Genomic DNA, 54,614 nt, shown 5'->3' on the forward strand with positions numbered 1-54,614 from the left:
GACAACATCATCGACCTTTGCTGCGAGGCTTGGAACAGGCTGGTTGATCAGCCATGGCGCATCATGACAATCGGACGCCGCAAATGGGCGCGTGGGTCGTGATCAATGCAGGTTGGTATGAGCGTTTAATCCTCTTCCTCTCGCGAGGTGCAGCAAGTCCACAATCAGGTCTGATATGGCATCGCGCGCTGTGTCGACACCCGTCTTGGCGATGAAATCGGTTATGGCAGCCAAGGCAAACGCTGCCCGATCTGCATTGGATATCTCATTCGTCATCGCGGAGGCTCACTTTCTGCGAAGGTGTTCGCCAAGAGGTGTATAATCGACAGGTGATGGGCCAGCACCTCCTGCAGAACCGATCACCCGCCACCCGGCATCTCCTCGCTTACGCGGCGTGTTTGCGGGATTTAAGCGGTATCACCAGCCGTGCGTTCTCGAACCATTCGTCGCTTAGTTCAGGGGCTGCGTCGGGATTGGCCGAGATCTGAGCAGCGATGTCTGAATCGGTGAACGAGTCGAGCCGAGCCAAATTCTCCGGCGTTGCCCAAGCTTTGGCAGCGGCGAGCGCTTCCTCATGCGATACCCGAACGGTATTTTCGGACTTCCCGGTCATTGGCTTTCCTGACGTTGATGATCCGCCTGATGTTGTCACGCCACGTATATACTACGACGAAGATCCGATCGCCAGCAGCGGCGATCGGACCGATCGCTACGATACGGGTTTCACCGTAAGGGTAGCGATCATCCACCTCCTCGACGAACGGGCCGTGGAAAAGGAGCTCGGCCAGGGCGAGCGGCAGACCGTGTTTGCGCCGGTTTTCATCGTCTTTCACCGGATCATACTCGATCGCCGCCATAGACTATTCCGCCGCAACCCCAGCGCGCGAGAACATATCCCCGCCCTCGCCCGCATCCTCATTCGCCACGGCAGCACCCACCCCGACCTTCGCCTTCTGGCGCTTGTCGAAGCCGTCCCACACTTCGTTCCAATTGCCGCGCGTCGCGGCCTTGGAATATTCGGTGGCGCGCTGTTCGAAAAAGTTGGCGTGTTCCACCCCGTTGAGCATCGGCGCGAGCCAGGGGAGGGGGTGTTCGTCGATCATGTAGATCGGCTTCATGCCCAATTGCCCCAGCCGCCAATCGGCGATGTAGCGGATGTACTTCTTGATTTCCTTGGGCGTCATGCCGTTGACCGGGCCCATTTCGAAGGCGAGGTCGATGAAGCTGTCCTCCAGCCGCACGGTGTGCTGGCACATGTCCATAATGTCGCTGCGCACCGACTTGGTCAGGCAGTCGCGCTCCTTGGTGAAGGTGTGGAACAGCTTGATGATGCCCTCGCAATGCAGCGATTCGTCGCGGATCGACCAGGTGACGATTTGCCCCATACCCTTCATCTTGTTGAAGCGCGGGAAGTTCATCAGCATGGCGAAGCTGGCGAAGAGCTGTAGACCCTCGGTAAAGCCGCCGAACATGGCGAGCGTCTTGGCGATGTCCTCGTCCGAATCGACGCCGAAGGTCTGCAGGTAATCATGCTTGTCCTTCATCTCGCTATATTCGAGGAAGGCGCCATATTCGCTCTCGGGCATACCGATCGTGTCGAGCAAATGGCTGTAGGCGGCGATGTGCACCGTCTCCATGTTGCTGAACGCCGCCAGCATCATCTTGATCTCGGTCGGCTTGAAGATGCGGCCGTATTTCTCGTGATAGCAATCCTGCACCTCGACATCGGCCTGGGTGAAGAAGCGGAAGATCTGCGTCAGCAGGTTGCGCTCATGGTCGCTGAGCTTCTGCGCCCAGTCGCGGCAATCCTCGCCCAACGGCACTTCCTCGGGCATCCAGTGGATTTGCTGCTGGCGCTTCCAGAAATCGAACGCCCAGGGGTATTCGAACGGCTTATATTGCTTGCGGGCTTCGGTGAGGGACATTGGGGTACTCCGGTACGTTCGATTTTGAGGGGTTACAGCTTTGAAATTCGAAAAGGGAATGCGTTCACGCCGCCAGACTCCAACGCCACATCGCGGTCGCCGACATGGCGAGCGCGGCACCGAGCGCCAGGCCCATCGTGCCGATCATGCGGTAGGCATAGACCTTGCTCTCGCTCGCCGGGCGCAGCAGCGCGAGCAGCAGCGCAAGGCCGATCGCAGTGAACAGTGCCGAGACGGCATACATGATGGCGATCGACGCGGTCACCGGCGGATCCGCCGCTCGATATAGACGGTGCGCGAGCGGTTCGCGCCGACGCCCAAGAACACCACGCCGATGAAATAGCCGAAATCATACCAGCCGCCCTGATTGGGCACGGCGTAGATCGCGACCTCGGGCATAAACAGCGACAACACCCAGGCGACCGGGAAGATGAAGCCATGCCACACGCCCAGCAGGAAGCCCGGCGTATCGGGCGTGTGCTGCACGGCACTCGCCACCTGATGCGCGCAGGCGGCGAGCAGCAGCGGGGCGGCGAGGATGGAAAAAGTGCGTGCGCGTGATGATCGGATCATACAAGCCTCCGTGCATCCAAAGCGCTAGGCATGCGTTTGGAACACGCAACCGTAACGAAGGAGCTACCCAAATGGTCGACGCATCGCAGATCAAGGAACATGCCGAAGTCATCGGCGCCGACGGCGTCCATGTCGGCACGGTCGACCACGTCCAGGGCGGCCGCATCAAGCTGACCAAGAAGGATTCGGGCGCGCTGATCAACGAAGGGCATAGCGCCCATGAAGGGCACCACCACTTCATCTCGCTCGGCCTGGTCGCCGATGTCGAGAATGGTGTCGTACGCCTGAGCGCGAACGCCGACGTCGCCGTGACGTTCGAAGAAGAGAAGTAAGGTCATTTCTCCCTCTCCCTTTGGGAGAGGGAGGGAGGCCCGAAGGGCCGGAAGGGTGAGGGTGCGTCGACCGCGGTCGGCGCGCCCTTTTTCTTGGGCTCACCCTCACCCTTCCCATGCTGCGCATGGGCCCCTTCCCTCTCCCGCAGGGAGAGGGAGATTTGCGCGATGACGCCGTCGGTGTTGGCGAGCACGTCATTGTTCCAGAAGCGCAGCACGCGATAGCCTTCGTCTTCGATGTGGCGCGTACGTGCAGCGTCGTAGCTTTGCGCTTCGCTATGCTGCCCGCCGTCCACTTCAATCACCAGTTTCGCTCCAAAGCTCAGCAGGTCGGCAAAATACGGGCCGACCGGGACTTGCCGCCGCCATTTCAGCGCCGGAAACGCTTCGCGCAGCGCGCGAAACAAGCGCTTTTCGGCCTCCGTCGCAGTGCGGCGGAGGTCACGGGCGCGCGCCACGGTGCCGGAGGGCTGGTTGTGGTAGAGGCGCATCACCCTCACCCTTCCGCGGCTGCGCCGCTCCTCCCTCTCCCACAGGGAGAGGGAGTATCACCTCACTGGCACGCCAGGCATTCATCGTAATCGGTCGTCGCAAATTCATATTGCGGCTTTTCGATCGTGTTGTCCGCCTCGACCCCGCCCGCGAAACCAGCGCGCTGCACCGATTTGGAGCGGAGATAGTAAAGCGACTTGATGCCCAATTCCCACGCGCGGAAGTGCAGCATCAGCAGATCCCACTTCTCGACATCGGCCGGGATGAACAGGTTGAGGCTGGTCGACTGGTCGATGAACGGCGTGCGATCGGCCTGGAGCTCGATCAGCCAGCGCTGGTCGATCTCGAAGCTGGTCTTGAAACAGTCCTTCTCCTCCTGGTCGAGGAAGTCGAGATGCTGCACCGAACCGCCTTGCTCGAGGATCGAATTCCACACCGCGTCGCTGTTCTTCGATTTCTCGTTGAGCAGCTTTTCGAGATACGGGTTCTTGATCGAGAAGGAGCCCGACAGCGTTTTGTGGGTGTAGATATTGGCCGGGATCGGCTCGATGCACGCGCTGGTGCCGCCGCAGATGATGCTGATCGACGCGGTCGGCGCGATCGCCATCTTGCACGAAAAGCGCTCCATCACGCCCATGTCGGCGGCGTCGGGGCAGGGCCCGCGCTCGGTCGCCAAATGCATCGAGGCTTCGTCGACCTGCGCCTTGATGTGCTTGAACATGCGCAGGTTCCACGACTTCGCCATCGCGCCCTCGAACGGCAGCCCGCGCGCCTGGAGGAAGGAGTGGAAGCCCATCACGCCGAGCCCGACCGAACGCTCGCGCATCGCCGAATAGGCCGCACGCTCCATGCCCGGCTCGGCACGGTCGATGAAGTCCTGCAGGACATTGTCGAGGAAACGCATCACGTCCTCGATAAAGCCCTTCTCGTCCTTCCACTGGTCCCAGGTTTCCAGGTTGAGCGACGACAGGCAGCACACGGCAGTGCGTTCGTGGCCGAGATGATCCTTGCCGGTCGGCAGCGTGATCTCGCTGCACAGGTTCGAGGTCGAGACCTTGAGCCCGAGGTCGCGGTGATGCTTGGGCATGCCCTTGTTCACATGGTCGGCGAAGACGATGTACGGCTCGCCGGTGGCAAGCCGCGTTTCGACCAGCTTCTGGAACAGGCTGCGCGCATCGACGGTGGCGCGCGCCGAGCCATCCTTGGGGCTGGTCAGCGTCCATTCGCTGCCGCTGCGCACCGCTTCCATGAACGCGTCGGTGATCAGCACGCCGTGGTGCAGGTTGAGCGCCTTGCGGTTGAAATCGCCCGAGGGTTTGCGGATTTCGAGGAATTCCTCGATCTCGGGGTGCGACACGTCGAGATAGCAAGCGGCCGAACCGCGGCGCAGCGAGCCTTGGCTGATGGCGAGCGTCAGCGAATCCATCACGCGCACGAATGGGATGATGCCGCTGGTCTTGCCGTTGAGGCCGACCGGCTCGCCAATGCCGCGGACATTGCCCCAATAGGTGCCGATGCCGCCGCCGCGCGACGCCAGCCAGACATTCTCGTTCCAGGTGTCGACGATGCCGCCCAGGCTGTCGGGCACCGAATTGAGGAAGCACGAGATCGGCAGGCCGCGCCCGGTGCCGCCATTGGACAGCACGGGCGTGGCCGGCATGAACCACAGCCGCGAGATATAACCGTACAGGCGCTGGGCATGGCCCGCATCATCGGCATAGGCCGAGGCCACGCGCACGAACAGATCCTGGAAATTCTCGCCGGGGAGCAGATAGCGGTCGCGCAGCGTTTCCTTGCCGAAATCGGTCAGCAGGGCATCGCGCGAATGGTCGACCTCGACCGGATAGAGCTGCGCCTTCACTTCCTTGGAATCACCGCGCGCGGAGAGCTTGCGCTGAGCGCCGCTGGTGTCTTCCACGGGCGCGCTTGCCAGCGCCTCGATTGCGTCTGTAGCCATGTCCGTACTCGCTTCCCCGGTATTCCGAAAATCCATCTGCCGCGTCCCTGCCAACTCGTTCAAAACTCTGCGATCAGGGTCAGCCGCGTTTCCGATCCGTTCGAATCGGCGGGCGAACCCCAATACTACCATGTCGCGGGCGACCTGCGAGAACAAAAGTAGACCTGTCCCATGGAGACACCATGGGTCGGGCCGTCTCCGCAATATGGGGTTGCGGCTTGTGTTCTACCAGCGCTTGGGTTCGCCCCCGAACTCAACCCCTACAGATTGTGCCGGATCGCGCGAGCACGCAATACGGTAAATGACGAATTAGAGACTCCGTTCGTCGCTATTTTGAGTCGGTTCGCAGCAGGACCATATCGGTCCTACCACGCGACGCGCGGTCAAAGCTGCCCTTGCTGAAAGGCAAGAGACCGAAGCGGGAACATGACAATTTTTTTAGGCGTCGGAAGAAGGCGATGTCGGCAGCGTAACGATCGCTGCGAGGCCACCAAGTGCCGCCGACTCGAGCGTCAGCGTCCCCCCATAGAGGGTCGCCAACTCGTTCGCGATCGACAGCCCGAAGCCGTGGCCGTCGCCGCGTTCGTCGAGACGCTGGCCCGCCGCCAGCGCAGCGACGCGCGCGTCGGGCGGGATGCCCGCGCCATCGTCCTCCACGCTCAGCCGCACGAATCGGCCATCGGCGGTGCGAGCGGCGGTCACCGCGATGCGGCTGGCCGCCCAGCGCCAGCCATTGTCGAGCAGATTGCCGAGCAGTTCGTCCAGATCCTGCCGATCGACCGCGACGTTCAACGTCGGGTCGATCGCGACGGCTGCAGTGACCGGGCGATCGGCATGAATGCGGGCGAGCGCGTCGGCCAGATCGGCCAGCACCGGGGCGAGCGGCGTCGCCACGCGCATCGCTCCGCCAGGCGTCGCAGCGCGCGCCCGGCCGAGATTGTGGCGGACCGCGTGATCGATGCGGGCGACTTGCGCACGCAGCGTGCCATCGGGATCACGCGGCGGCAGTGCGAGCGCGAGCGTGGCGAGGGGTGTCTTCAGCCCGTGTGCGAGGTTGGCGACATGGCCGCGCGCATTGGCCAGCGCGGCGGCATTTTCGGCGAGCAACGCGTTGATCTCGCGGGCAAGCGGGGCAAGTTCGCTCGGCTGCGTGTCGGGCAGTGCGGTCGCGGCACCGCTGCGAATCGCGGCAAGGCTCTCGCGCATCCTGGCGAGCGGGCGCAGGCCGATGCGGAGCTGAACCAGCGTGGCGATAGTGAGCGCGCCGCCAAGCAGCAGCAGCGAAGCGAGCAACGGTGCCATCGCCGCACGGAGGGGACGATCGACGATCGCGCGCGGGGCCGAGGCGGTGATGCGCACCGGCCCGCCGGGTGTCGCCAGCGTCAGGCTGCGGGCGTGGCGTGGCCCGTCTCGATCGCGCCAGTCGAGCGCGCGGGCATGGGCATCGCGCCGCTCGGCAAAAGGGGGCGGATCCAAGCGCGGACCAGGCGGCGGGTGCATCGCGTCGAGATCGGGCGGGGCGGGGGAGGCGATGGTCTTGCCCTGCGCATCGATCCGCCAGCCCCAGCCGCCGTGCGGGTCGTCATAGGGTGCGGCCAGTACCAGGCGAGCGCGGTCGACCGAGCCGTCCGGCCGTATCGCCTGCGCCAGCACCGCGATTTGCGCGTCGAGCCGCTCGTCGAGCCCGTGCATCACGAAGCGATCGAGCACGGCCCCGATGCTGAGCGCGGCGAAGGCCAGCGCGGCGAGCGTGGCAAACAGCGCGGTGACCAGCAAGCGGCCGTAGAGCGAGCGGGGGAGGAGAGTTCGCATCATGCGTCGCCGGGGTGGAGCAAGAGGATTGATGGCAGCCTCATCCCTCCACCATCCGATAGCCGCGCCCGCGCACGGTTTCGATCAGTTCGGCTCCGATCTTCTTGCGCAGGCGACCGACGATCACCTCGAGCGAGTTGGAATCGGGGTCGGCATCGCCTTCATAGACATGGTCGAGCAAGTCGAGCCGGTCGACCACCACGCCCTTGCGCAGCATCAACGTCGACAGCACACGCCATTCGAGCGCGGTCAGCCGCAGCGGCAGGCCGTCCAGCTCGACCTGTCCGGTCTGCGCGTCGAAGGTTACGGGGCCGCACACGATCCGCGCGGCGGCATGGCCGGTTGCGCGGCGCACCAGCGCGCGCAGCCGCATGACGAGTTCCTCGACGCGGAACGGTTTGGTCAGATAGTCATCGGCCCCGGCGCGGAAGCCGGCGACCTTTTCCGACCAGCCATCGCGCGCGGTAAGGATCAGCACGGGCAGCGCGCGCCCGGCGGCGCGCCATTCCTCCAATACGGTGATGCCCGATTTGATCGGCAAGCCGAGATCGAGCACCGCCACGTCATAGCTGCCGGTGTCGCCGAGATGCGCGCCATCTTCGCCATTGGCGGCGATGTCGACCGCGAAATTCTCGGTACGCAACGCCTTGGCGATGCCCTCGGCCAGTGCGGTGTCGTCTTCGACCAGCAAGATACGCATGTCTGTGTCCTTTGCCCGGCGGCTAAGCCCGGTCGCTAAACCCAGGCTGAACCGGCGGGTTCAGCGCGGTGGTGGGACGCATCGCTAGAAAGCGCAACACCAACCCAAGCAGGAGCAAGCACAATGACCGACCAAATCGAAGGCCCCACCCCGCAGCCCGATTTCAGCGCGCTGGAGCCGCAGGCCCCACGCCGCAAACTGCCGCTGCGCACCTCGCTGATCGCCGCCGCCTTTCTCGCCGTCGGCCTGGGCGGTGGTGCGACGGTTGCGTGCATGAATGGCCCGACGGTCGAACTCGCGCCGGTCAAGCCGGTGGCGATCAAGACCCTGAGCGACGATGGTGGGGTGATCAGCGTGCGCGGCACCGTTGCCGAAGTCTTCGGCCCGATGGCCGTGCTTGCCGATGCAAGCGGGCGTGCCTTGGTCGAGATCGGGCGGGAGGGCGATGGCACGGGCTTGCTCGCTCCTGGCCAGACGGTGACGGTGCAGGGCCATTATCGCCACGGCATGATCCGCGCATCGTTCCTCGTCGGTGCCGATGGCAAGGTGACGGCATTGCGGCCGATGGGCCCGCCGCGCGGCGGGCCTGGCGGGCCCGAGGGCTTCCGGCACGGTCCGCGTGGTCCCGAGGGTCGCGAGCCGGGCCGCGATGATGCGCCGCCCCCGCCGCCGCCCGCAGCGGCTCCGGCCGCCACCGGCAACAGCGTGGGCTGAACCGAACTGCGCCGTTCCGGCCGCGCCAGGGCAGGCGATCAACCCGCCTTGCGCGCCGGAATGGCGGGTGTCGCAGCGGCGAGCCGGTCAAGGTCGAAGGCTTCGAGAAATTCGAGACCGGCCTTGCCGTCCGCCGCCCAGCGCAAGCGCGCCGGGAGCATCTGGCCTTCCAGCAACTCGATCATGACGTCGAGCGCGCCCGCGTCGTCCTCGACATCGATCCCGTCGATCATCGCGCCGCCGCTGGAAATGTTGCGGATGCGCACGTCGCCGTAGACGTCGCCCGCTCGGATGCGCGCCTTGCGCAGCAGCGAGGTCCGGGGTGAGCGGCTGCTGCGGAAGCCGCAGGCGGTGGCCATATCGCCTGCCAGGGCCAGACGCTCCCGCACCTCCGCCGCGCAGGTAGGTTTGCCATAGACATACCCCTGGATGTGGCTGCAGCCGAGTTCGACAATCAGCGCGATTTCGTCATGCGTTTCCACCCCCTCGGCAGTGGTTTCCATGCCGAGCGTATCGGCCAGCGTGACGATCGCCTTGATGATCGCGGCGTTGCGATTGCCCGCGATTGCCGCCCCGCGCACGAAGCTCTGGTCGATCTTGATCTTGTCGAACGGGGCCTTGCGCAAATAGCCGAGCGACGAATAGCCGGTGCCGAAATCGTCCAGCGCCAGCCGCACGCCGCATCCCTTCAGCGCCTTGAACATCTGTTCGGTGGCGGGGCTTTCATCGACGAACACGCCTTCGGTGATCTCGAGCTCGAGCCGGTCGGGCTTGATCCCCGATGTCGCGAGCGCCGAGGTGACGATGGTGGACAAAGCGGGGTTGGCAAACTGGATCGGCGACACATTGACCGCGACGCGGATGTCATGCGGCCATTCCGCTGCTTCCATGCACGCAGTGCGCAACACCCATTCCCCGATCGTTTCGATCAACCCGCACTCTTCCGCGACCGGGATGAATTCGCTCGGGCTGACCAGCCCGCGCGTCGGGTGTTGCCAGCGCAACAGTGCCTCAAAACCGACAATGCGTTGGGTGCGGGTGCTGACCACCGGCTGGTATGCGACGAAAAACTGGTCGGCGGCGAGCGCCCCGCGCAAATCGTCCTCAAGCTGTTTGCGGCTTTGCGCGCCGATCAGCAACTCGCTGCGGAAGAAGCGGTGCACGCCGCGGCCGTCGCCCTTGGCGGCATAGAGCGCGAGATCGGCGTTGCGGACAAGTGTCTCGGCATCGGTGCCGTCGGTCGGCGCGATCGCCACGCCGATCGAGCAGCCGATGCTGATCGCCGAACCATTGATGCTATAGGGTTGCGAAAGTTCGCTGATCACCCGCCGCGCGAGTTCGGCCAGCGCCTCGCGGTCGGGCGCGAAGGGGATGATGACCTTGAATTCGTCGCCGCCGAGTCGTCCGACCAGCCCGACCTCCCCGATCGTGCGTTGCAGTCGCAAGGCGACTTTCTTGAGCAGCGCGTCCCCGGTCTGGTGGCCCAGCGTATCGTTGACGCTTTTGAATCGGTCCAGATCGAGCAGGAAGAGCGCGGTCTTGCGCGGCACGGAGCCTGGCTGATGGAGGGTCTGTTCGAGCGAGAGCCGCAAACGCTGACGGTTGGCAAGCCCGGTCAGGCTGTCGAACAGCGCCAGGCGGGTGATTTCCGCATCGACGCGGCGGCGCTCGGTCAAATCGCTGCCGCTGCCGACAAAACCCAGAAAACGCCCGTCCGCATCGGATATCGGGCGCCCCGAAATCGACCACCAGCGGTCTAGCGTCGTGTCGTTCGCCGGCCGGACCGAATAGTTGGAAAAGGCGGTGCGCGAGGCGAGATGAAAGGCGAGCGTTCGCTCGGTTTCGGGCGAAGCGCTATCCATGCGGAACAGCTTGTTCAGCAATTGTCCAAGGGCGGGGGCATCGGGGCGATCGAGGCCGCGCGCCACCTTGTCGGAAAGATACAGCACGTGACCGTCGGCGTCGGTTTGCCAGAACCAGCCATTGGTATGCGCTTCGAATTCATGGATCAGCAATTGCGCCCGCTGACTTCGTGGTTCGGAAAGGTCGGCATCGCGAATCCGGCGCGACGATTGCGCGCGCGCCCAGGCCGCTGCGGTTACGCCGATGACCATGAAGGTGCCCGATGCGATCAATATAAGAAGGGTTCCGAAGTTCATACGCCCCCGGGTAAGGGGGCATCCTTTCTGAATTCCTTGTATCGCGGCGACCTCACCCAAAATGAGTATGCGGCGGCGGGGCGACGGACGCGGTCACCCCCCGCGCTTGGCGTGGCCGCAACATCGGCTTAAGGCGCGGCGCAAGACAGGAGTTCATCATGACCACCATCATCCGCGAAGCCGATCTGATCGAGAGCGTGGCCGACGCGCTGCAGTTCATCTCTTTCTATCACCCGATGGATTATATCCGTGCGCTCGGCGAAGCGTATGAGGCCGAGCAGGGCCCCGCCGCCAAGGATGCGATCGCGCAGATCCTGACCAACAGCCGGATGTGCGCCGAGGGGCACCGCCCGATCTGCCAGGATACCGGCATCGTCAACGTCTTCATCAAATGGGGTATGGATTGCCGGTTTGACGACACCAGCCGATCGCTGCAGGAGATCGTCGATGAAGGCGTGCGGCTGGCGTATCTGAACCCCGACAACAAATTGCGCGCCTCGGTGCTGACCGACCCCGCTTTCACCCGCCGCAACACCAAGGACAATACGCCGTGCGTGCTGCACGTCGAGATGGTGCCGGGTAGCCGCGTCTCGGTCGATGTCGCGGCCAAGGGCGGCGGCAGCGAGAACAAGTCGAAGTTCAAGATGATGAACCCGTCCGACTCGATCGTCGACTGGGTGATCGAGATGCTGCCGCAAATGGGGGCTGGCTGGTGCCCGCCGGGGATGCTGGGCATCGGCATTGGCGGCACGGCCGAACATTGCGTACTGCTCGCCAAGCAAGCGCTGATGGAGCCGATCGATATGGGCCCGCTGAAGGCGCGTGGGGCCAAGACCGATATCGAGGCCTTGCGCATCGAGATTTTCGACAAGGTCAACGCGCTCGGCATCGGTGCGCAGGGGCTGGGCGGCTTGTCGACCATCCTCGACGTCAAGATCCTCGACGCGCCGTGCCATGCTGCGGGCAAGCCTGTCGCGATGATCCCCAATTGCGCCGCGACGCGCCACGCGCATTTCGTGCTCGATGGTTCGGGCCCGGCCTTCCTCGAAGCGCCCAAGCTCGACGAATGGCCGAAGGTGGACTGGAAGCCCGACAGCGCTGCGATCCGCGTCGATCTCGACACGCTGACGCCCGAGGTGGTGCAGGGCTGGAAGCAGGGCGACCGGCTGTTGCTCAACGGAAAGATGCTCACTGGCCGCGATGCCGCGCACAAGCGCATCAAGGACATGCTCGACGCGGGCGAGCCGCTGCCGGTCGAATTCAAGGGCCGCGTGATCTATTATGTCGGCCCGGTTGATCCGGTCGGCGAGGAAGTGGTCGGCCCGGCTGGCCCGACCACCGCGACGCGGATGGACAAGTTCACGCGCATGATGCTGGGCCAGGGCCTGCTGGCGATGGTCGGCAAGGCCGAGCGTGGCCCCGATGCGACCAAGGCGATCGCCGAGGGCAAGAGCGCCTATCTGATGGCGGTCGGCGGGGCAGCCTATCTCGTCGCGCGCGCGATCAAGGGCTCGAAGGTCGTCGGCTTTGCCGATCTCGGCATGGAAGCGATCTACGAATTCGACGTGGTCGATTTCCCGGTGACGGTGGCGGTCGATTCGACCGGCGCCAACGTCCACCAACTCGCGCCCTTGGTGTGGAAAGAAAAGATCGCGCGCGAGGGGTTGCTGGTGTGATTGGCGATCGGGTTTGATCGCTCCGATCTGGCTCCCCGCCGCGCTGATCGGCGGGGCGCTGCAGGCGTGGCGAACGGCGGTGCAACGGCGTGTGTCGCGCACGCTCTCGATCAACGCCGCCGGCTTGGTGCGCTATCTCTACGGCCTGCCGGTCGCGGTTTTGTTGGTGATAGCCTATGAAGCGGTGTTTGCGCGCACGCCGTTTCCGGCGTTGGGCGTGTGGTTCGTGCCCTTCTGCCTCGGCGGGGGACTGGCGCAGATCATCGCCACCAATTTGTTGCTGATGGCGTTTGGCGAGCGCAATTTCGTCGTCGGCACGGCCTATTCCAAGACCGAGGCGGTGCAGAGCGCGCTGCTGTCGGTGTTTCTGCTCGGCGATCATCTGAGCCTGCCGACCTGGGTCGGCATCGGCTTCGGCGTCGCCGGGGTGATGGTCCTTTCAACTGGCGGCAAGCGGATGGCAGCGGGAGCGTTTCTCCGTGCGCTCGGGCAACCGGCGGCGCGCTATGGCATCGCCTCCGGCTTCATGTTCGCATTGACCACGATCGGTATTCGCGCGGCAACGCAGGCGGTGGCCACGCCAGACCATATCCGGGCCGCGCTGATCGTGCTCGCCACGACCGTTGCGGCGCAGACGGTGGCACAGGGGGCGTATCTCCTGCTGCGGGAACGGGATCAGGTCGCGCGCGTCTTTTCGGAATGGCGCGTGGCAGGGCAGGTCGGGTTGATGTCTTCGGTCGCGTCGGCGTGCTGGTTCACCGGCTTTGCGTCGGCACCGGTGGCACTGGTGCGGATCGTCGGCCAGATCGAAGTTGCCTTCACCATGGCGTTTGCCCATTTTTATCTCGGCGAGAAGACCAGCCGGAGCGAAATCTTAGGGCTCATATTGGTGGCGATCGGCGTCGTCTTCGCGCTGGTCGGCAGCCTGTGAGGCGCGCAGGCTTGCGCCGCGCAGGGTCATCCCACAAGGAACGCTGATGCGATTTTTCCGTCTCCTGGGTAAGGCGATCCTGTGGATCGTCATCGTGCTGTGCCTTGCGGTCACGATCATCCCGCGCTTTCTGGATGCGCGCTATTATGCGGGTCTCCCGACCGCGCACTATAATGGCGAGCGCTTCTTCAATCCCGATGGGGCCGAGGACGACATCGCCCCGCCCAACGGTGGCCGCGGGAATTTCCTGTGGCGCTATCTCACCAATAGCGACGGACGGCCGGAATGGCCCGATCATGTCGCCGTCCACCCGGTTGCACCGCCCGCGCGGGTCGAGGGTGCGCGGATGGTCGCCACCTGGGTCGGCCATGCGACGGTGCTGGTGCAGACGCAGGGGCTTAACATCCTGACCGATCCGGTGTGGAGCCGCACCGCCGGGCCGCTCGGCGTCGGCCCCGCGCGCGTCGCGGAGCCGGGGATCGCGTTCGATAAACTCCCCAGGATCGACCTCGTGCTCGTCAGCCACGATCACTACGATCATATGGACCTGACCACGCTGAAACGGCTGTGGGAGCGTGACCGCCCGCTGATCGTCACCAGCCTCGGCAATGACAGCGTCATCGGCCAGGTGGGCGTGCCCTCCAAGGCGCTAGACTGGGGCGGGAAGATCGCCGTGAAGCCAGGCGTCGAGGTGGTGGTCACGCGCAATCACCATTGGGGCAGCCGCTGGTTCTCCGATCGCAACCGCGCTTTGTGGTCGAGCTTCGTCGTGCGCTTGCCCGGCGGCAATCTGTTCTTTGCGGGTGACACCGGTCCGGGGGACCTCAATTGGGCCAATCAGGCGGCGGCGTACGGCCCGGTTCGGCTTGCGCTGCTGCCGATCGGCGCCTTCCGCTTCGCGCCGGGGCAAATGGTCGCGGGCAGCCATATCGGGCCGATCGACGCCGCCGAGGCGTATCGTCGGCTGGGCGCATCGAGCGGGATCGGGATCCATTGGGGCACGTTCCGTTTGTCCTACGAAGGCTATGACACGCCGCCGCGCCTGTTGGCGGCGGTGACGCAGGTTACGGGGCTGCACGGTTTCGGCACGGTTGCGCTTGGCCACCCTACGGAAATCGCTCCCTTCCACCCCGCGCTGCCGGTCGTGCCGATCGAGCGCGGGCCAATCGAACGCGCGTTGCCGAAGGCTGCCCTGGCGCTGCCATGAGACCAAGGACGCGGCGTTCCGCCCCTGCACGCCGCTCGAATGGCGGACTTGGGAGGTCTGCCGCGCGATGCTAAGACCCCGCCCCGGGGAGAATCGGGACGTGGCGTCGAAGGGGAGTTTGTACCGTTACGAGGCGACGCTGGACCGGGCGGGGCTGGCGCTTACCGCCGGTGGCCTGGTCGGCGGCGTGTTCGCGACCGTGCTGGTGTTGATCGGCAGCGGTGCTGCACCGCTTGAGCTGTTGGCCGGATTCTTGGTCGGTGCGGTGATTACGGCGATGGCGGCGGTGGCGATTGGTGGCCCGGTCTGGCTGCTATGCCACGCCTTTGGCCAACGCGGACCGTGGATGGCGATTCTGGTCGGCGCGCTGGCCGGGTTCGCGCTGTTCCTCGGCGGGCAGACCTATGGCTTTGGCGTGTTCGCAATGCCGGTCACCGACAGCGAGACGCTGCTGTTCCGCTGGATCAGCGCGGTCGCGACGAGCCTGATCCTGGCCCTGGTCGCCGCGTTGATCGGCTGGACGATGTGGCGCGTGGCGTATAGGCGGGTGGCGTAACTATACTTTTCTTTTTGTTCTCAAAATTGCTGTAAAGTTCTGTGCCGATTTGGGGTAGGCGCGGCACAGGAAGTCTCGACGAAACGGAGAAGTTTCAAGACGCGATCGATCCGGGTGCCAAGAACCTATAGGTCAGGAAACAGCCTTGCTGGGAAATGATTATCCGATTGTGGTTCAAAATGCGGGGCTCGTGCTGCTTGGTCCGTTTCTTTACACGCTGTTCAATCGCCTCGACATGTTGACAGATGATGGCGATGGCTCAGCTCATTTTGTCGGGATCGAAGGTGCGTCCCGCGCTGTCCATCTGCTGCAATATCTAGTGGACACACGTCTCGATGCACCGGCGGAGGCGTTACCGCTCAACAAGCTGCTATGCGGACTATCACCAGATGCACCGGTCTGGCCCTCACTGACCCCGGCCCAGGCGGATCTCGATGTGTGTGATCAGCTTTTGGAAGCTGTGCTCGGGCAATGGCAGTCCATCGGCCACTCTTCCGTGCCAGTGTTGCGAGAGAGCTTTCTGCAACGTGGCGGATCGTTGTCGCCGGACGGCGGCAAATGGAACCTGACGGTGCAGAAGCTATCGTTTGACATTCTCCTGGATCGGATTCCCTGGCAATTCTCCGTGATCGCGGGATCGTGGATGCCGAAGCCGCTACATGTTACGTGGTAAGAATTTTGCAACGGGAAGCGCTGGCCCCATTCTTTCGGAAATAGCTGCGCGTGTATCGAAAATTGCTGGGCCCGGGGCGGGGGATGCATTTCTATATGCCGAGGCTGATGACGGGTGGGTTGCTCCGTTCGTTTTCAAGGATCTGGCGGAAAGCGTCGCGTACCGAATGTTGGAAGAAGACACTCTCTGCGCCGAGCTATCGGGTGAAATTCTGAACCTCTGGTACTCGGCACCGCCCGACCAGAAATGGAACGCCGTGATTATGACGGTGTCGGGCAATACATTCGACGCGCGTTTCCAATATGCGGAAGGTTGGGACGAGTCCGAGGACGAGGCCGACCGGTGCAACCGCATGGTCAAGGCGAAATTCGGCGACAAGCCGATCACATATCCGACCGATCCGTTATGAGGGCAAAGAGGATGGCGGGCAAATTCGACATGATGGGCCCGATTTTCGAGCAGATCGGCCACGAACTGGGTCGGATTGTGGGTGGCGACCCCGATAAAACATATCTCTACGCCGAGCTGCAGGAGGGTGTGGTCGGTGCCGGAGTCTTTAAGGACGAAGGAAACCACGTCCGCTATTTCGACCCAAGTCGCGCGTTGATCGATTTGCTCGTCGAGGCGTGGGAAACGGAAGAGCCGAGCAAGCGCTGGGAAGTGATCGAGTATGAGGTGCTCGGGACGAAATTCAACGCAGTGTTCAAGTTCCCGGACGAGCTGAACCCCGATGACTATGAAGACGAGCGTCGAGACGTGGCTCTCCACGCTCGCTATGGCGACAAGCCAGTGATCTATCCGCCGATCCCATATCCCACTCGCCCGCTTTAAGGGGCGAGAAGACGCACCGGATCCCATAGCGCGCGGGTCCGGTGCGTCCCTTCGCGTTTACGGCTTGGCCGGTGCCGGGCCGGTCGCGGGCGCTTCGGGCGGGGTGACGTCGGTCGGCTTGCACTCGCCGTTGCGCGTCGATTTGACGTGCATTTCCATCGTGCCTTCCTGCGTGCCATTGGCGGCGAAGCCTTCGGTCTTCATCGTCATGTCCTGCGCGGTCGCGCTATTGGTGCCGGTCATCATCATTTTGACCGTGCCGCCATTGGGCTGCTTGCAGGTCGCGTCGATCGCGATGCTGGCGCCGGTCACGTCCTTCTTGGCGAAGGTGCAATTCTGGCCGCGCGCGGACATCTGTTCCATCGCCTTGCCCATGTCTTCTTTCGCGGCCGCGGCCGGGGTGAGGCACACCGACATCGTGCTCATCGCATCGAACATCTTCTGCATCTGCGTCTTGGTTTCGGGGGTTGCGCCCTTGCCTTCGAACTTCACGATCTCGATCTTCTGCGACCAGCTCCCCGCTTGGCGCTTGACCGGCGCGTCGGGGGAACAGGCGCTCGCGGCGAGCGGCAGCGCGAGCAGCGCCATGATACGGAAAGTCATGTGGAAAGAGTCCCCCGGGGATGTGCGCTGCGGGCGCCGGTGTGTGATTGTGTGTGGCGCATTCCTTCCCATATTGACGAGCTATGGCAATCCAGATTCGCACCACGCTCGACGAACCTGAAACCGGCGTCAGCTTCGTGCCGCACCGCCCGGCGCGCCCGCCCAAGGCGGAAGGGGGCAAGCCGTTCAAGCTCGTCTCCGAATATCAGGCAGCGGGCGACCAGCCGACCGCGATCGCCGAACTCGTCGCGCAAACGCAAGCGGGCGAGCGCGACCAGGTGCTGCTCGGCGTCACCGGCTCGGGCAAGACCTTCACTATGGCCAAGGTGATCGAGGCGGTGCAGCGCCCCGCTTTGATCCTCGCCCCCAACAAGATCCTGGCGGCGCAGCTTTATGGCGAGATGAAGTCGTTTTTCCCGGAGAATGCGGTCGAATATTTCGTCAGTTATTACGATTATTATCAGCCCGAGGCCTATGTCGCGCGCTCGGACACGTACATTGAGAAGGAAAGCTCGACCAACGAGGCGATCGACCGGATGCGCCACGCCGCCACCCGCTCGCTGCTTGAACGCGACGATGTGATCATCGTCGCCTCGGTGTCGTGCCTTTACGGCATCGGCTCGGTCGAAACCTATTCGGCGATGATCTTCGACCTCAAAAAGGGCCAGACCGTCGACCAGCGCGAAATCGTGCGCAAGCTCGTCGCCTTGCAGTATAAGCGCAACGATGCGGCGTTCCAGCGCGGCAATTTCCGCGTGCGCGGCGATGCGCTGGAGGTGTTCCCGTCGCATTATGACGACACCGCCTGGCGCGTGTCGTTCTTCGGTGATGAGATCGAGGATATCGTCGAGTTCGACCCGCTGACCGGCAAGAAGGTGGCGAGCCTCGACTCGATCCGCATCTACGCCAACAGCCACTATGTGACGCCGGGGCCGACGCTCAAGCAAGCGATGGAGGCGATCAAGTTCGAGCTGCAGGAGCGGCTCAAGGAACTCGTGCCCGAGGGCAAATTGTTAGAGGCGCAGCGGCTGGAGCAGCGCACCAATTTCGACCTGGAGATGATCGCGGCGACCGGTTCGTGCGCGGGGATCGAGAATTACTCGCGCTTCCTCACCGGCCGCATGCCGGGCGAGCCGCCGCCCACTTTGTTCGAATATCTGCCCGAGAACGCGCTTTTGTTCGTCGATGAGAGCCACCAGACGATCGGCCAGATCAACGGCATGTCGCGCGGCGATCACCGCCGCAAGCTGACGCTTGCCGAATATGGCTTCCGCTTGCCGTCCGCGATCGACAACCGGCCGCTGCGCTTCAACGAATGGGACGCGATGCGCCCGCAGACGACCTATGTCTCGGCGACGCCGGGCGCGTGGGAGATGGAGCAGACCGGCGGCGTGTTCGCCGAGCAGGTCATTCGCCCGACCGGGCTGATCGACCCGCCGATCGAGATCAAGCCGGTCGAGGAGCAAGTGCAGGATCTGATCGTCGAGGCGCGCAAGACCGCCGAGCTTGGCTATCGCACGCTGGTGACGACGCTGACCAAGCGCATGGCCGAGGATCTGACCGAGTTCATGCACGAGGCGGGGCTCAAGGTCCGCTACATGCACAGCGACGTCGAGACGCTGGAGCGTATCGAGTTGATCCGCGATTTGCGGCTTGGCGTGTATGACGTGCTGATCGGCATCAACCTGTTGCGCGAGGGATTGGATATTCCCGAATGCGGGCTGGTCGCGATCCTCGATGCCGACAAGGAAGGGTTCCTGCGCTCGGAAACCTCGCTGATCCAGACGATTGGCCGCGCGGCGCGCAACGTCGATGGCCGTGTGATCCTCTATGCCGATCGCATGACGGGCTCGATGGAGCGCGCGATCAACGAAACCAACCGCCGCCGGGAAAAGCAGCGCGCCTATAACGAGGCGCACGGCATCACGCCGACGACGATCAAGCGCAACATCGGCGACATCATCCAGGATGTGTCGAGCCGTGATCAGGTGACGGTGGAGATCGATGAGGACCGCCCGCACATGGTCGGCCACAATCTGCGCGCCTATATCGAGGACCTCGAAAAGAAGATGCGCGCGGCGGCCGCGGACCTGGAGTTCGAAACCGCCGGTCGCCTGCGCGACGAGATCCGGCAGCTGGAGCAGGAAGAACTGGGATTGCCGGTCGACCAGCAAAAAGCCCCGGTGATGGGCCGCTCGAACGAGGGGAAGCCTGGCACGCGCAAGACGCGCTACGGCAAGAGCCAGAAGATGCGCGCTGGGATGGCAGGGAGTTCGCGGCGGGCGAGGTGAGGGCGATCAAGGTATGGCCAGCTTTTGTGGTTGTGACGCGATGGTGTAATCTCGGATGATCTCGGGAAAGGAGCTTCCCGGTGACCGACGACTTTGACAGGCGCAAATCTGTCCTTTATAAAGGACAGATAAATGAGGTTTGGCAAACTTCCGAATTCCACGAATGGCTCACATCCCTGCGCGACCTTCGAGGTCGGGCGCGGATTTTCGATCGACTGCTGCGCGTTGCCGATGGCAATTTCGGCGATGCCAAGTCGGTCGGTGAGGGTGTCGAGGAGTTGCGGCTGCATTTTGGCCCAGGGTATCGGGTCTATTTCAAGCGGCAGGGTAGCGCGATCGTTCTATTGTTGGCAGGCGGTGACAAAAGCGGACAACGCCGTGACATTGCAACGGCGATCGAACTGGCGAGGCGAGAAGAGTATGGCGCTGAAAACGACGATCTTTGATCCGGCCGAATATCTCGACACCGAAGAGGAAGTGATTGCCTTCCTCGACGCATCGATGGACGGTGGGGACGCCCAACATATTGCGCGCGCCCTTGGCATTGTTGCCCGTTCCAAAGGCATGACCGAAATCGCGCGGAAGACAGGTGTTGGACGGCAGGCGCTGTATGCGGCGCTCTCCGAAAACGGAAACCCGACGCTGGAAACACTGACGGCGGTGCTGGGCGCAATGGGCTTGCGATTGAGCGTTGCGCGCGACGCCGCTTAGCCCAGCGACAGATCCTCGCCCGCCACATCATAATATTTCGACACCCGGTCGGCATAGGCCTGGTCGAATTCGGGCGGGTTGGCTGCCCAGCTCGGGCCGCCTTCCAGCACGCGGCGGTCGATCGTCACGATATAGGTGTCGTTGACCGGGTCGAACTGCAGCAGCGAAAAGGGCAGCGGATAATAAGCGCGCCCCATGCCGAGAAACCCGCCGATCGTCAGCACGGCATACAGCGTGTGCCCGGTGCGCTTGTTGACCATCATCGCATACACGCTGCCGATCTTGTCGCCATCGCGGCTCCGCACCTGCATCGTGTCGGTCTTGTTCGATTGCAGCAGCAATTGCGTGGGTTCGGTCTGGGCCATGGTGGTTCCTTTGATGCGCAACCGAAACGGCGCAATGGCCCTGAGAGTTCCCTCAATCCTCCACGATCAGGCTGGTCTGCCGCGTTTCCGGCAGCAGCCAGAAACACACGCTGGTCAGCGCCAGCATCCCGCTGACATACCAGTAGAAGGCGCTTTCGATGTGCCAGCCCTTCAGGCTCAATGCGACATATTCCGCCGTGCCGCCAAAGGCCGCGTTGCCGATCGCATAGGGAAAGGCGACGCCGAGCGCGCGGATGTGCGCGGGGAACAGCTCGGCTTTCACCAACGCGCTGATCGAGGTGTAGGCCGCGAGCAGCAGCAGCGGCACCAGCACGATGGCAAAGGCGGCACCGGGCGTGTGCACGTTTTCCAATGCGCTGAACACCGGCACCGAGACGATCGCCCCGCCAATGCCGAACAGCAGCAGCATCGGCTTGCGCCCGACGCGATCGGCCAGCGCACCGAAGAGCGGCTGCACCAGCATGAACACCACCAAAGCGGCGGTCATGATCGCGGTCGCGGTCTGCACCGAAAAGCCGACGGTGTTGGCAAGGAACTTCTGCATGTACGTGGTGTAGGCATAGAAAGCGAGGCCACCGCCCGCGCTGATCGCACCGACCAGCAGAAATTCGCGCGGATGCGCGCGCCACAAGGCCGCCATGCCCGAGGCCGGGCGATCCACCGCCAGCGCCCGGAAGGACGCGGTCTCCGCCAATCCACGCCGCAGCAGATAAACGCCAAGCGCCAGCGCCGCGCCCAGCGCAAAGGCGATGCGCCAGCCGAAACTGTCCATCTGCGCCTTGGTAAAGACCGCCTGCAGCAGCAGTGTTACCGCCAGCGCGCTCAGCATCCCGCCGATCAGCGTGACATATTGGAAGCTCGACCAGAAACCGCGATGCCGCCGCGTCGCCATTTCGGAAAGATAGGTCGCGCTCGCGCCATATTCGCCGCCGACCGACAGCCCCTGCAGCAGCCGCGCGACCAGCAGCAGGATCGGCGCGGCGATCCCGATCGTGGCGTAGGTCGGCGCAAACGCGATCATCAGCGAGCCTGCACACATCAACGCCACCGACACCGCCAGCCCGGCCTTGCGCCCATGCCGATCGGCATAGCGGCCCATCAGATAAGCGCCGATCGGCCGCATGAAGAAACCGACTGCGAACACCGCCGAGGTGTTCAGCAATTGCGCTGTCGGATCGCCCTTGGGGAAGAAAGAGGCGGAGAAATAGAGCGACAACGCGGAATAGGCGTACCAGTCATACCATTCGACCAGATTGCCCGCCGATCCGCCGATGATGGCGCGCAGCCGCTTCGCCTCGAGTGCCATGCGTCTCTCCTTGCCGGGCACCAGAGGCGAAATCGCGACGGGGTGCAAGACCGGCGGTTGAGCGCGGCCTCCGCTTCGCGCATACACCGTTACATGCCCAAATTTTCCGTTCGTTCCGCTGTTCTTGCCGCCGTGCTGGCGGTGGGCGGTTGCGTCAGCCCGCCCGCGTCGCCGCCCTCGCCGCCAGTCGCGGTGCCGCGTCCGGTGCCCGTGCCGCCCACGCCGTCCGCGCCGCAACCGCTCGACTGGCGCGATTGGGCGGTAACGCCCGGCGATTGGAGCTATCGCGCCGATGTCGCCGGATCGGTGGCCGCTTTCGGCCGATCCGGGGGCGAGGCGTTGCTGACACTGCGGTGCGATCGCGGGTCGAGTATCGTGTCGCTGTCGCGATCAGGATCCGGGACCGCGCCGCTGCTGGTACGCACTACCAGTCTTGCACGCACTTTGACCGCGCTTCCTGCCAACGCCGATTCTGCGCAGGCAACGGTCGCGCTGGAAGCGCGCGACCCGCTGCTCGATGCGATGGCGTTCAGTCGCGGGCGTTTCATTGTCGAGCAACCCAGTGCACCGACCCTGGTGGTGCCCGCCTGGGCCGAGATCGGCCGGGTGATCGAGGATTGCCGTCGCTGAGCAGGGCTCTCGGTCGGCCGTGGAACCCGCAATCGATGTCCTTCGGGCAGGCGAAAGAGAATCGTCGAAATCTTCGAACATTACAAGACTTGTTTCGTAAATTTATATGATTCAAACACGAGTCGTGACCGGTCTTGGTCACGCTGTTTTCAACTAGCGAAAGGAGGTGATCCGATGTCTCATGGTTCAGCAATGGGGTCGGTTCAGTTCGTTCGGGGGACGCACCGCTAAGCTTTTCGGGGTAACCCGTTGACGGTAGGGGCGGGGGGTATTTTCCCCCAGACAACGCCATCCCCGTCGAAGCTGATGCGGTCCGCATGGTCTCCCAAGCTGGAGCTTCCGGCCGCTGACCATGTCAGGAGGTTGCCGGGGTGCCGTGAGGCCCCCGGCAGCCTCTTTTCATTTTGGGTAACGCCGAGGGGCGAGTGTCCCGTAATGGCCCTCCAAATCGTATATCTTAACGCGACCGAAACCATGATTTTCGCTAGATGCTGCGCTGCAACGTGTTGCGTGTGAGTCGTTGGGGGCGTAAATATGGCTATCTTTGCGGGTATAGCTGCCTGTGTAATTGCGTTCGCGGTTTGGGAGGTGTTGCAGCTGCTGAAGCAGCGTCGCGCTGCCGTCAGGCGGGGTAAGCGCAGGCAACGCAACCTCGCTTACCAACAAGCGTGGGACGCCGTGTTCGGGCGTGGCGGACAGCGCCGCCTGACGGTCCAACCACCCGAGGCCGACAAAGAGTGATCTATAGAGTGAGCGCTTGCCGCGTCGCCTGAGCGACGGCATGATCCAGGGTGCGTTCGGTTGGATCGCGGCCCTGGAGAAACTGATGCGGATCCCTATCGCTTCGTTGGTGCTGTGTGCGTTTGCTGTCGCACCGGCGACCGCCCAGGTTTCGAAGGAGGCGTTGCCAACGATCGAAGAGGTTTCGATCGAGCAGTTGCAGGCGCTGATGGCGCACGGGACGGGCAGCGCCGCAATCACGCAGGCGTATCTGGCGCGGATTGCGGCGATGGATCGCAGTGGACCGAAACTCCGCGCGGTGATCGCGATCAACCCCGATGCGCTGGCGCAGGCGCGCGCGAGCGACGCGCGGCGTAAGGCGGGCAAGGTGCTGGGCCCGCTCGATGGCGTGCCCGTGCTGATCAAGGACAATATCGAGACCAAGGATCCGATCGCAACCACTGCGGGCAGCCTGGCGCTGAAGGACAATGTCGGCTTGCGCGACGCGCCGCTGGTGGCGGGGCTGCGGCGGCAGGGCGCGGTGATCCTGGGCAAGACCAATCTCAGCGAATGGGCCAATATCCGCTCGAGCAATTCGATCAGCGGGTGGAGTGCGGTCGGTGGGTTGGTGCGCAACCCCTATGCGCTGGACCGGACCGCGTGCGGCTCGTCGAGTGGATCCGGCGCGGCGGTCGCGGCCAGCTTTGCGGCGGCGGCGGTTGGAACGGAAACCGACGGATCGGTGGTGTGCCCCTCCTCGATGAACGGGCTGGTCGGCCTCAAACCCACGCTAGGTCTGGTCAGCCGCACCTATGTCGTGCCGATCAGCCACAGCCAGGATACGCCGGGGCCGATGGCGCGCAGCGTACGCGACGTGGCGATCCTGTTCGACGCGATGGTCGGCTACGATCCCGCCGATGCAGCGAGTATCAATATCGCCTATGCGATCGCGCACAGTTATGCGGGCGACCTGGCGCGCGCGTCGCTGAAGGGCGTGCGGGTGGCGGTGCTCCATCCCGAGATGCCCGATCTTCTCAAGACCAAATATGAGGCCGCGCTCGCCGTGCTGAAGGCGCAGGGCGCGGTGCTGGTCGATGTCGAAGCACCGAAACTATCCGGGGTCGGCGAGGCCGAGTCGCTGGTGCTGCACACCGAATTGAAGGCAGATCTGAACGCCTATCTGAAGACGACGCCGCCTGCGGTAAAAACGCGCACGCTGGCCGATGTGATCGCCTTCGATACTGCCACTGCTGCGACCGAAATGCCGTTCTTCGCGCAGGAAACCTTTGAAGCGGCGGAGAAGACGCGCGGCCTCGCCGACCCCGAATATCTCGGTGCGCGCGCGAAATCGCTGCGGCTGGCGGGCAAGGAGGGCATTGATGCGATGCTCGCCAAGGCGCAGGCGACGATCCTGGTGGAGCCGACTTACGGTATGCCGTGGCTGTCCGACACGGTCTATGGCGATCAGTTCAGCGGCCCAAGTGCCAGCGAGCTGCCCGCGATCGCTGGCTATCCGCACCTGACGGTGCCGATGGGCCTGGTGCGCGGCGTGCCGGTCGGGCTTTCCTTCATCGCGACGGCGATGGGGGATTCGACGGTGCTGCAGGCGGGCTATGTCTATGAACAGGCGGCCAAAGCACGGGTTGCGCCCACCTATGCCGCGACCAACGATGCCGGGCCGGGGCTTGATGGCGCGCGTTAGCGCCTAGCGTTCCAGCAATTCCGGGCGGATGTGGATCGCGGTCAGCGACATGCGCACTTCGATCAGGAACGACACCAGCGCCGAGATCAACAATCCCATCGCCAGGATGAAGGATAGCGCGACGATGGTACCGATGTGGAGCTTGATCAGCACCGCGACGAACAGCAAGGCCACCACCAGGCACGTCATTACCGCGCTCGACACAGCCATCACCAATGCCGCGTTGATTACCGACATGCGGCGGTCGAGCAGCCGCAATTCCCAGACGTGGCGGTCATGTTCGGGCCCGACCGAGCGGGGGTGAAGGTCCTCCACCGCGCGGGCGCGATCGACCACCCGGGAAAGCCGTCCGGCCAGCACGTTGAGCAAGGCACCGATTCCGGCCAGCATGAACACCGGGGATAGCGAAAGCTGGATCGTCTGCGCGATCGTGTTGACAGCGGGGATCGAGAACATCGTTCGACATTGGGGGGTGTCGCCGCGCGACGCAAGCGGTGCTCTGCACCGAATGGTAACCCAGTTGCGCTAACGCCGTGCGCCATGACCAAGCCGATGCTGCTCGCGGAGTTCACGCGCCTGCCGTCGCCGACCCGGGCGAGCGTGCTCGATGGCCTGTCGGGCGCGATCGATGCAGTGGCGGAAGCCGCCCCTGCCGCGCAACGTTTCCTGCGCTATCAATGGTATGCGGCGGCGCTGGAGGCTTATGGCGGCGCGGCGCGCACGATTGTGGTGGAAGACGACGACGAACCGGTGATCGCTCTGCCGTTTGTCGGTGTCGGGCCGACGTTGGCGCGCGTCGCGATGGTGCCGGGCTGTTATTGGCCGTTCCGCGGCTTTCCCATGCACGCGCGGGTTGGCACCCGCGCGGTCGATGCGCTGCTTGACACGCTCGGGCGCTCGGTCAACGCGCTGCGGATCGGGCCAGTCTGCGACGGCGATCCGACGATCGAGGCGTTGCTCGCGCGGGCCCGGGCGAAAGGGTGGGCGGCGCTCGACCGCTTCGTCGCCAACAGTTTCGTGCTCGATTTGACGCAGGACGATTGGCCGCGCGGATCGACGCTGCGCAAGAATCGCTTCCATGAAAAGCATTTGGCCGAACATGGTGTGCTCGACTGGCGCTTTGTCGGCGCTGGAGAGTGGGAACTTGCCTTCGATGCCTTCGCGCAGGTCGAGGGACGGAGCTGGATCGGGGCGAAGACTGACGGGCGCGATGCCAAGTTCACCCGCACCGGCCATGGCCGGTTCTGGCGCGCGGCAGCGCGCGATCCGATCCTGGCGGGAATGATGTCGGCGGCGCTGCTGACCATCAAGGGTGTGCCCAGCGCCTTCTCCTTCGATCTCGATTGCGGCCCGACGCGCTACGCCATCGCCAACAGCTATGACCCTGCTGTCGCCAGACATTCGCCGGGCAAGCTGCTCGCGTATCGCAATCTCATGCATGCACGGGGAGCGGGGATTCGAATGGTCGATTGGGGCGCGGGCGACAGCGGATACAAACAGACGCTGGGTGCCGTGCAAGGTCCGGCGTTGCGCGATTGGCTGCTGGTGCGGCCCGGTGTCCCGGCGGCGTTGGCGCGGCTGTTGAAAGGGCGTTGGGCCGCCAGCGGGCAGGGGTGACGGATCCCCGGCGCTGCGCACTGCGTTGAACACGGATGGACGAACTGGCCGATCTTCAGGCACGGATGGAAGCAGCGGCGGCGGCGCTGGATTTCGAGGAAGCGCGGAGGCTGCGCGACCGCATCAGCTTGCTCCGCGGCGGTGCGGATGCCGCTGCAGCGGCATCGGCCGACACCGCAGGTCTGACGCGGCAACAGCCGGGCGCAATGGGGCTCGGTTCCAGTCAGCAGCGCGTCAGCCCACCGCCCGGATGGACGCCGCCGCGTAAGCCCGATCCGATGACGCAAGGACGATCGCGCAAGCGGTGATGCCGGACGAGTCGGTGTACTGACAGCCGCCTTTTCGAAACGAGAAGACTGGACCCAATACGGTTTCCCGAAGATTGCGTCGTGAGAGGTAGCCGCACTCCCTCCCACGTCTCCTTTGCGAATATACGCAGGCTTTCTCGTAAAAATTCAGCGATGTAGTTGAAATATACAGTCGGCGATCGTGGTACAAGAAAAGTCATGAGGACATAGACGGCGTATCGTCCCACTCCTCCTATTTGCGTTGTGGGCGTGTAGAATATAAGTGATATGGCGTTAAGGTTAATATTGTGCGGTCGCAAATCTTCCGGTCCAGTGTGGCGTTGGTCAGGACTAAAAATGAAATCCGCGATTTTCAGGTCTAGGTTTGCAGCCGCGCTACCCGGGTTATGCGTTTTTTTGGGCGTGCTCTGCGGAAGCCTCCTATGGCAGATCTGGGCCGAGGTGTCGGGTAAGGCTCCCCCGCTATCGTTTTCACTGGGCATTGGCGTCGCATCGCTTATTCTTGTCGGTCTGCGATATTGGCCGGTGGTGGCAATCGCGGCGATCGGGACAACGGTGTTCGCCGAACCGGTGCATCCCGTTCTGCAAAATGTCGCGCATGGTGCGGGTCTCACGCTTGGTGCGGTCATCTCCGCATTCCTTATCGAGCGGTGGCGGATCAGGCCAAGTGACCTCCTGGATCCAAAGTCGGTGTGGCGGACCTTGGCGGCGGTCGTCGCGGGGACGTTCGCGGGTGCAGTGTCGGCGACTACGGTGGTAATGCTCGTCGGCGGGCCTGGTACTTTTGCGGCGGGCGTCGAGGATCGTGCGGCGCGTTTTGGATTGGGCTTAATTCTCGCGACGCCGCTGGTCTTGTCATGGGCAGCGCCTCCTGCGGAGCGCTGGACGCGCGTCGCGTGGTTTAACTTCGTTGCGTTGATGGTGCTTTGCGCCGCCGTCGCTGCGGCCATCAATTTCGGTTCGGGGACTGCTTCCTTCGCGTGGGTTATGTTTCCGCTCATCATCGCCGCCTTGCGCTTTCATTTGCGCGGAGCTGCCACATCGATGGTGCTTGTCGCGGTCATCACGCTGTGGGCCGCCGGACAAAATTCTTTCCAAGCCGTGGGGGAGCTGGCCAGTGGCCAGGTGCGCCTGGCGCAGTTGCTGGTCGCCGTGACCGCCGCGACGATGTTTGTCCTCGCCGCGACCGCCGACAAGCGTCGCGAACAGGAGCGCGCTCGGGATGCGGAGCAACGCTATCGCGCCATTTTCGAACAGGCCGGTGTCGGCGTGGCGGTCCTGTCGGCCGATGGCGAGTATCTCGCGGCGAACGAGCGCTATCTCGAGATCGCGGGATATGGCCGCGATGAGCTGCTTGGAAGCCACTATACCGCGATTCTCGACGACACCGAGGCAAGCGCGAGCCGAAACGTTCTCGCCCAACTTTCGGGTGGCACACCCCCCATCATATCGCGTGATCTGAATATCCGAACCAAGGGTGGCGAAAAGCGGTGGATTCGGGCGACGTCGAGCAAGATTGTCGGGGCTGCGGGCGCGGTCGATCAGGTCGTGACCGTGGTCGAGGATATCTCGGAGCGCGTAAAGGCAGAGGTTGCGCTTTCGGAGAGTGAAAAGCGTTTCCGCCTGGCCCAGCAATATGCGGGCGTCGGTGTGTTCGACATCAACCTGACCGAAGAAAGCGCGCTGCATTCGCCGGAAAGTGCGGCACTGTTTGGAGTGCCCTGGCATCCCGGCGCATACAGACTTTCGGAATTTGTCGACCGCATCGGTCAGTCGCAATTGCACGAGATGCGGGCAAAATTGTTCCGGTCTGCGGTCGACGAAGCCCCGTTCGAAATGTCCCTGCGCGTCTCCATGCCGGATCGCCGCATTCGCTGGATCCGTTTGCACGGCCGATACGATCCTTATGAGGAGCGACCTCGTCTTCTCGGCCTGGTCATCGATATCACCAGCGACGTTGAAGCGAAGGCGCAATTGCGCGAAGCAAATGAGAAGTTCCTGCGCGTTACCCGCTTGAGCGCGATGGGTGCGATGGCCTCGACCCTGGCGCATGAGTTGAATCAGCCGCTATCGGCCATCACCAATTATGTCGAAGCGGGACGCTACAAGCTCTGCGACGCTGAAGCGGTCGACGGGAAGCTGCTCGCGATCCTCGATTCCGCGCGTGATCAAGCGCTGCGCGCGGGCGAAATCATCCGCAAGATGCGGGCCTTTGCCGTAAGTGGCGAGGTCGTGTTCGAACGGGTGTCCCTGGGGCCGGTCCTCGCGGCGGCGTGCGCTGGTGTGCAGCAACTCAAAATGGCCGATGATGTGACCCTCATTTGCCATCCCGTGCGGCCCGACCTCTTGGTGGTTGGCGATCCGGTGCAGCTCGAGCAAGTGATGTCGAATCTGGTCCGCAACGCTGTCGAGGCAACCGAGGGGGTGGCGCGTCGGGAAATCGTGGTGTCCACCGATATCCGTCAGCGCGACGTATTGATCACAGTGTCCGACAACGGGTGCGGTCTTCCCCAGGGGATGCTCGAAAACCTGTTTGCACCGTTTCGGACGAGCAAATCGAACGGTGCCGGCCTGGGACTGGGCCTACCGATTTGCCGAACTATCGTCGAGGCGCATGGCGGCAAATTGTGGGCGGAAAACAATCCGCAGGGTGGCGCGACCTTCAGCCTTGTCCTGCTCTTGGAAGAGGGCTGGGCGCATCTCGGGAAAGGCGAGATCGCGTCCGAGCCATACGGGCAACGCGACGACCGGGCCGCCTAGAGCCGCAGATTGCGGAAGGACCGTCCTGTTTTCGCGTGAATGTCGCGTTGTTGTAAGAATGCCGTCCTAAGCGCGCTCCGAGCCGTTTGGAGCATAGGTTGAGCTGGCTGCGTGACATCGATCGCTGGTTCATGGCCGAGGTGCTGCCGCACGCAGCCGCTTACCGGGCCAAGGCGGCGCATTTTTGCGGTCGTGACGATGCCGATGATCTGGTGCAGGAAGCCTATGCGCGCGTCCTGAAGACGCCGGACTTTCGGGCGATCGTCAGCGCGCGCGGGTTCGTCCTCACGATCGTGCACAATCTCGCGCTGGAGCGGCTGCGGCGGGCGAACGTGGTGCGGATCGAACTGTTGGCATCGCTGGACATGCTTGATGTGGCGGATCCCGCACCCGACGCCTTTGCGGTTGCAGCCGGGCGTTCCGACTTGCGACGCCTGCTCCAGCTGATCGATGACTTGCCGCCGCAATGCGCGCGCGTCCTGCACATGCGCAAAATTCAGGGCATGCCCCCGATTGCAATCGCCGAGGCGCTTTCAATATCTGTCTCGACGGTGGAAAAGCATATCGCTAAGGGGCTTGCCCTCGTAACAAAGGCCCGTCGCGACAGCGAAACCCAGGTGGAGGAAGTTTGTCCGGCCTTTCCGAAATCCCGCAGCGGCACGCTGACCTGACCGACGAGGCGGCCGCCTGGCTGGCCGCGCTGGACGCGGGATCGGCGGACATAGCGGCATTCGAGGCCTGGCGTGACGCGGATATCCGCCATGCCGTTGCCTTCGTCGAGGTGGCCGGCACGTGGCGCGACATGGACGCTTTGCGCCTGGCAAACGGGGACATGCAACGCGGCAACGTCGCCGAACCGATCGCCGCGGAGCGACCGAGCCGACGCCACCTCCTGCGCGCTGCTGCCTCGGTTGCGGTTGTAGTGGTCGTCGGCGGCGGCTTCGCATACCGCGCCGCTGCCCGCGCTTCGGCAACGACTGCCGTCGGCCAGCGCAAGACCGTCGCCGCTGCACCCGGACTGTCGCTCGATCTTAACACCGACACGAGTGTCTCCTGGAAAGACGGCATGCCTGCGCGGGCCTGGCTGGAACGGGGCGAGATCGCAGTGCGCCTGGCTGCGTCGCACCGGCTGGAGTTGTTGACGCCCGGCGGCCGGTTTCTGCTCGAACCGGGCGCGTACAATGCTCGGGTGCGCGGTGCTGGCTGCGAACTGGCGATCCTCGCCGGAGGCGGTACGTTCGAGGGTACTGGGCGGCGCATCGGCTTGGGCACGGTCGCGCTGGCGAACGCAGGCCAGTTGGCGCTGCGAGACGCGCCCGATCTCGGTCCGATCAGCGCATGGCAGCACGACACGCTCGTGCTGAACGGGCAAAGCCTCGATTACGCGGTGTCGGAGATGAACCGCTATCTGCCCGAGAAAATCGTGATCGGTGATCCCGATCTGTCGCGCCTGCGCCTCGGCGGCACTTTCGCCACCACCGACCCCGCCGAATTTCTGCAGGCGCTGCGCACGTCGTTCGGTGTACGGGCGACCACGGGTGCGAACGGCGGCATCGTTCTCACCCGGATTTGAACTTTTTTTACACGGCGAATGGCGGTTCGTCCGCGCTGATCCATCCTTGCCCCGACAATCGCATAGAGTGTGGGGACTTCCATGATACGATATTTGACGACGACCGCCATCGTGGCGGTCGCGATGACCAGTGCTGCATCCGCGCAGGCCGAGCCGGCGCGCATCCGCTTCGATATCAGGTCGTCCGATACGGCCACCGCGCTGAACGGCTTTGCGCGGCAGGCCGGTGTGCACCTTGTCTTTCCGTACGACGCGGTTGCCGGTCGCCGTGTTGCCGCGCTGCACGGCAGCTTCACCCGCGACGAGGCGCTGCGTCGCTTGATTGCGGGGCAGGGACTGGTGATTGCGGAGCAAACCGCATCGATGATCTCGCTGAAGGTCGCGCCGGTCGAACCCCCAAAGGAAACCGCAAGCACGACCGGAGCGGACATCGTCGTGCTGGGGCAGGGCCAGTCTCGCCAGGTGCAGACCGTCTCCGCCAAGGCGATGGAAAAGACGACGGCGGGCTCGTCGCCGCTGCGCTCGCTCAGTCGACTGCCAGGCGTCAATTTCGACTCGTCCGACGCGCGCGGCACCTATGAGGCGGCGACCCAGCTTTCGATCCGCGGCTTCCTGACCGACCAGATGGGGTATACGCTCGACGGCGTCCCGCTCGGCAATATGCAGTATCGCAACAATAACGGCCTTTCGATCAACCGCGCGCTGCTGACCGAGAACAACGGCGCTGCCACGCTCTCCCAGGGCAGCGGCGCGCTGGGCACGGCGTCGACCAGCAATATCGGCGGCACGGTGGACTTCACGTCGATCGACCCGACCGCACGCTTCGGTGTCGATCTCGAGGCGAGCTACGGCAGTGCCAATTCATGGCGCACCTTCGTTCGCCTCAACAGCGGCGATCTGCCATGGGGCGGACGACTGGCGCTCTCCTATGCGCACGACCGGCAAGGCAAATGGAAGGGCTGGGGCAAGCAGGTTCAGGACCAGATCAACGCCAAATACGTCCAGCCGCTGGGCGATAGCGTGACCTCGACCACCTTTCTCGACCTGATCGACCGGCGCGAAGACGATTATAACGACACCTCGCTGGCGCGGCTGAAGACCTATGGCTGGGATTTCGACAATATCCCGACTTTCGCGCTGGCTGAACAACTCGCCACGATCACCCAGAATGGCGGCACACCGCCCGCGCCTTATGTGAACGCGGACGACAGCGTGTATCAGGGTGGCGGCGTTCGGCGCGATCTGCTCGCCTATGAAAAGCTCGGCTATCAGCTTTCGTCGCGCCTGTCGGGCTTCACCACCGGCTATATTCACCTCGACAAGGGTATCGGCACCTGGGCCGATCCCTATGATCCCACGCCCGCAGCCTATGGCGGCTCGCCGATTTCGGTTTCGGCAAACCGTTACGACATCGATCGCAAGGGCATCATCTCGCGCCTCACGTTCAAGGCCGGTGACCACAAAATCGAGGGCGGCGTGTGGTATGAGCGCAACGCGTTCAACCAGGCGAACTATCTCTACGGACTTCAGGCGGGCGTCGCGCCGCAGGAGTTTCAAAAGTTCTACACCAACCCATTCCGCACGACTTATTCGAACCAATATACCACCGACACCGTGCAACTCGACATCAGTGACACCTGGCAGGCGACGGACCATCTTCGCCTGAACGCGGGCGTGAAGGGTGTCGTTTCCACCAATCACGCGCACAGCATCGTCAGCACCAAGCCGATCGACGGCTCGATCAAGGCGGAGAACTGGTTCCTGCCGACCGCCGGCCTTCTTTACACGCTGGACGGCCACAACGAACTTTTCGCGGATTACACCCGCAATATGGCGGCGTTCGTCGCGTCCACATCGAGCGGCCCCTTTTCCAGCAGCTCGCAAGCCGGTTTCAACTATATCCGCAGCGACCTGAAACCGGAGATGACCAACACGTTCGAGGCCGGTTACCGCTTCCACAATCGCGATTTGCAGCTTTCGCTGACCGGCTATTACGTGAAGTTCACCAACCGCCTGCTCGCGTCTTCGATCAGCGCGACCGTCGTCGGCAACCAGAACGTGTTGCAGAATGTCGGCAGCGTCTCGTCGCGCGGCGTCGAGGCGGCGGCGAACTGGCGGTTCGCGCCGCATTGGTCGCTGTACGGCAGCTGGGCTTATAACGATGCGACCTATGACGACAATGTCCAGCCGCTGGGCGGGGCCGTTGTCGCCACCAAGGGCAAGCAGGTGGTCGCGTCGCCGAAGAACGTCGGCAATGCCGAGCTGAATTATGACGATGGCACATTATGGGGTGGGGTGACTGCGCATTATCGCAGCGCGCGCTACTACAGCTATCTGAACGATGCTGTGCTGCCCGGCGCGGTCAATTTCAACCTTTCGGCCGGCTATCGCTTCAGCCGCCTGCTCGACGTTCAGGTCAACGTGATGAATCTGTTCGACGCGCATTATATCGCTTCGACCGGCACCGCCGGTTTCGTGACCTCCGATCCCAACGGCACCTATACCACGCTGCAGGCCGCTGCCCCGCGACAGGTGTTCGCGACGGTGCGCGCGCACTTCTGAGCCGTTTCTCCGGAAAGGGGCGCTCCCTCGTATCGGGAGCGCCCCTCGACCGTCTTTTCGATGGAGGCCTTATGGACCGTCGCACGCTTCTGAAGCTCTCGATGGGCGCGCCGCTTCTGCCGCTGGCGGCGCGGGCGGCGTCGGCCGCGCCGACGCAGACCGCCGACGCGTTCCGTTTCGTCCTGATGGGCGATTGCCATATCCGGCCTGAACTGGACGCCGCCCGCGCCTGCGCGATGTGTTTCGAACAGGTCTCCGCGTCCGACTGCGATTTCGTGATCCAGGGCGGCGACCATATCGAGGACGCGTTGGAAACCGGACGCGATCGCGCGACGATGCTGATGGATCTCTATCAACGGACCGAGCGCGCGCATCTGCGCAAACCGGTGCATCACGTCATCGGAAATCACGATTGTCTCGGCGTCTTCCCGAAGAGCGGGATCGATCCTTCCGCGCCCGATTATGGCAAGCACTTCTACATCGATCGCTTCGGACCGCGATATTACGCCTTCGACCATAAGGGCGTGCATTTCGTCGTGCTCGATTCGATCGGCCTGACGGCCGACCGAAATTACGAGGGGCGCGTCGATGATGAGCAACTGGCCTGGCTGCGCGGCGATCTCGCGGCGCAGCCCAAAGGTGCTCGCATTGTCGCCGTGACGCACATTCCGCTGGTTACCGCGATGCAATGCTATGAGCCGGAATCCTGGCTCGACACGCCGCACAACTGGACGTTCGTGGTCAATGGCCGCGACGTGCTGCGGGTCCTGCGCGACCACGATGTTCTCGCGGTGCTACAGGCACACAGCCACGTCTATGAGCGGATCGAGCTGAACGGCATGTCCTTCATCACCACGGGTGCCGTCGCAGGCGCGGATTGGCGCGGATCATTCCTCGGCACGCCGGAGGGCTATACCGAGATCGCCGTCTCCGGCCGCACCGTGACGAGTTGCTATCGAACATACGGCTTTTCCAGCGTCGCTCGGCAAGACGTGCCGATCTGAATGCCGATCAGCGACAGCGTCGACCGTCCGGGCACTTGCCGCAGGCGCTGACAAAATCGGGGATGTCGAATGTGCTCTCTGTTATCGGCAGGGAGGGGCGCGACCCTGATCTTTCCGGAGAACGATGGTCACCCATCTACGCCGGTCAGGCCGGGATAGTCCTGCGGGCGCGGCGCGGGGGCATTCCAACGGAAGCGGCGCTCCTGCTCCGTGATCGCCAGATCGTTCACCGACGCCTCGCGGCGGCGCATCAGCCCGTTTTCGGCGAACTCCCACTGCTCATTGCCGTAACAGCGATACCACCCACCGGCGATGCGGCATTCGTACTGAAACCGCACCGCGATCCGGTTGTCGGTAAACGCCCACAGGTCCTTGACGAGGCGATACTCCTCTTCGCGCGCCCATTTGGCCCTCAGCAACGCGACAATGGCGGGCCGACCCGTGACGAAGCAGTCTCGGTTCCGCCATTCGCTATCGATCGTATAGGCCAGGGCCACACGCTCGGGGTCGCGGCTGTTCCAGGCATCTTCCGCGGCGCGCACCTTGAGCAAAGCGGTCTCGCGAGTGAAGGGCGGCATCGGCGGCCGAGGGATTTTGAGCGGGCTCATGCTGGGATGTCCTTTTCGGCGAGCGCTGTGCGCAGCGCGGCGTTTTCGGCCTCGAGCGCGGCGAGTCTGGCGTGGAGAGGAGCCGAGGCTGCAACGATCTCGGCCTCGGTAAAACGCGGGGTGATGTGTTGCGGGCAATTCCAATCGAATGCCTCAAGGTGCAGCAGGAAGAAGCGTTCGGGCAGGCCGCGATAGTTTGCGAGCTCGAGTTTCGTCGCCAGTGCGGCATCGGCGGAGAGATCGCGCACCTCGATCCGGGCATAGAGCTTCAACCGGCGACGGCGCGGATAGTCCATCAGGAAGATCGCGACACGGTCGTTCGCCGCGATATTGCCGAGACTGATATATTGGCGATTGCCCCGAAAATCGGCGAAAGCGAGCGTGGTCTCGTCCAGAACCTTGAGGAAGCCCCGGGGGCCGCCGCGATGCTGGACATAGGGCCAGCCGCTTTCCGATACGCTTCCCAAGTAGAAGCTGTCGCGGCTGGCGATAAATTCGACTTCGGCTGGTCCGAAGCGGTCCGACGGGCGGTGCCCGCCGACTGCGTCGTAAAGCCCGGCACTGCCGTTTGCCAGCTGTGCCGCTAGCACGCTCGGCGTCGTTGCGAGGGTGAGGAAGGCATTGGCCATGATCCGACTCCCGGAGGGCTGGAAAAGGGGACATCGTTGGCGGGCGCACGGTGCGCGGCCCGCCAACGGGGGCGTCACGCGGCCTGGGCGGCCAGGACGACCGGGAAGTCAATGTCGGTTTCGGCGACATTGTTGATGTAGTTGGTCAGCACGTTGAGCGCGACCGACGCCACGATCTCGATCACCTGGGCGTCGCTAAAGCCGGCCAGACGCACTGCGGCGAGGTCGGCGTCGCTGACGCGGCCGCGCGCGTCGAGCACCTTTCGCGCGAAGACAAGGGCGGCGTCGGCCTTGGCGTCGCCCGAATGACCGGTACGGTTCAGCGCGACCTCGGCGTTGTCGATCTTGGCGAGGTTGAGGCCGAGATAGGTGTGCGCCGACAGGCAGTAATCGCAGCCATTTGCCTGCGCGATTGCGAGCGCGATGCGTTCGCGGGTCTTGGCGTCGAGCGTGCGGCCCAATGCGCCGTTGAGGCCGAGATAACCCTCGAGCGCTGCGGGGCTGGTGCCGACGAGACGGAAGAGGTTGGGGATCGTGCCGAGCTGTTTCTGGACGGCATCGAGCAGCGGCTGCGACTTTGCGGGGGAATCTTCGCGCGTGGGGATAGCGATGCGGGACACGTCTTTTCTCCTGGGTAGGCGGCTGGGTGCGGCCTGCCCAATTAAAATGCCCTTTCGAGCCGTCTGTGATAATCGGTTCAATCGACACTTCACTCATGCGAAGATCGGGATAATCATGGATCGGCTGGAAATGTTGCGCACCTTCGTTGCGGTGGCCGATCATGCGAGTTTTGCCGAGGCCGCGCGCCGCCTGCGCGTCTCGCCCACGGCGGCCAGTCGAGCGGTGGCGGCGCTGGAACTGTCGCTCGGAACCCCCTTGTTGCGGCGGACGACGCGATCGGTGCGGCTGACAGACGAGGGCGCCGCCTATCTCGAGCGCTGCCGTGCCGCGCTGATCGAACTCGACGATGCAGCGCTGGCTTTGCAAGGTGCGGGCGCACTGCCGGGGGGCAGTCTTGTCGTCACCGCGCCGGTTACCTTTGGGCGTCTCCATATCCTGCCGATCGCCACCGGCCTGCTGCGCGATCATCCGCGTCTGGATGTAGAACTCACCTTGATCGATCGCGTCGTGCGCCTGGTCGATGAAGGGATCGATGTCGCCGTGCGGATCGGCGATTTGTCGGACAGTTCGCTCCATGCCCTCAAGGTGGCGGAGGTACGGCGGGTTCTTGTCGCCAGTCCTGGCTATCTGGCGGCGCATGGAGCGCCCGGGAACGTGCCGGCGCTACATGGACACGCCTTGATCTCTTTTACCGAGATCGACCGCGCGCACGAGTGGCGCTTCGGAACGACCGGCAAGACCGCCATCCGGATCGAGCCAAGGTTGACGGTCAACACCGCCGATGCGGCCATTGCGGCGGCGACCGATGGCGTGGGGATCGCGCGCGTTCTGTCCTATCAGGCGCTTGCGGCCATCGCGTCGGGGCGGTTGGTCACGGTGCTCGACGGGGCCGCGCCGCCGCCCGCACCGGTTCACCTGGTCTATCAGGCCAACCGACGCGCTTCGGTCAACGTACGCGCCTTCATCGATGCAGCGCGGGCGCATTTCAGTGGGTTGGATCTGACAGGTGGCGCGGCGTGACCAGTACGGCCGATCCGCCAGCGTTCGCTCACCAGCTTAGCCCAAGAGTTCCCCGCAATGGGGCAAGCTACGAACCGGCAAGGCCTGTTCTCCGCTCTCCACCGCTTGGCGCTGTTCGCGGCGCGCCATTGGGACTCCCAAACCAGCCATAAGCGGGAGCCGAACGAACGGCAGGTTCCAGCCGCGTCGGGCGCGCAGCCCGATCAGCGTTGCTTCTTGGCCGTAGTCGCCGTGAAATCGGGAGCCTTGTTTGCTACCCAATCGACGAACTTGCGCACATTGGGGTTGGCCAGCAAGGCCTCCACATCGGCTCCATGGCGCTGGAGCTCGGAGTTGCTGAAGTTGGCGATCAGCGTTTGCTGGCAGATGGGGTGCATGGGGACAACATCGCGCCCGCCCCGGCTCTTGGGTACGGGATGGTGCCAGACTATGGTCTTGCCGGTGGGCCGACCGCAGAGCCAGCAGGGCACTATGGCCGGTGGGGCGTCATCGTCTCGATCCGAATCCAGATATGGATCATGCTTGGAATGTTTACGTGCCATGCGTCTATCGTGTCTGTCTGAAATCGCGCTGCCCCAAGCAGCAGTGCGTCAGGCTTGATAGCGCAACGTGTTCGAAAACCCATCATTCGCCTTTGTCATCTTCGCGATTTTTCGAAGGTTGGCTCGGATGTTGCGATCAAAGCGGCGGTCGTCATAGATGCCCGTGATCGGATACTCGTCCTGGGCGAGCAGTGTCTTGATGCGCGCAGCGAATGCCGCCTGGTCATCGGTGCCCCCAGGGGCATTCAGGCGGCGGCAGACCCATTCCTCGGCGGCGGCTTTGTCATAGTCGTCTTGGGCCTCATATCCTCGCTTATCCGCAGCCGCTTGCTCGAGCGTCGCAGCCTTGAGGCGGCTTTCCAACCACTTGCGAACGAGTTCGCTATCCCATGCCTTTGTCGAACTGCTCATCCTGCTTTCCAATCCTGATCCCGCGCTGAACCGGATCGCATCGAGTCGGGCGCGCCAGCCGCCGCTATAGACGTTCCAGCATGGCATGGTGAGGCAGGGGACCAGAGGACGGCATCCCTTGCTTTTCCGTCAGCAGGTGCGCGGCGTTCGGCGGTTGTCATCGGAACCAACATCATGGCAACCGCCTGCTTCAACAGTCCCTCACATCAGCGTGTCGGCTCCGGAAAGCGCGCAAGCTTCCCAACGTCTGCCGGGTCGTGCTGCACAATGATGGTCGCGCCGGTATTTGCTGCGAGCCTTTGCAAGCGATCCATCGACGCCAGGCTATCGGCGCGCTCGGTGTTCCAGATCGGCACTGCCGAAAGCGGCCATTGGGCTTCCAGGTGCACGACATCGCCGGTGAGGATCACGGCACCGGTCCTGGGGAGACGCACCAGCAGCGAGGATTCGCCGGGGGTGTGCCCCGGCGTGGCAAGCATCACGACCGAGCCGTCCCCAAAAATATCCCGATCGCCTTCGATCAGGTCGACCTTGCCCCCACCGGTAAACCAGGGAGCGAGCAGGTGCGGGTCGGCGAACGGGATCGTGCCCCTATGCAGCGCCGCCCAATCCCGCGCGCCGATCAGCAGCGTTGCTTTTGGAAAGCTCGCTGCCTGTCCGACATGGTCGAAATGATAGTGGCTGATCGCCAGCCGTCCAATATCGTCCGGGCGAATGCCGATCCGCGCAAGCTGGGTCGGCAAATCGACCGCGAGCGTCGGGCTGATCGGTTGCGCGTCAATCGGCGCGCCGCGTACGGTGACGGGCAACCCTGCGTCCCACAACAACAGCTCTTTGCCGTGGCGGATCAGGTAGCAACCGTCGGTCAGTCGGCGTGATTTCCCGGCATAGCTGCCGGCATCGGATAACGGCGAAGCGTCGTTCATTTCGATCTCGCCGCAATCCAGTCGCCACAGCTCGACCTCGGGAGCGGTCGGAGCGGCTTGAACGGGGGCGCTCGGCAGGAGCGAGACGCAACTGGCCAGCACATGCCACAACGTGAATTTCATGACGTGATCCTCGATTGATAGATGTCCGGAATGACGGCGCGTGCTCAGGGGCGTGGACCCGAACCGCTCGGTGATGCGCCCGAAACGCTCTGTCGGCCCTTGTTCGTGTCGCGGCGGACGCCGATGGTCAGCCCATGACGAATTACGACCCCACCCAGGAGGCACAGCGCGGCGATGTCGCACAGCGTTTTCCGCGCGGTGTGCCCTTCGCGATCCCCGCAGGTCTGAAAATCGATCTGGTCAACATTCCCGATCCGCAGAGCGGGCGGTACGAATCGATTTGCATCACGGTCGATGCGCCGCTGCGCCAGTCGCTGCGCGCCAGTCTGAACGGCTTGCCCGATGGCCCCAGCATCCCGGGCAGCTTTGGCATTGCGCTGTCCGCCGATCTGGTGGAGGCCTATGGACATGCTGCGAGCGCGCTGGCGGCCCCAGAGGCGGCCACGGCCGAAGCCGTGGCGCGCCATCGTATCGTGGAAATTCTGTTGTTGCTCAGCGGCACGCATGTCGGGCGGATGCTCGTCGCTGTCGATCGCGCCGAACAGCTCGAAGCCATCGTATATGCGGACCCTTCCTATGCCTGGCGGGTCGAAGAGGTCGCCGGTATGCTTGGCATGGGGGCCTCTACGTTGCGCCGTCACCTGAAACAGGCAGGCACGTCGTTTCGCCAGGTCTGCCTGTCCGCGCGCATGGCGACGGCGGGATCGCTTCTCAGCGCGCCGGGCTATTCGGTGACCCAGGCCGCCCAGGCTGCGGGCTATGCGTCACGCTCGCATTTCGCGCGTCAGGTTCGGGCCGCGCACGGAGTGGCACCGGGGCGGTTGCGCAGCGTGGCTTAGCGCGAGCAAGCGGCCCTCGGGACGATTTGCCCCGCCATCGGCGCCGTCACCGGGATGGGCGGTCCCGTTCCCGCCGCTTTGGGGAGTCGCCGCGCCGGTGTTGCCGGTGCCACTGCCGGGCCGACTGCGGCTCGCGCGGTGGTCGCGGCATTCTCGACCTCGACCTGCGGGCTCCGGCAAGCTTGGCGGATCTTGGCAACCTTACACCCGGCGATTTCGCGGTGGTGGCGCGTCAGCAAGGCGGGAACTTGTCGTATGGCTATGATATAATTACCAAAATCCTGCGATATTGCAGCCTTATTTACGTCGAAAGGTGAAATACCACACCTCGCGCCCCTGGCGGCGCGCCTTGCGTTCGTAGCGGGTCTCGGGCCAGTCCTCGGGGCGGTTGAGGAAGTCGGCGGGCTCCCGCGCGGTCCACACGAAATCGCGGCGTTGCCCCATCACCATCATCGCCCAGCGGCAATAGGTCGGGTCGTCGGTGCCGAGGCGGAACTCCATGCCCGGCTTCAGCTTGGCCGCGATCAGATCGAGCGGGCCGTGATTGACCATGCGTCGCTTGGCGTGGCGGGCTTTGCGCCACGGGTCGGGGTGCAACAGGTACACGCGCGACAGCGAGGCATCGGGCAGGCGCTCGAGCACGTCGAGCGCGTCGCCCATGTGCAGGCGGACATTGTCGAGATCCGCGTCGCGGACGTGCCCCAGCGCGCCGACCACGCCGTTGAGGAAGGGTTCGCAACCGATAAAGCCCGTGTCGCGCCGCGCGGTCGCTTGCCCGGCGAGATGTTCGCCCGCGCCAAAGCCGATTTCGACTTCGAGCGGGCGATCGCTGCCGAACAGCCGTGTCGCGTCGAGCGGCCCGTCGGTCGGCACGCTGATTTGCGGTAGCAGGGTTTCCACCAGGTCGGCCTGGCCCAGGCGCAGTTTATGGCCCTGGCGGCGGCCATAGAGGCGGCGGGTCGTCATCGGATCGGTCATCGGCGCAGGCTCTAGCGAGCGCGCAGGCGGCTGGAAAGCGCCGTTTCCTTCGCGGGCGCGGTCGCGGTCAGGCTGCGTGCGCGAGCTCGGGGCGAACGAGGCGCCCGATCTGCGGTCGCGCGAAATAATAACCCTGCATGTAGCGCACACCGATGCCGCGCAATTTGTCATATTCGGCGCGCGTCTCGACCCCCTCGGCAATCACCTTCACGCCCAGTCGCGAAACCAGATGGAAGGTTTCCTCCACCACCAGCCGCCGCGCCCAACTGCCGCACAAACCGCGGATCAGATCGGGCTGGAGCTTGACGGCATCGGGCAGGAAGCGGCTCATCAGCGTCAGCCCCCAATCGCCCGATCCAAAATCGTCGATGATGGTGGTCATTCCCATCTTGCGATAGGCGCGCGCGACACGCTCCAGATGCGCATCGTCGAGCCGCTTGCACTCGCTGAATTCGAAGGTCAGTCGCTCGGGCGGGAATCCCGTCTCGCGCGCTGTCCGCAGTGTGCGCTCGCTGTCGGCGACCGGATCCTCGATCGCCTCGGGCAGGAAGTTGATCGATAACAATGCGCCGGTGGACATGATCCCGGCGGCCACGGCCTGGCGGATCGCAGCCACGCGGCATTGCTGGTCGAAGGCATAGCGGGTCTCGGGCGTCACCCGCGCCAGCATTTCCGGGGCACCTTCGCCGTTGGGACCGCGCACCAGCGCCTCATAGGCACAGGTACGGTTCGCCACGACATCCATGATCGGCTGGAACGCCATGACGAGGTGAAAGTCATGCTCCTGCTCTGCATTTGGACGTGCGTGTTGACCGGACAAGAGACGTTTCCTCTGGTGACCCTTGTCTATTGATAGACGCTACGACGCCGTAACGGTCGGCTCGTGCGGTGGTTATTTTCGGGGTAAGTTTGCAGTACGCGACGATCGGCGGATATTTTCGGCGATCGCGGTGCCCAAAGACGTCGGCCGAGAACAGGCCGGCGATATTAAGATAATCTTCATCGTGAACGCTAAGTATTGGTAGAATAAGTAAGTATAAGCCCGTCGGTATTGGCAACGGGGGCTTATCGATGAAATTTTCCCATTGGGCGGGAATCGTGTTCGCGTCATGCGCACCCGCGATTGCCGAGGCGCAATATACGGTACAGTGGGCGGCTCCGGCTGCGGTCACCTCCACCACGGCGTATTTACCGATGGGAACGCCGCTGCAATTGACCACGCGCACCGAGCTTAACACCAAGGACAATCATGCGGGCGACCGCTTCTATCTCGAAGTGGCCGAACCGCTCGTTTATCGCGGGCAAGTGGTGGTGCCGGTCGGGTCGATCGCGGTGGGCGAAGTGATGCGCGCCGAACGCAACGGGCATTTCGGCAAGCGCGGCCAGCTCGATATCCGGCTCGATTATGTGCAGACGCCGAACGGACCAATCCGCTTGTCGGGCCGCACCGCGCGGCAGGGCAACGGGCAGGGCGCGCTGGCAATTGGCGGTGCGCTGTTCATTTCCTGGCCGATGCTGTTCATTCACGGCACCAGCGGCAGGATGCCCGCCGATACGGTGGTGACAGCGTACCTCGCGGACGATCTGCGTTTCAATGTGCAGGCAGCCTCGACGCAAGCGGTGGCGGTCATGCCGGATAGCGAGCAACAGGCGCGCCGAGCGCCGCCCGCGCGGTTTGATCCGTCGGTTTTTTCGTCAAACCGACCGTAGGGGCTTAACCGGGGCTATTTCATCACCCCGCTATCGATCTGAATGTCGCGCTTTTCGCCCCAGGTCGTGGCCTTGCTTGCGAAATGTTCCTTGCCGACGATTTTGAGGGCTTGGTCGGGGGGCGGCAAGCGATCGCGCGGGATGTAGCTGCCCGCCGCGGCAACTTCATATTCGGTCACCGACCAGGATGCCTTCGCTTTGGTGTCGAGCAGCGCCGAGAGCGTGTCGGGCTCGACCATCAGGCCGCGACCGGCATCCTGATAGGCGATGAGATAGCGATCGGTGGTGCCAACCGGGCGATACACCCCGCTGCTGCCCATGCCGATCGAGGCGGCGAGGTCGCGGCACCAGGTCACGGGCGGTGGCGGAGGTTCATCCTTCGCCATCTTCTGCTTCTCGTCGGTCGATGCGCTCGACAGCAAGGCACCGAACAGCAGCGCACTGCCCATCGCCTTGCTACGGTTGATCGGTTTCGCGTCGCCCGACAGCGCGAGCGCGGACGTACAATCTGCGACCGGCACGGCGGCGGGCTGTGGCGCGATCTTCTGCGGCCAGCCGAGCGCCGCGACGACCGCGCGGATATGCGTTTCCAATGTCGCGCCGTCCAAGGTCTTCGACGAATAGCGCACCGACACGTACCAGTCGGCCCCCAATGGCATGAAGGCGATTGCCGTGCTGCGATACGGGCCCTTGCTGACGCTGTAACTGTCGATCAAGCCGCTGGCAGTGCCCTGGCCGGGCGGCGTGAACGCGGTCGGGGTGTGCAGCGGCACCAGCCCGCCATAGATGTCGCGGTGGCTTGCGACCCAGTCGATCCGGTCGAACCACAGCGGCACCGATCCGCTGACATTGCGGAACACATAGACCGTCAGCGTATCGCTATTGCTGGGATTGTCGAAGCTCAGCGCCTCGTCGAGATCGGGGACGTAAGCGACCGCAGACGTGCGCTGCAAGCCATCGAGCGTGGTTGGAACCGACAGGCCGGAGGGTTTGTGACGATAGGGCTCGGTCGCGCCGAGCGTCAATTGCGGGGGCTGTTGGGCGATTGTGGGCGAAGCGACGCACAGCGCGATTGCAGCCAGTAAAAGGCGCATGAAAAACTCCCCCGGAATCGCCAAGCGATACCGGGGGAGCCTAAAGTCTCAGCGATTTACCGCAAGCTGTTACGCGACAGCGGCCTTCAGGGCGTCGACCAGATCGGTCTTTTCCCAGGTGAAGCCATCGGCGTCGGGCTCGCGACCGAAATGGCCGTACGCCGCGGTGCGCTTGTAGATCGGGGCGTTGAGCTTCAGATGCTCGCGAATGCCCTTCGGTGTCAGGCGGACGAGCTGCGGCAGCACTTCCTCGATCTTGGCTTCGGTAATGCCCTCGGCACCGGTGCCATGCAGGTCAACATAGAGCGACAGCGGCTCGGCAATGCCGATCGCATAGCTCAACTGGATCGTGCAGCGGCGCGCAAGGCCAGCGGCCACGACGTTCTTCGCCATGTAGCGCGAGACGTATGCTGCCGAGCGATCGACCTTGGTCGGATCCTTGCCCGAGAATGCGCCGCCGCCATGCGGCGCTGCGCCGCCGTAGGTGTCGACGATGATCTTGCGGCCGGTGACGCCCGCATCGCCATCCGGACCGCCGATTTCAAACGCGCCGGTCGGGTTGATGTAGATCTTGGTCGCGTCGGTGACGAAGCCCTCGGGCAGCGTCTCGGTCAGCACGCGCGAAACGTACGCATGCAGTTCATCGTACAGCGCCGGGTTGGCATTGTCGCCCTGCAAGCAATAGCCCGCCTTATGCTGGGTTGAGACGACCAGCGCGGTCGCGCGCACCGGCACTTCATTCTCATATTCCAGCGTGACCTGGCTCTTGGCGTCGGGCTCCAGGAACGGGGCCGCGCCCGAATGGCGGTCAGCCGCCATGCGCTCGAGGATCTTGTGGCTGTAATAGAGCGTCGCGGGCATCAGGCCCGGCGTCTCGTCGGTGGCGTAGCCGAACATGATGCCCTGGTCGCCAGCGCCTTCGTCCTTGTTGGCACCTTCGTCCACGCCCATCGCGATTTCCGCCGACTGGCCGTGCAGATTGTTGTGGAAGGCGAAGGTTTCCCAATGGAAGCCCGACTGTTCGTAGCCGATTTCCTTGACCGTGTTCCGCACGGCAGCTTCGATCTCGGCGAGCGCGCCCTCGGCCCATTCGCCATTCTCGTACACGCCCTTGCAGCGGATTTCGCCGGCCAGCACGACGAGATTGGTGGTGGTCAGCGTCTCGCACGCGATGCGCGCATAGGGGTCCTTGCTCAGGAACAGATCGACGACGGTGTCGCTGATCTGGTCGGCGACCTTGTCAGGATGGCCTTCCGAGACCGACTCGGATGTGAAGAGAAAACTGGAACGCATGTGTTGAGATCCTCAATGGTTGAGGAGAGCTTTGGCCGTTGCCATGCCTGATATAAAGCTTTCCTTATATGATGCCCTATCGTGCGAAACGTCGCAATGCAATTGCCGACAGGAGGAATGCGGCACCAACAATTAGTGCTATCAGGTTGCCCAACCGCGCGAACAGGGTGGGGGGAGCCGCAGGCGGGATCGGCCGTTCGATCGCGCCCGGCCTGTCCGCCGGGATCGACGCGAGCACGCGGCCCTGCGCATCGATGATCGCCGAAATGCCGGTCGGCGTGGCGCGAATGACGGGCAGCCCCTCCTCGATTGCGCGCATCCGCGCTTGCGCCAGATGCTCGGCCTGGCCCCAATAGCCGAACCAGCTGTCGTTGGACGGCTGGAACAAAAAGGCCGGGCGGTGGCCGGGCTCGACCACCGCGCCCGAAAAAATGATCTCGTAGCAGATCTGGAACCCCACCCGCCCGAAGGCGGGCAGGTCGAGGCCGCCAACGCCCCTGCCTGCCGAAAAATCGAAATCGCCCGGCACGAGGCGCGCGAGGCCGATCGCCGAGAGCAGCGGTCGCGCGGGCAAGTATTCGCCGAACGGCACCAGATGCCCCTTGTCGTACCGCCCGAGGATGCGCGCGTGCGCGTCGAGCGCGAAGATCGCGTTGGTCGCGCTGGACAGCGTCCCCGCCGAGTCGAACATCAGCGCGTTGCCACCCGTCAACACCACGTCCTTCGGGCCGAGCAGCGCCGCGATACGGTGGCGCGTCTCATACGGCGTTGCTTCCCAATAATATTGGCGGGGATAGCCATCCTCGGGCAGGAAGCGCAGCGCGCCCTCGGGCCACACGATCAAGCGCGGGGCGGGGCCGGGCTTGCCGCTCAGCCGCGCGAGCTGGCGCAAATTGGCCTCGGCATAATCGTCGCGCGGTCGCTGTTCCTGGTCGAGATCGGGCTGGACGACGCGCACGCGCGGGGCGGTGGCGGTCATGCGGGTGGGGGCGGGTTGCTCCAGCGCGGCCATGCCGAGGAGTATCGGCAGCGCGAGCATGGCCGTGCTCGTCCGCCACTGCCGCGTGACGGCGAGCAAAACGGCACCCGCCGCGAGGACAGCGACCCCCGACAGGGCGTAGGTGCCGAGATAACGCGCGCTCGCCGCGATTGGGGTCGGCAACCACATCTCCGACAGCGGATTCCACGGATAGCCGGTGAAAAGCGTCCCCCGCAGATATTCGGTGGCGATCCAGGCGGCGGCGAAGCTCAGCACATAGGGCGCATCCGGGCGAGCCCCGCGAAAGCGCCACGCCACCCCCGCCGCCGCCATCGGAAAGATGCCGAGATACAGCGCCATAAGCCCCGGCGCGATCCAGCCGAGCGCGTGCGGCATCGCGTCCTGATAGGTAAAGGCTTTGGCGATCCAGTTATTGCCGATCAGGAAATGCCCAAAGCCGAACAGCCACCCGCGCCACAGCGCCGCGCGGATGCCGCGAGCCGCGTGGACGATCCCCATCCACAGCGCCAGGCAGCCAAGCGTTACCGGCCATAGATCCAGCGGCGCGAAGCCGACTGCGGCGATCCCGCCGAGCAGGAAGGAGAAAAGCGCGGGGCGTTCGGTCATGCCTGCGCTATCGCGTGATCGCGAGAGCGACGCAACCAATCCTCCCTGGAAACGGGGAGGGGGACCGCTCGGCTCCTTCAGCCGAGTGGTGGAGGGGGCGTGCCACGGGCACAGCGCGTGCGGAGGCCCCCCTCTACCCTTCGCTACATGCTCAGGGTCCCCCTCCCCGTGCCGGGGAGGATTTGGTACGGTCCCTCCATGACTCGCCCCTTCCACCTCGCTTTCCCCGTCCACGATCTCGCCGCCGCGCGCGCCTTTTACGGCGGCATTCTCGGCTGCGCCGAGGGGCGCAGCTCCGACGCCTGGATCGATTTCGATCTCCATGGCCACCAGATCGTCGCGCATCTCGATCCCGCCGCGAAACCCGTCACCGTCTCCAACCCGGTCGATGGCCATGACGTACCGGTGCCGCATTTCGGCGTGGTGCTGACCATGGCCGACTGGCAGGCGCTCGCCGATCGGCTGACGGCAGCGGGGACACGCTTCGGCATTGCGCCGCATATCCGCTTCGTCGGGCAGCCGGGCGAGCAAGCGACGATGTTCTTTTATGATCCCAGCGGCAACGCGCTCGAGTTCAAGGCGTTTGTCGATGACGCGATGCTGTTCGCGACGTAAAGGACCGGACATGAGCGAACCGATCATCGTCGAATTTCCCCACCACCTCGGGCTTGAGGCGGCGCGCGCGCGCGTGGATGGCGGCATCGGCAAATTGGCCGCGATGTTTCCCGGCGGCGCGGCGGTCGATCACCGCTGGGAGGGCGACACGCTCCACTTCACCGTCGCGGCGCTCGGGCAGCGCGTCGCCAGCCGCCTGACCGTGGCCGCGGACAAGGTCCGCGCCGAAATCGACTTGCCGCCCTTCCTCGCGCTCTTCGCCGACAAGATCCGCGCGAAACTCGCCAAGGAAGCGCCCAAGCTGTTGGAATGATCCGTCACTTCGGGCTCGTCCCGGCATCCACCGCGACGCATCTCCTGCGGGGGATCGTCTTGGCGCTCGGTGGGCCCCGGCACGAGGCCGGGGTGACCGGGGTGAGGGGTTACTTCGCGCTGACCCGCCAGATCGTGTTGCCCACATCATCCGCCACCAACAGTGCGCCCGTCGCATCGGTGATAACCCCAACCGGACGCCCCTGCGCCTGGCTCTTGGCGTTGAGGAAGCCCGTCAGCACGTCGACCGGCTTGGCACCCTTTTTGGGGAAGCCGAGATCGCCGAACGGCACATAGGCGACCTTATACCCCGACACCGGCACGCGGTTCCACGATCCATGCTCGCCGACGAACGCGCCATTGGCGAAGTTCGGGCCCAGCTTCGCGTCATTCGCGAAGGTCAGGCCCAGCGCCGCTACGTGCGGGCCCATCGCGAAATCGGGGCGTTTGGAATATTCCTGCAGCGCCGGGTTTTCGGGCTTCACCCGCGCATCGGGATAGCCGCCCCAATAATACCAGGGCCAGCCGAAATTGTCGCCCAGGCCAACGCGGGTGATGTAATCGGGCACGATGTCCGAGCCCAGCATGTCGCGTTCGTTGACCGCGACCCACAGTGCCCCCGATTTGGGCTCGAACGCCATCCCCTGCGGGTTGCGCAAGCCAGCCCCGAACACGCGGAAGCTCTTGGCGACCGGATCGACCTGCAGGATGTTGGCGCGGTATTTTTCGGCGTCGAGCCCATTTTCGGCGATGTTGGTCGAGGAACCGACCCCGACATAGAGATATTTGCCCGCCGGATCGGCCAGCAAGGTGCGCGCCCAATGGTTGCCGCCGCCGCTCAGCGGAATGACCTGTTCGGGCTTGGCGGTGATCTTGGTCTCGCCCGGCGTGAACGGCACGCGCAGCAGCGCATCGGTATCGGCAATGTAGAGATAGCCGCCCATCAGCGCCATGCCGGTGGGGGAGTTGAGCCCGCCGATCAGCACCGTCTGCAGCTCGGCCACGCCATCGCCATCGGTATCGCGCAGCAAGCGGATGCGGTTGGGTGAGGCGACACCGGCACCGCCCTTTTTCAACAAATACCCCATCACTACGTCGGCGATGCCAGCGACCTTGCGCGGCGGCGAGTTGGTTTCCGCAACCAGAATGTCGCCATTGGGCAGCCGATAAAGCCAGCGCGGATGGTCGAGCCCATTGGCGAAGGGCACCACCTTAAGCCCCGGCGCTGCCACCGGCGTGGCACCGTCCTTCCACCCGACCGCATCGGCAACGGCAACGGTCGGGATGGTCTGGTCGCGCGGGGCGGAGATGGTCGGGCGTTCGCCCTCGACCTTGGCGATCGGCAGCGTCGCCACGTCGGGCTGCACCGCCCACCAGATGACGGCTCCCGCGAGGACGATGACGATCGCGAGGATGATGAGGATGTGTTTGCGCATGGCCCCAAACTAGGGGGTGGAGCGGGGGAGGGGAAGGCGATTCTGCCCGCTTGAACGGGAAAGGGCCGCCGACGTGTGGTCGACGGCCTTTCTCGGTTCAGCGGATCGACCGGATCACGCCACGTCGAACCGGTCGAGGTTCATCACCTTGGTCCACGCCGCCACGAAGGCGCGGACGAACGCCGCCCCAGCATCGTCGGTGGCATAGGCCTCGGCCAGCGCGCGCAGTTGCGAGTTGGAGCCGAAGATCAGGTCCACCCGCGTGCCCGCCCATTGCTCGGCTCCGGTTTTGCGGTCGCGCGCGACGAACACACCGTCCTCGCTTGCGGTCCACTTCATCGCCGTGCTGGTCTTGAGCAAATTGACGAAGAAGTCGTTGGTCAGCGTCTCCGGTCGATCGGTGAACACGCCGTGGTTGGAGCCACCGAAGTTCGCTCCCAGCACGCGCAGGCCACCGACCAGCACCGTCATTTCCGGCGCGGACAGCGTCAGCAATTGCGCGCGGTTGACCAGCAATTCCTCCGCCGAATATTGCGAAGGCCCGCCGACATAGTTGCGGAAGCCATCGACCTTGGGCTCCAGCGGCGCGAAGGAATGCGCGTCGGTCTGTTCCTGCGACGCATCGGTGCGCCCCGGCGTGAAGGGTACGGACACGTCATGCCCGGCCTTTTTAGCCGCCGCCTCCACTGCAGCATTGCCGCCCAGCACGATCAAATCGGCCAGCGAGACGGTCTTGCCGCCCGCATTGAACCCCGCCTGGATCGCCTCCAGCCTGGCCAGCGTCTCGGCCAGCTCGACCGGCTCGTTGACCGCCCAATCCTTTTGCGGAGCGAGCCGGATACGTGCGCCATTCGCCCCGCCGCGCTTGTCGGTGCCACGGAAGGTCGAGGCCGAGGCCCACGCCGTCTTCACCAGCCGCGAGATCGACAGGCCCGAGTCCAGGATCTGTGCCTTCAATGCCGCCGCATCGGCTTCGTCGATCAGCGGATGCGTAGGCGCGGGCACCGGGTCCTGCCAGATACGCGGCTCGGCGGGGACTTCCGCCCCCAGCATGCGCACGTGCGGCCCCATGTCGCGGTGGGTCAGCTTGTACCACGCCTCGGCAAAAGCGGTCGCGAACTGGTCGGGGTTTTCGTGGAAGCGCTTCGAAATTGGCCCGTAAATGGGGTCCAAACGCAGTGAGAGGTCGGTCGTCAGCATCGTCGGGCGATGCTTCTTGCCCGCGATATGCGCGTCGGGCACGTCTTCCGCCGCATCCTTGGCGACCCACTGATGCGCGCCCGCCGGGCTTTTGGTCAGTTCCCACTCATGGCCGAACAGGTTGTCGAAAAACAGGTTGGTCCATTTGGTCGGCTGCTGCGTCCAGGTCACTTCCAGGCCGCTGGTGATGGTGTCCGCGCCATTGCCGGTGCCATAGCTGTTGGCCCAGCCCAGGCCCTGCTGCTCGATCCCGGCACCTTCGGGCTCGGGGCCGACATATTGGTCGGGCACGGCGGCACCGTGCGTCTTGCCGAAGGTGTGGCCGCCCGCGATCAACGCGACGGTTTCCTCGTCATTCATCGCCATGCGCGCGAACGTCTCGCGAATGTCGTGCGCCGCGAGCACGGGGTCGGGGTTGCCGTCGGGGCCTTCGGGATTGACGTAGATCAGCCCCATCTGCACCGCCGCCAGCGGATCGGCGAGTTCGCGTTCGCCCGAATAGCGGCCGCCGGGCTTGTCGCTGGTCTGCAGCCACTCGCGCTCGGCCCCCCAGTTCACGTCGGTGGCGGGTTCCCACACATCGACGCGGCCACCGGCGAAACCGGCGGTCTTGAAACCCATGGATTCCAAGGCGCAATTGCCGGTCAGGATCAGCAAATCGGCCCAGGACAAAGCCCGCCCGTATTTCTGCTTGATCGGCCACAACAGGATACGCGCCTTGTCGAGATTGGCATTGTCCGGCCAGCTGTTGAGCGGGGCGAAGCGCTGCTGCCCGCTGCCCGCGCCACCGCGCCCGTCGCCAATGCGGTACGTGCCCGCGCTATGCCACGCCATGCGGATGAACAGCGGCCCATAATGGCCGAAATCGGCCGGCCACCAGTCCTGCGATTCGGTCATCAGTGCGAAGATGTCGGCCTTCACCGCCGCCAGATCGAGGGCCTTGAACGCCTCGGCATAATCGAAATCGGGGTCCATCGGGTCGCCGGCTGGCGGGTTCTGGTGGAGCACGGTCAGGTCAAGCTGGTTCGGCCACCACAGGCGGTTGGTCATTTCGAACAGGACGGCATTGCCATCCACCTTGCCCCCACCCATCGGGCATTTCGTTTCGGCATTCATGGCAGTCTCCAATGCGGCTTCTGGTTGGCTTTCGCAGAGGATGGCATGGCGCGCTTGATCGGAGAAATGGATTAATCCGCGTAGAGTGATCGGGCGGCTAATATAAACGCGGGCGCGGTGGCATCATGCACTGGTCAAGATGCGAACCGGGCTCGGCTGCGCGGCGGCCGGCGGCGCGTCTTCGATCGGCCGCTTGGCATAACGACGCGCCAGCGTCGCGCAGACGAACAATTGCGCCTGGTGGAACAGCATCAGCGGCAACACGATCAAGCTGACCGCATGCCCGGCGAACAGGATCGTCGCCATCGGAATGCCGCCCGCCATGCTCTTCTTCGATCCGCAAAATACGATTGCGATCTCGTCCTCGGTTGAAAATCCCAGACGGCGGCTGAGCAGGGTGGTCACGGCGATGATGATCGCCAGGATTATCAGGTCGACCGCCAGCACGATCACCAGGTCGGACACCGACAGGCTGGTCCACACGCCCGCGACGACGCCGGCGCTGAACGCGGCATAGACCACCAGCAGGATAGATCCGCGATCGACCACTGCGGTCAGTGTGCGGTGGCGCAACAGCCACGCCCCGATCCACGGCCGCACCGCTTGCCCGGCGACGAACGGCAGCAGGATCTGCAAGGCGATGCCCTCGATCGCCGTGATCGAAAAGCCGCCCCCGGCCGTGGACAGCAGCACCGCCACCAGCACTGGGGTCAGCACCACGCCAAGCAGATTGGAGAGCGAGGCACTGCACAATGCGGCGGGCACATTGCCGCGCGCGATCGCGGTAAAGGCGATCGAGGATTGCACGGTCGAGGGCAACAGGCACAGATAGAGCAGGCCCACGCCAATGTCGGGCGGCAGCAAGCCCCGCACCGCCCAGGAGGCCCCCAGCCCGATGATCGGAAAGATCACGAAGGTGCTGGCGAACACCAGCGATTGCAGTCGCCAATGCGAAATCCCCGCCCAGACCGCTGCGGGCGACAGGCGCGCGCCATAGAGGAAGAACAGCAACCCGACGGCCACCGTCACTGCGCTTTCCGCCAGCGGCTGGGCGGTGCCGCGCGCGGGCAGAAGGATGGCGAGCCCGACCGTGCCGATCAACAGCAGCAAATACGGGTCGATCGGGGAACGCGCGATTAGCGAGCGGACAGTGGGCATGGCAAACATCCTGAAGGAGGCCCCGCCGACTTAGGCGGCTAACTGCTTACGCACAATTGTGATGGCAGCAATAACAGTTATCATCTATCATGATGACTATGGATGCCGTCCACCCCGATTTGCTGGTTGCTTTCGTGACCGTGGCTGAGACGGGCAGCTTCACTGCGGCGGCGCGCGTGCTCGGCACGCGCCAGTCGACCGTCAGCCAGCAAATCAAACGGTTGGAGGCGACCCTGGGGCGCAGCCTGTTCGCGCGGGACACCCACAGGGTGGCGCTGACGGTCGATGGCGAGACCTTGATCGATCCTGCCCGACGCATTCTCGATGCCTATGGCGCGCTGGAGCGGCAGGTATCCGGCACCCCGTTGCGCGGGCGCCTGCGCTTTGGCGCGTCCGAGGATTTCGTGCTGTCGGCGCTGCCCGATGTGCTGGCCAGTTTCGCGCGGCGCCACCCGGAGGTGGATTTGGTGGTGACCGCAGGGCTCAGCCAGAATCTCTACGATGCGTTCGACGCCGGCACGCTCGATATCATCTTCGTCAAACGTCGCTCGGGCGATCCGCGCGGCGTGACGGCGTGGCGCGAAGCGGTTGAATGGGTATCGCGCCCCGGCTATCAGCCGGATGCGGAGGGTGCGCTGGCGCTGTTGCTCTATCCGCCCCCCAGCGTCACCCGCGCCATGGCGATCGCGACGCTCGATCAGGCGCGGCGACCGTGGCGCGTCGCCTTCACCAGCGCCAGCCTCAGCGGCTTGACCGCCGCCGCGCGCGCTGGCCTCGGCATGATGCCGCATTCGCTGCGCTTGCTGCCAGCGGGCTTGGCTAGAATTACCGCCGATGCCGCGCTCCCCATATTGCCCGAGATGGAATTCGTGATCATCGGTCCTGGGCGCGGCGAGCCCGTGGCGGAAGCACTGACCAAATCGATCCTGTCCTGGGCAAGCGCCGGATAAGGCATGGCGCGGCGGTGCCGGGCGGCTCTACCCCTGTCCTACATCGCGGCGCTTATGCCATGCTCCCCCGGCAATGATGGACCCCGCAGACAGCCTGTAACCATCGCCCCGGAGGGAGGACGAACGATGGCGTTTACGCCTAACTTTCCCCTAACTTTCCGGCTTGCGGTGGGGCGCGGGGCAGGGGGCCTGGTTAGGCGTGCTCTGGCTCGGCCTTGGGCGGATGCAGTCGCACGCCCAGCACGCGGCGCGTGTCGGCGGCGGTGATTTCCAGCGTCCAGCCGCTGTCGTGCACCAGGCATTCGCCGACATGCGGCATGTGCCCGGCAAGCACCGCAGCGAGGCCGCCGATGGTGTCGATGTCGCCATCCACCTCGGCCAGGCGCGGGTCGATCGTCTCGCCGACATCCTCCAGCTCGGCGCGGGCATCGGCCTCCCATGCGCCCCCATCCAGCGGCACGAGCAGCGAATGCGGCGCATCGTCATGCTCGTCCTCAATGTCGCCGACGATCTCCTCGATCAGATCCTCGATCGTAACCAGCCCCTCGGTCCCGAAATACTCGTCGAGCACGATCGCAAGATGCACGCGCTTCTGGCGCATATCGGCCAGCAGATCGAGCGCACCACGCGACATCGGCACATAGAGCGGCTCGCGGATCAGCGCGGCGATGCTCGCCGGATGCTCGGCCCCGGTGGCGAGGATCGCGAACACGTCC

The 54,614-nt window shown here is 64.2% G+C and carries 56 protein-coding genes (1 of these 56 running past the window's edge); 27 read left to right on the plus strand and 29 right to left on the minus strand.

Features of this window, described 5'->3' with window-relative positions:
- Positions 1 to 385: 385 nt before the first annotated feature.
- The 5 genes from ACP7BY_RS04250 to ACP7BY_RS04270 form a co-directional block, all read right to left on the minus strand.
- Positions 386 to 613, minus strand: a complete 228-nt coding sequence (locus tag ACP7BY_RS04250; protein ID WP_137902489.1) for a hypothetical protein — start codon at positions 611 to 613, stop codon at positions 386 to 388.
- A complete protein-coding gene (locus tag ACP7BY_RS04255) occupies positions 573 to 857 on the minus strand; it encodes a BrnT family toxin (RefSeq protein WP_033965529.1) in 285 nt (94 codons plus the stop codon). Before ACP7BY_RS04255 ends, ACP7BY_RS04250 begins: the two co-directional genes overlap by 41 nt.
- Before the next feature lie 3 nt (positions 858 to 860).
- A complete protein-coding gene (locus ACP7BY_RS04260; protein WP_033965528.1) occupies positions 861 to 1,925 on the minus strand; it encodes a ribonucleotide-diphosphate reductase subunit beta in 1,065 nt (354 codons plus the stop codon).
- A 64-nt stretch (positions 1,926 to 1,989) separates the two neighbouring features.
- Positions 1,990 to 2,190, minus strand: coding sequence for a hypothetical protein (locus ACP7BY_RS04265; protein ID WP_033965527.1), 201 nt, complete (start codon positions 2,188 to 2,190; stop codon positions 1,990 to 1,992).
- Positions 2,187 to 2,498: a hypothetical protein gene (locus tag ACP7BY_RS04270; protein WP_033965526.1), complete on the minus strand. Its 312-nt coding sequence runs from the start codon at positions 2,496 to 2,498 to the stop codon at positions 2,187 to 2,189. Before ACP7BY_RS04270 ends, ACP7BY_RS04265 begins: the two co-directional genes overlap by 4 nt.
- 71 nt (positions 2,499 to 2,569) lie before the next feature.
- Here ACP7BY_RS04270 and ACP7BY_RS04275 point away from each other — a divergent pair, with 71 nt between their 5' ends.
- Positions 2,570 to 2,830, plus strand: coding sequence for a DUF2171 domain-containing protein (locus tag ACP7BY_RS04275; protein WP_010407407.1), 261 nt, complete (start codon positions 2,570 to 2,572; stop codon positions 2,828 to 2,830).
- Between the two features lie 2 nt (positions 2,831 to 2,832).
- Here ACP7BY_RS04275 and ACP7BY_RS04280 read toward each other — a convergent pair whose 3' ends face one another.
- From ACP7BY_RS04280 to ACP7BY_RS04295, 4 genes are all read right to left on the minus strand, one after another.
- The gene (locus ACP7BY_RS04280; RefSeq protein ID WP_137902490.1) at positions 2,833 to 3,321 is read right to left on the minus strand and encodes an endonuclease domain-containing protein; all 489 of its coding nucleotides are present in this window, start codon (positions 3,319 to 3,321) and stop codon (positions 2,833 to 2,835) included.
- A 62-nt stretch (positions 3,322 to 3,383) separates the two neighbouring features.
- Complete coding sequence (locus ACP7BY_RS04285; protein ID WP_033967150.1) at positions 3,384 to 5,315, minus strand: ribonucleoside-diphosphate reductase subunit alpha; 1,932 nt, start codon at positions 5,313 to 5,315, stop codon at positions 3,384 to 3,386.
- Positions 5,316 to 5,717: 402 nt separating this feature from the next.
- The gene (locus ACP7BY_RS04290) at positions 5,718 to 7,094 is read right to left on the minus strand and encodes a sensor histidine kinase (protein ID WP_405053022.1); all 1,377 of its coding nucleotides are present in this window, start codon (positions 7,092 to 7,094) and stop codon (positions 5,718 to 5,720) included.
- A gap of 37 nt (positions 7,095 to 7,131) precedes the next feature.
- Complete coding sequence (locus tag ACP7BY_RS04295; RefSeq protein WP_033967387.1) at positions 7,132 to 7,791, minus strand: response regulator; 660 nt, start codon at positions 7,789 to 7,791, stop codon at positions 7,132 to 7,134.
- A 123-nt stretch (positions 7,792 to 7,914) separates the two neighbouring features.
- Between ACP7BY_RS04295 and ACP7BY_RS04300 the strand changes: the two genes are divergently transcribed.
- Positions 7,915 to 8,505 (plus strand): hypothetical protein, encoded by a 591-nt coding sequence (locus tag ACP7BY_RS04300; protein ID WP_137902491.1) that lies wholly within the window; start codon positions 7,915 to 7,917, stop codon positions 8,503 to 8,505.
- Between the two features lie 38 nt (positions 8,506 to 8,543).
- Here the strand turns inward: ACP7BY_RS04300 and ACP7BY_RS04305 are convergent, their stop codons facing one another.
- Entirely contained in the window at positions 8,544 to 10,664 is a 2,121-nt protein-coding gene (locus ACP7BY_RS04305; RefSeq protein ID WP_033965478.1) for a putative bifunctional diguanylate cyclase/phosphodiesterase, read from the minus strand.
- A gap of 158 nt (positions 10,665 to 10,822) precedes the next feature.
- Here ACP7BY_RS04305 and ACP7BY_RS04310 point away from each other — a divergent pair, with 158 nt between their 5' ends.
- The 7 genes from ACP7BY_RS04310 to ACP7BY_RS04340 all read left to right on the plus strand — a co-directional run bounded on the left by ACP7BY_RS04310 (position 10,823) and on the right by ACP7BY_RS04340 (position 16,538).
- On the plus strand, positions 10,823 to 12,340 hold the full coding sequence (locus ACP7BY_RS04310; RefSeq protein WP_137902492.1) for a fumarate hydratase: 1,518 nt from the start codon (positions 10,823 to 10,825) through the stop codon (positions 12,338 to 12,340).
- A gap of 13 nt (positions 12,341 to 12,353) precedes the next feature.
- A complete protein-coding gene (locus tag ACP7BY_RS04315; RefSeq protein ID WP_033965479.1) occupies positions 12,354 to 13,271 on the plus strand; it encodes an EamA family transporter in 918 nt (305 codons plus the stop codon).
- Between the two features lie 46 nt (positions 13,272 to 13,317).
- Complete coding sequence (locus ACP7BY_RS04320) at positions 13,318 to 14,478, plus strand: MBL fold metallo-hydrolase (RefSeq protein WP_033965480.1); 1,161 nt, start codon at positions 13,318 to 13,320, stop codon at positions 14,476 to 14,478.
- 100 nt (positions 14,479 to 14,578) lie between these two features.
- Positions 14,579 to 15,034, plus strand: coding sequence for a hypothetical protein (locus ACP7BY_RS04325; protein ID WP_033965481.1), 456 nt, complete (start codon positions 14,579 to 14,581; stop codon positions 15,032 to 15,034).
- Between the two features lie 145 nt (positions 15,035 to 15,179).
- Positions 15,180 to 15,707 carry a contractile injection system tape measure protein gene (locus ACP7BY_RS04330; protein WP_033965482.1) on the plus strand — a complete coding sequence of 176 codons (528 nt, stop codon included), beginning with the start codon at positions 15,180 to 15,182 and terminating at the stop codon, positions 15,705 to 15,707.
- Positions 15,694 to 16,116 carry a hypothetical protein gene (locus ACP7BY_RS04335; protein ID WP_137902493.1) on the plus strand — a complete coding sequence of 141 codons (423 nt, stop codon included), beginning with the start codon at positions 15,694 to 15,696 and terminating at the stop codon, positions 16,114 to 16,116. The genes ACP7BY_RS04330 and ACP7BY_RS04335 overlap by 14 nt, the downstream gene beginning before the upstream one ends.
- Before the next feature lie 11 nt (positions 16,117 to 16,127).
- Complete coding sequence (locus ACP7BY_RS04340) at positions 16,128 to 16,538, plus strand: hypothetical protein (protein WP_033965484.1); 411 nt, start codon at positions 16,128 to 16,130, stop codon at positions 16,536 to 16,538.
- Positions 16,539 to 16,595: 57 nt separating this feature from the next.
- On the opposite strand, the gene ACP7BY_RS04345 is transcribed toward ACP7BY_RS04340, so the two are convergent.
- Positions 16,596 to 17,141 (minus strand): DUF3617 domain-containing protein, encoded by a 546-nt coding sequence (locus ACP7BY_RS04345; protein WP_137902494.1) that lies wholly within the window; start codon positions 17,139 to 17,141, stop codon positions 16,596 to 16,598.
- Positions 17,142 to 17,224: 83 nt separating this feature from the next.
- Here ACP7BY_RS04345 and uvrB point away from each other — a divergent pair, with 83 nt between their 5' ends.
- The 3 genes from uvrB (at position 17,225) to ACP7BY_RS04360 (ending at position 20,143) form a co-directional block, all read left to right on the plus strand.
- Positions 17,225 to 19,432: an excinuclease ABC subunit UvrB gene (gene uvrB / locus ACP7BY_RS04350; protein WP_137902495.1), complete on the plus strand. Its 2,208-nt coding sequence runs from the start codon at positions 17,225 to 17,227 to the stop codon at positions 19,430 to 19,432.
- 80 nt (positions 19,433 to 19,512) lie between these two features.
- Positions 19,513 to 19,878, plus strand: a complete 366-nt coding sequence (locus tag ACP7BY_RS04355; RefSeq protein ID WP_231565170.1) for a type II toxin-antitoxin system RelE/ParE family toxin — start codon at positions 19,513 to 19,515, stop codon at positions 19,876 to 19,878.
- Positions 19,853 to 20,143, plus strand: coding sequence for an addiction module antidote protein (locus tag ACP7BY_RS04360; protein ID WP_033965485.1), 291 nt, complete (start codon positions 19,853 to 19,855; stop codon positions 20,141 to 20,143). Before ACP7BY_RS04355 ends, ACP7BY_RS04360 begins: the two co-directional genes overlap by 26 nt.
- Here the strand turns inward: ACP7BY_RS04360 and ACP7BY_RS04365 are convergent.
- Positions 20,140 to 20,508 carry a PRC-barrel domain-containing protein gene (locus ACP7BY_RS04365; protein WP_033965486.1) on the minus strand — a complete coding sequence of 123 codons (369 nt, stop codon included), beginning with the start codon at positions 20,506 to 20,508 and terminating at the stop codon, positions 20,140 to 20,142. The genes ACP7BY_RS04360 and ACP7BY_RS04365 overlap by 4 nt on opposite strands.
- Before the next feature lie 52 nt (positions 20,509 to 20,560).
- The gene (locus tag ACP7BY_RS04370) at positions 20,561 to 21,835 is read right to left on the minus strand and encodes an MFS transporter (protein ID WP_033965488.1); all 1,275 of its coding nucleotides are present in this window, start codon (positions 21,833 to 21,835) and stop codon (positions 20,561 to 20,563) included.
- Between the two features lie 93 nt (positions 21,836 to 21,928).
- Between ACP7BY_RS04370 and ACP7BY_RS04375 the strand changes: the two genes are divergently transcribed.
- A complete protein-coding gene (locus ACP7BY_RS04375; protein ID WP_137902496.1) occupies positions 21,929 to 22,465 on the plus strand; it encodes a hypothetical protein in 537 nt (178 codons plus the stop codon).
- An 826-nt stretch (positions 22,466 to 23,291) separates the two neighbouring features.
- Entirely contained in the window at positions 23,292 to 24,887 is a 1,596-nt protein-coding gene (locus tag ACP7BY_RS04380; RefSeq protein WP_137902548.1) for an amidase, read from the plus strand.
- 3 nt (positions 24,888 to 24,890) lie between these two features.
- Here ACP7BY_RS04380 and ACP7BY_RS04385 read toward each other — a convergent pair whose 3' ends face one another.
- Positions 24,891 to 25,343 (minus strand): DUF2721 domain-containing protein, encoded by a 453-nt coding sequence (locus ACP7BY_RS04385; protein ID WP_033965490.1) that lies wholly within the window; start codon positions 25,341 to 25,343, stop codon positions 24,891 to 24,893.
- Between the two features lie 84 nt (positions 25,344 to 25,427).
- On the opposite strand from ACP7BY_RS04385, the gene ACP7BY_RS04390 reads away from it, so the two are divergent.
- The 7 genes from ACP7BY_RS04390 (at position 25,428) to ACP7BY_RS04420 (ending at position 34,711) form a co-directional block, all read left to right on the plus strand.
- A complete protein-coding gene (locus ACP7BY_RS04390) occupies positions 25,428 to 26,504 on the plus strand; it encodes a GNAT family N-acetyltransferase (RefSeq protein ID WP_137902497.1) in 1,077 nt (358 codons plus the stop codon).
- Between the two features lie 35 nt (positions 26,505 to 26,539).
- On the plus strand, positions 26,540 to 26,812 hold the full coding sequence (locus ACP7BY_RS04395; protein ID WP_033965491.1) for a UvrB/UvrC motif-containing protein: 273 nt from the start codon (positions 26,540 to 26,542) through the stop codon (positions 26,810 to 26,812).
- A 336-nt stretch (positions 26,813 to 27,148) separates the two neighbouring features.
- The gene (locus ACP7BY_RS04400; protein ID WP_249340810.1) at positions 27,149 to 29,572 is read left to right on the plus strand and encodes an ATP-binding protein; all 2,424 of its coding nucleotides are present in this window, start codon (positions 27,149 to 27,151) and stop codon (positions 29,570 to 29,572) included.
- Positions 29,573 to 29,670: 98 nt separating this feature from the next.
- Positions 29,671 to 30,243, plus strand: a complete 573-nt coding sequence (locus ACP7BY_RS04405) for an RNA polymerase sigma factor (RefSeq protein WP_033965496.1) — start codon at positions 29,671 to 29,673, stop codon at positions 30,241 to 30,243.
- Complete coding sequence (locus ACP7BY_RS04410) at positions 30,201 to 31,145, plus strand: DUF4880 domain-containing protein (RefSeq protein ID WP_052192379.1); 945 nt, start codon at positions 30,201 to 30,203, stop codon at positions 31,143 to 31,145. The genes ACP7BY_RS04405 and ACP7BY_RS04410 overlap by 43 nt, the downstream gene beginning before the upstream one ends.
- Before the next feature lie 81 nt (positions 31,146 to 31,226).
- On the plus strand, positions 31,227 to 33,707 hold the full coding sequence (locus ACP7BY_RS04415; protein ID WP_137902499.1) for a TonB-dependent receptor domain-containing protein: 2,481 nt from the start codon (positions 31,227 to 31,229) through the stop codon (positions 33,705 to 33,707).
- 71 nt (positions 33,708 to 33,778) lie between these two features.
- On the plus strand, positions 33,779 to 34,711 hold the full coding sequence (locus tag ACP7BY_RS04420) for a metallophosphoesterase family protein (protein WP_033965497.1): 933 nt from the start codon (positions 33,779 to 33,781) through the stop codon (positions 34,709 to 34,711).
- A 128-nt stretch (positions 34,712 to 34,839) separates the two neighbouring features.
- Here the strand turns inward: ACP7BY_RS04420 and ACP7BY_RS04425 are convergent, their stop codons facing one another.
- The 3 genes from ACP7BY_RS04425 to ACP7BY_RS04435 form a co-directional block, all read right to left on the minus strand.
- The gene (locus ACP7BY_RS04425) at positions 34,840 to 35,319 is read right to left on the minus strand and encodes a DUF1348 family protein (protein WP_033965523.1); all 480 of its coding nucleotides are present in this window, start codon (positions 35,317 to 35,319) and stop codon (positions 34,840 to 34,842) included.
- Positions 35,316 to 35,948 carry a pyridoxamine 5'-phosphate oxidase family protein gene (locus ACP7BY_RS04430; protein WP_126848832.1) on the minus strand — a complete coding sequence of 211 codons (633 nt, stop codon included), beginning with the start codon at positions 35,946 to 35,948 and terminating at the stop codon, positions 35,316 to 35,318. Before ACP7BY_RS04430 ends, ACP7BY_RS04425 begins: the two co-directional genes overlap by 4 nt.
- Before the next feature lie 74 nt (positions 35,949 to 36,022).
- The gene (locus tag ACP7BY_RS04435) at positions 36,023 to 36,568 is read right to left on the minus strand and encodes a carboxymuconolactone decarboxylase family protein (RefSeq protein WP_033965498.1); all 546 of its coding nucleotides are present in this window, start codon (positions 36,566 to 36,568) and stop codon (positions 36,023 to 36,025) included.
- Positions 36,569 to 36,683: 115 nt separating this feature from the next.
- On the opposite strand from ACP7BY_RS04435, the gene ACP7BY_RS04440 reads away from it, so the two are divergent.
- Entirely contained in the window at positions 36,684 to 37,589 is a 906-nt protein-coding gene (locus tag ACP7BY_RS04440; RefSeq protein WP_033965500.1) for a LysR family transcriptional regulator, read from the plus strand.
- A gap of 203 nt (positions 37,590 to 37,792) precedes the next feature.
- Here ACP7BY_RS04440 and ACP7BY_RS04445 read toward each other — a convergent pair whose 3' ends face one another.
- From ACP7BY_RS04445 to ACP7BY_RS04455, 3 genes are all read right to left on the minus strand, one after another.
- Positions 37,793 to 38,131 carry a hypothetical protein gene (locus tag ACP7BY_RS04445; protein WP_033965502.1) on the minus strand — a complete coding sequence of 113 codons (339 nt, stop codon included), beginning with the start codon at positions 38,129 to 38,131 and terminating at the stop codon, positions 37,793 to 37,795.
- A 48-nt stretch (positions 38,132 to 38,179) separates the two neighbouring features.
- A complete protein-coding gene (locus ACP7BY_RS04450) occupies positions 38,180 to 38,629 on the minus strand; it encodes a hypothetical protein (RefSeq protein WP_426287983.1) in 450 nt (149 codons plus the stop codon).
- Between the two features lie 119 nt (positions 38,630 to 38,748).
- Positions 38,749 to 39,591 carry an N-acyl homoserine lactonase family protein gene (locus tag ACP7BY_RS04455; protein WP_249340811.1) on the minus strand — a complete coding sequence of 281 codons (843 nt, stop codon included), beginning with the start codon at positions 39,589 to 39,591 and terminating at the stop codon, positions 38,749 to 38,751.
- 134 nt (positions 39,592 to 39,725) lie between these two features.
- On the opposite strand from ACP7BY_RS04455, the gene ACP7BY_RS04460 reads away from it, so the two are divergent.
- Positions 39,726 to 40,430: a helix-turn-helix transcriptional regulator gene (locus tag ACP7BY_RS04460; RefSeq protein ID WP_052192382.1), complete on the plus strand. Its 705-nt coding sequence runs from the start codon at positions 39,726 to 39,728 to the stop codon at positions 40,428 to 40,430.
- A 297-nt stretch (positions 40,431 to 40,727) separates the two neighbouring features.
- Here the strand turns inward: ACP7BY_RS04460 and trmB are convergent, their stop codons facing one another.
- Both trmB and ACP7BY_RS04470 read right to left on the minus strand, forming a co-directional pair.
- Entirely contained in the window at positions 40,728 to 41,408 is a 681-nt protein-coding gene (gene trmB / locus ACP7BY_RS04465; protein ID WP_033965504.1) for a tRNA (guanine(46)-N(7))-methyltransferase TrmB, read from the minus strand.
- A gap of 67 nt (positions 41,409 to 41,475) precedes the next feature.
- Positions 41,476 to 42,228: an EAL domain-containing protein gene (locus ACP7BY_RS04470; RefSeq protein WP_231565175.1), complete on the minus strand. Its 753-nt coding sequence runs from the start codon at positions 42,226 to 42,228 to the stop codon at positions 41,476 to 41,478.
- Between the two features lie 251 nt (positions 42,229 to 42,479).
- Between ACP7BY_RS04470 and ACP7BY_RS04475 the strand changes: the two genes are divergently transcribed.
- Positions 42,480 to 43,118: a hypothetical protein gene (locus ACP7BY_RS04475; protein ID WP_033965506.1), complete on the plus strand. Its 639-nt coding sequence runs from the start codon at positions 42,480 to 42,482 to the stop codon at positions 43,116 to 43,118.
- Positions 43,119 to 43,132: 14 nt separating this feature from the next.
- Here ACP7BY_RS04475 and ACP7BY_RS04480 read toward each other — a convergent pair whose 3' ends face one another.
- The 3 genes from ACP7BY_RS04480 to lnt all read right to left on the minus strand — a co-directional run bounded on the left by ACP7BY_RS04480 (position 43,133) and on the right by lnt (position 47,111).
- Complete coding sequence (locus ACP7BY_RS04480; RefSeq protein ID WP_033965507.1) at positions 43,133 to 44,212, minus strand: hypothetical protein; 1,080 nt, start codon at positions 44,210 to 44,212, stop codon at positions 43,133 to 43,135.
- A 69-nt stretch (positions 44,213 to 44,281) separates the two neighbouring features.
- Entirely contained in the window at positions 44,282 to 45,505 is a 1,224-nt protein-coding gene (gene metK / locus ACP7BY_RS04485; protein WP_033965508.1) for a methionine adenosyltransferase, read from the minus strand.
- 76 nt (positions 45,506 to 45,581) lie between these two features.
- Positions 45,582 to 47,111, minus strand: a complete 1,530-nt coding sequence (gene lnt / locus ACP7BY_RS04490) for an apolipoprotein N-acyltransferase (protein WP_137902500.1) — start codon at positions 47,109 to 47,111, stop codon at positions 45,582 to 45,584.
- A 198-nt stretch (positions 47,112 to 47,309) separates the two neighbouring features.
- Between lnt and ACP7BY_RS04495 the strand changes: the two genes are divergently transcribed.
- Positions 47,310 to 47,726, plus strand: a complete 417-nt coding sequence (locus tag ACP7BY_RS04495) for a VOC family protein (RefSeq protein WP_033965509.1) — start codon at positions 47,310 to 47,312, stop codon at positions 47,724 to 47,726.
- A gap of 10 nt (positions 47,727 to 47,736) precedes the next feature.
- Entirely contained in the window at positions 47,737 to 48,039 is a 303-nt protein-coding gene (locus ACP7BY_RS04500; RefSeq protein WP_033965510.1) for a polyhydroxyalkanoic acid system family protein, read from the plus strand.
- Between the two features lie 109 nt (positions 48,040 to 48,148).
- On the opposite strand, the gene ACP7BY_RS04505 is transcribed toward ACP7BY_RS04500, so the two are convergent.
- The 3 genes from ACP7BY_RS04505 to ACP7BY_RS04515 all read right to left on the minus strand — a co-directional run bounded on the left by ACP7BY_RS04505 (position 48,149) and on the right by ACP7BY_RS04515 (position 52,948).
- On the minus strand, positions 48,149 to 49,474 hold the full coding sequence (locus tag ACP7BY_RS04505; protein WP_033965512.1) for a PQQ-dependent sugar dehydrogenase: 1,326 nt from the start codon (positions 49,472 to 49,474) through the stop codon (positions 48,149 to 48,151).
- Positions 49,475 to 49,588: 114 nt separating this feature from the next.
- Positions 49,589 to 51,790, minus strand: coding sequence for a catalase/peroxidase HPI (gene katG / locus ACP7BY_RS04510; protein WP_033965513.1), 2,202 nt, complete (start codon positions 51,788 to 51,790; stop codon positions 49,589 to 49,591).
- Positions 51,791 to 51,913: 123 nt separating this feature from the next.
- The gene (locus tag ACP7BY_RS04515; protein WP_137902501.1) at positions 51,914 to 52,948 is read right to left on the minus strand and encodes a bile acid:sodium symporter family protein; all 1,035 of its coding nucleotides are present in this window, start codon (positions 52,946 to 52,948) and stop codon (positions 51,914 to 51,916) included.
- 89 nt (positions 52,949 to 53,037) lie between these two features.
- Between ACP7BY_RS04515 and ACP7BY_RS04520 the strand changes: the two genes are divergently transcribed.
- Positions 53,038 to 53,898 carry a LysR family transcriptional regulator gene (locus tag ACP7BY_RS04520; protein WP_171010462.1) on the plus strand — a complete coding sequence of 287 codons (861 nt, stop codon included), beginning with the start codon at positions 53,038 to 53,040 and terminating at the stop codon, positions 53,896 to 53,898.
- Positions 53,899 to 54,091: 193 nt separating this feature from the next.
- Here ACP7BY_RS04520 and ACP7BY_RS04525 read toward each other — a convergent pair whose 3' ends face one another.
- Positions 54,092 to 54,614, minus strand: the 3' portion of a protein-coding gene (locus tag ACP7BY_RS04525) for a hemolysin family protein (protein WP_033965516.1). It continues 401 nt past the right edge of the window; the window shows 523 of its 924 coding nt (coding positions 402-924); its start codon lies beyond the right edge, outside the window — the gene reads right to left on this strand; it ends in the stop codon at positions 54,092 to 54,094.

This window comes from Sphingomonas sp. PSPC2-2 (assembly GCF_049897725.1).
GTDB lineage: Bacteria > Pseudomonadota > Alphaproteobacteria > Sphingomonadales > Sphingomonadaceae > Sphingomonas.

Bases quoted from the DNA above. Each gene is read 5' to 3' on its own strand.
- ACP7BY_RS04395 (WP_033965491.1), top strand. From the start codon at position 26,540: ATGGACGAACTGGCCGATCTTCAGGCACGGATGGAAGCAGCGGCGGCG.
- ACP7BY_RS04450 (WP_426287983.1), bottom strand. From the start codon at position 38,629: ATGCCATGCTGGAACGTCTATAGCGGCGGCTGGCGCGCCCGACTCGAT.
- ACP7BY_RS04260 (WP_033965528.1), bottom strand. From the start codon at position 1,925: ATGTCCCTCACCGAAGCCCGCAAGCAATATAAGCCGTTCGAATACCCC.
- ACP7BY_RS04380 (WP_137902548.1), top strand. From the start codon at position 23,292: ATGCGGATCCCTATCGCTTCGTTGGTGCTGTGTGCGTTTGCTGTCGCA.
- ACP7BY_RS04460 (WP_052192382.1), top strand. From the start codon at position 39,726: ATGACGAATTACGACCCCACCCAGGAGGCACAGCGCGGCGATGTCGCA.
- ACP7BY_RS04390 (WP_137902497.1), top strand. From the start codon at position 25,428: ATGACCAAGCCGATGCTGCTCGCGGAGTTCACGCGCCTGCCGTCGCCG.
- ACP7BY_RS04255 (WP_033965529.1), bottom strand. From the start codon at position 857: ATGGCGGCGATCGAGTATGATCCGGTGAAAGACGATGAAAACCGGCGC.
- ACP7BY_RS04280 (WP_137902490.1), bottom strand. From the start codon at position 3,321: ATGCGCCTCTACCACAACCAGCCCTCCGGCACCGTGGCGCGCGCCCGT.
- ACP7BY_RS04425 (WP_033965523.1), bottom strand. From the start codon at position 35,319: ATGAGCCCGCTCAAAATCCCTCGGCCGCCGATGCCGCCCTTCACTCGC.
- ACP7BY_RS04310 (WP_137902492.1), top strand. From the start codon at position 10,823: ATGACCACCATCATCCGCGAAGCCGATCTGATCGAGAGCGTGGCCGAC.
- ACP7BY_RS04515 (WP_137902501.1), bottom strand. From the start codon at position 52,948: ATGCCCACTGTCCGCTCGCTAATCGCGCGTTCCCCGATCGACCCGTAT.
- ACP7BY_RS04480 (WP_033965507.1), bottom strand. From the start codon at position 44,212: ATGCGCCTTTTACTGGCTGCAATCGCGCTGTGCGTCGCTTCGCCCACA.
- ACP7BY_RS04415 (WP_137902499.1), top strand. From the start codon at position 31,227: ATGATACGATATTTGACGACGACCGCCATCGTGGCGGTCGCGATGACC.
- uvrB (WP_137902495.1), top strand. From the start codon at position 17,225: ATGGCAATCCAGATTCGCACCACGCTCGACGAACCTGAAACCGGCGTC.
- lnt (WP_137902500.1), bottom strand. From the start codon at position 47,111: ATGACCGAACGCCCCGCGCTTTTCTCCTTCCTGCTCGGCGGGATCGCC.
- ACP7BY_RS04275 (WP_010407407.1), top strand. From the start codon at position 2,570: ATGGTCGACGCATCGCAGATCAAGGAACATGCCGAAGTCATCGGCGCC.
- ACP7BY_RS04365 (WP_033965486.1), bottom strand. From the start codon at position 20,508: ATGGCCCAGACCGAACCCACGCAATTGCTGCTGCAATCGAACAAGACC.
- ACP7BY_RS04445 (WP_033965502.1), bottom strand. From the start codon at position 38,131: ATGGCACGTAAACATTCCAAGCATGATCCATATCTGGATTCGGATCGA.
- ACP7BY_RS04290 (WP_405053022.1), bottom strand. From the start codon at position 7,094: ATGATGCGAACTCTCCTCCCCCGCTCGCTCTACGGCCGCTTGCTGGTC.
- ACP7BY_RS04455 (WP_249340811.1), bottom strand. From the start codon at position 39,591: ATGAAATTCACGTTGTGGCATGTGCTGGCCAGTTGCGTCTCGCTCCTG.
- ACP7BY_RS04270 (WP_033965526.1), bottom strand. From the start codon at position 2,498: ATGATCCGATCATCACGCGCACGCACTTTTTCCATCCTCGCCGCCCCG.
- katG (WP_033965513.1), bottom strand. From the start codon at position 51,790: ATGAATGCCGAAACGAAATGCCCGATGGGTGGGGGCAAGGTGGATGGC.
- ACP7BY_RS04305 (WP_033965478.1), bottom strand. From the start codon at position 10,664: ATGAACTTCGGAACCCTTCTTATATTGATCGCATCGGGCACCTTCATG.
- ACP7BY_RS04340 (WP_033965484.1), top strand. From the start codon at position 16,128: ATGGCGGGCAAATTCGACATGATGGGCCCGATTTTCGAGCAGATCGGC.
- ACP7BY_RS04335 (WP_137902493.1), top strand. From the start codon at position 15,694: ATGTTACGTGGTAAGAATTTTGCAACGGGAAGCGCTGGCCCCATTCTT.
- ACP7BY_RS04440 (WP_033965500.1), top strand. From the start codon at position 36,684: ATGGATCGGCTGGAAATGTTGCGCACCTTCGTTGCGGTGGCCGATCAT.
- ACP7BY_RS04385 (WP_033965490.1), bottom strand. From the start codon at position 25,343: ATGTTCTCGATCCCCGCTGTCAACACGATCGCGCAGACGATCCAGCTT.
- ACP7BY_RS04345 (WP_137902494.1), bottom strand. From the start codon at position 17,141: ATGACTTTCCGTATCATGGCGCTGCTCGCGCTGCCGCTCGCCGCGAGC.
- ACP7BY_RS04520 (WP_171010462.1), top strand. From the start codon at position 53,038: ATGATGACTATGGATGCCGTCCACCCCGATTTGCTGGTTGCTTTCGTG.
- ACP7BY_RS04500 (WP_033965510.1), top strand. From the start codon at position 47,737: ATGAGCGAACCGATCATCGTCGAATTTCCCCACCACCTCGGGCTTGAG.
- ACP7BY_RS04250 (WP_137902489.1), bottom strand. From the start codon at position 613: ATGACCGGGAAGTCCGAAAATACCGTTCGGGTATCGCATGAGGAAGCG.
- ACP7BY_RS04375 (WP_137902496.1), top strand. From the start codon at position 21,929: ATGCCCAAATTTTCCGTTCGTTCCGCTGTTCTTGCCGCCGTGCTGGCG.
- ACP7BY_RS04495 (WP_033965509.1), top strand. From the start codon at position 47,310: ATGACTCGCCCCTTCCACCTCGCTTTCCCCGTCCACGATCTCGCCGCC.
- ACP7BY_RS04285 (WP_033967150.1), bottom strand. From the start codon at position 5,315: ATGGATTTTCGGAATACCGGGGAAGCGAGTACGGACATGGCTACAGAC.
- ACP7BY_RS04420 (WP_033965497.1), top strand. From the start codon at position 33,779: ATGGACCGTCGCACGCTTCTGAAGCTCTCGATGGGCGCGCCGCTTCTG.
- ACP7BY_RS04320 (WP_033965480.1), top strand. From the start codon at position 13,318: ATGCGATTTTTCCGTCTCCTGGGTAAGGCGATCCTGTGGATCGTCATC.
- ACP7BY_RS04475 (WP_033965506.1), top strand. From the start codon at position 42,480: ATGAAATTTTCCCATTGGGCGGGAATCGTGTTCGCGTCATGCGCACCC.
- ACP7BY_RS04360 (WP_033965485.1), top strand. From the start codon at position 19,853: ATGGCGCTGAAAACGACGATCTTTGATCCGGCCGAATATCTCGACACC.
- trmB (WP_033965504.1), bottom strand. From the start codon at position 41,408: ATGACCGATCCGATGACGACCCGCCGCCTCTATGGCCGCCGCCAGGGC.
- metK (WP_033965508.1), bottom strand. From the start codon at position 45,505: ATGCGTTCCAGTTTTCTCTTCACATCCGAGTCGGTCTCGGAAGGCCAT.
- ACP7BY_RS04400 (WP_249340810.1), top strand. From the start codon at position 27,149: ATGAAATCCGCGATTTTCAGGTCTAGGTTTGCAGCCGCGCTACCCGGG.
- ACP7BY_RS04430 (WP_126848832.1), bottom strand. From the start codon at position 35,948: ATGGCCAATGCCTTCCTCACCCTCGCAACGACGCCGAGCGTGCTAGCG.
- ACP7BY_RS04300 (WP_137902491.1), top strand. From the start codon at position 7,915: ATGACCGACCAAATCGAAGGCCCCACCCCGCAGCCCGATTTCAGCGCG.
- ACP7BY_RS04370 (WP_033965488.1), bottom strand. From the start codon at position 21,835: ATGGCACTCGAGGCGAAGCGGCTGCGCGCCATCATCGGCGGATCGGCG.
- ACP7BY_RS04505 (WP_033965512.1), bottom strand. From the start codon at position 49,474: ATGCGCAAACACATCCTCATCATCCTCGCGATCGTCATCGTCCTCGCG.
- ACP7BY_RS04295 (WP_033967387.1), bottom strand. From the start codon at position 7,791: ATGCGTATCTTGCTGGTCGAAGACGACACCGCACTGGCCGAGGGCATC.